This window comes from Finegoldia sp. (assembly GCF_046991905.1).
Lineage (GTDB): Bacteria > Bacillota > Clostridia > Tissierellales > Peptoniphilaceae > Finegoldia.
The window spans coordinates 115,343-173,013 of sequence record NZ_JBKWZF010000002.1; the positions used below are offsets into that span (position 1 = coordinate 115,343).

General features: G+C 32.4%; 50 protein-coding genes (2 of these 50 running past the window's edge). 41 read left to right on the top strand and 9 right to left on the bottom strand.

From position 1 onward, the window contains the following. From ACLUJM_RS01715 to ACLUJM_RS01765, 11 genes are all read left to right on the top strand, one after another. Window positions 1-614, top strand: the 3' portion of a protein-coding gene (locus tag ACLUJM_RS01715; protein WP_102164169.1) for an ornithine cyclodeaminase family protein. It extends 382 nt beyond the left edge of the window; the window shows 614 of its 996 coding nt (coding positions 383-996); its start codon lies beyond the left edge, outside the window; its stop codon occupies window positions 612-614. Further along, window positions 611-1,666 (top strand): sugar-transfer associated ATP-grasp domain-containing protein, encoded by a 1,056-nt coding sequence (locus tag ACLUJM_RS01720; protein ID WP_102164170.1) that lies wholly within the window; start codon window positions 611-613, stop codon window positions 1,664-1,666. Before ACLUJM_RS01715 ends, ACLUJM_RS01720 begins: the two co-directional genes overlap by 4 nt. 1 nt (window position 1,667) lies before the next feature. After that, a complete protein-coding gene (locus ACLUJM_RS01725) occupies window positions 1,668-2,894 on the top strand; it encodes a glycosyltransferase (RefSeq protein WP_102164171.1) in 1,227 nt (408 codons plus the stop codon). After that, window positions 2,894-4,345: an O-antigen polysaccharide polymerase Wzy family protein gene (locus ACLUJM_RS01730; RefSeq protein WP_102164172.1), complete on the top strand. Its 1,452-nt coding sequence runs from the start codon at window positions 2,894-2,896 to the stop codon at window positions 4,343-4,345. Before ACLUJM_RS01725 ends, ACLUJM_RS01730 begins: the two co-directional genes overlap by 1 nt. A 58-nt stretch (window positions 4,346-4,403) precedes the next feature. Further along, on the top strand, window positions 4,404-5,921 hold the full coding sequence (locus tag ACLUJM_RS01735) for an oligosaccharide flippase family protein (RefSeq protein ID WP_180960083.1): 1,518 nt from the start codon (window positions 4,404-4,406) through the stop codon (window positions 5,919-5,921). Window positions 5,922-7,064: 1,143 nt separating this feature from the next. Beyond that, window positions 7,065-7,739 carry a ZinT/AdcA family metal-binding protein gene (locus tag ACLUJM_RS01740; RefSeq protein ID WP_102164174.1) on the top strand — a complete coding sequence of 225 codons (675 nt, stop codon included), beginning with the start codon at window positions 7,065-7,067 and terminating at the stop codon, window positions 7,737-7,739. 68 nt (window positions 7,740-7,807) lie between these two features. Next, a complete protein-coding gene (locus tag ACLUJM_RS01745) occupies window positions 7,808-9,124 on the top strand; it encodes a metal ABC transporter substrate-binding protein (RefSeq protein ID WP_304066151.1) in 1,317 nt (438 codons plus the stop codon). Continuing rightward, window positions 9,125-9,796 (top strand): metal ABC transporter ATP-binding protein, encoded by a 672-nt coding sequence (locus ACLUJM_RS01750; protein ID WP_306478991.1) that lies wholly within the window; start codon window positions 9,125-9,127, stop codon window positions 9,794-9,796. Then, window positions 9,790-10,629 carry a metal ABC transporter permease gene (locus tag ACLUJM_RS01755; RefSeq protein WP_412412021.1) on the top strand — a complete coding sequence of 280 codons (840 nt, stop codon included), beginning with the start codon at window positions 9,790-9,792 and terminating at the stop codon, window positions 10,627-10,629. Before ACLUJM_RS01750 ends, ACLUJM_RS01755 begins: the two co-directional genes overlap by 7 nt. Before the next feature lie 28 nt (window positions 10,630-10,657). Continuing rightward, window positions 10,658-10,867 (top strand): AbrB/MazE/SpoVT family DNA-binding domain-containing protein, encoded by a 210-nt coding sequence (locus ACLUJM_RS01760; RefSeq protein ID WP_412412022.1) that lies wholly within the window; start codon window positions 10,658-10,660, stop codon window positions 10,865-10,867. A 125-nt stretch (window positions 10,868-10,992) separates the two neighbouring features. Beyond that, the gene (locus tag ACLUJM_RS01765) at window positions 10,993-12,459 is read left to right on the top strand and encodes a C69 family dipeptidase (RefSeq protein ID WP_412412023.1); all 1,467 of its coding nucleotides are present in this window, start codon (window positions 10,993-10,995) and stop codon (window positions 12,457-12,459) included. Window positions 12,460-12,572: 113 nt separating this feature from the next. On the opposite strand, the gene ACLUJM_RS01770 is transcribed toward ACLUJM_RS01765, so the two are convergent. Continuing rightward, a complete protein-coding gene (locus ACLUJM_RS01770; RefSeq protein ID WP_412412024.1) occupies window positions 12,573-13,895 on the bottom strand; it encodes a Na+/H+ antiporter NhaC family protein in 1,323 nt (440 codons plus the stop codon). Next, window positions 13,882-14,955 carry a uroporphyrinogen decarboxylase family protein gene (locus tag ACLUJM_RS01775; RefSeq protein WP_412412025.1) on the bottom strand — a complete coding sequence of 358 codons (1,074 nt, stop codon included), beginning with the start codon at window positions 14,953-14,955 and terminating at the stop codon, window positions 13,882-13,884. Before ACLUJM_RS01775 ends, ACLUJM_RS01770 begins: the two co-directional genes overlap by 14 nt. A 380-nt stretch (window positions 14,956-15,335) precedes the next feature. Here ACLUJM_RS01775 and ACLUJM_RS01780 point away from each other — a divergent pair, with 380 nt between their 5' ends. From ACLUJM_RS01780 to ACLUJM_RS01840, 13 genes are all read left to right on the top strand, one after another. Next, on the top strand, window positions 15,336-16,214 hold the full coding sequence (locus tag ACLUJM_RS01780; RefSeq protein WP_316533252.1) for a GTP-binding protein: 879 nt from the start codon (window positions 15,336-15,338) through the stop codon (window positions 16,212-16,214). Further along, complete coding sequence (locus tag ACLUJM_RS01785) at window positions 16,207-16,989, top strand: uroporphyrinogen decarboxylase family protein (protein ID WP_278735720.1); 783 nt, start codon at window positions 16,207-16,209, stop codon at window positions 16,987-16,989. Before ACLUJM_RS01780 ends, ACLUJM_RS01785 begins: the two co-directional genes overlap by 8 nt. 1 nt (window position 16,990) lies before the next feature. After that, entirely contained in the window at window positions 16,991-17,644 is a 654-nt protein-coding gene (locus tag ACLUJM_RS01790) for a corrinoid protein (RefSeq protein WP_102164188.1), read from the top strand. Between the two features lie 7 nt (window positions 17,645-17,651). Continuing rightward, complete coding sequence (locus ACLUJM_RS01795) at window positions 17,652-18,677, top strand: MtaA/CmuA family methyltransferase (protein WP_094223089.1); 1,026 nt, start codon at window positions 17,652-17,654, stop codon at window positions 18,675-18,677. Next, the gene (locus ACLUJM_RS01800) at window positions 18,661-20,238 is read left to right on the top strand and encodes an ASKHA domain-containing protein (RefSeq protein WP_094223090.1); all 1,578 of its coding nucleotides are present in this window, start codon (window positions 18,661-18,663) and stop codon (window positions 20,236-20,238) included. Before ACLUJM_RS01795 ends, ACLUJM_RS01800 begins: the two co-directional genes overlap by 17 nt. 2 nt (window positions 20,239-20,240) lie before the next feature. Then, entirely contained in the window at window positions 20,241-20,687 is a 447-nt protein-coding gene (locus ACLUJM_RS01805) for a DUF4430 domain-containing protein (protein WP_412412026.1), read from the top strand. Further along, window positions 20,687-21,196 carry a hypothetical protein gene (locus tag ACLUJM_RS01810; RefSeq protein ID WP_094208159.1) on the top strand — a complete coding sequence of 170 codons (510 nt, stop codon included), beginning with the start codon at window positions 20,687-20,689 and terminating at the stop codon, window positions 21,194-21,196. The genes ACLUJM_RS01805 and ACLUJM_RS01810 overlap by 1 nt, the downstream gene beginning before the upstream one ends. A 91-nt stretch (window positions 21,197-21,287) precedes the next feature. Beyond that, entirely contained in the window at window positions 21,288-22,019 is a 732-nt protein-coding gene (locus ACLUJM_RS01815) for a YdjY domain-containing protein (RefSeq protein ID WP_278735715.1), read from the top strand. Window positions 22,020-22,031: 12 nt separating this feature from the next. Beyond that, window positions 22,032-23,216 (top strand): TVP38/TMEM64 family protein, encoded by a 1,185-nt coding sequence (locus tag ACLUJM_RS01820; RefSeq protein WP_242433513.1) that lies wholly within the window; start codon window positions 22,032-22,034, stop codon window positions 23,214-23,216. Window positions 23,217-23,400: 184 nt separating this feature from the next. Then, window positions 23,401-24,696: a branched-chain amino acid transport system II carrier protein gene (gene brnQ / locus ACLUJM_RS01825; RefSeq protein WP_278735713.1), complete on the top strand. Its 1,296-nt coding sequence runs from the start codon at window positions 23,401-23,403 to the stop codon at window positions 24,694-24,696. Window positions 24,697-24,861: 165 nt separating this feature from the next. Beyond that, a complete protein-coding gene (locus ACLUJM_RS01830; RefSeq protein WP_278735712.1) occupies window positions 24,862-25,800 on the top strand; it encodes an ATP-binding cassette domain-containing protein in 939 nt (312 codons plus the stop codon). Window position 25,801: 1 nt separating this feature from the next. Continuing rightward, window positions 25,802-26,899: an ABC transporter permease gene (locus tag ACLUJM_RS01835; RefSeq protein ID WP_412412027.1), complete on the top strand. Its 1,098-nt coding sequence runs from the start codon at window positions 25,802-25,804 to the stop codon at window positions 26,897-26,899. Further along, complete coding sequence (locus ACLUJM_RS01840; RefSeq protein WP_412412028.1) at window positions 26,886-27,998, top strand: ABC transporter permease; 1,113 nt, start codon at window positions 26,886-26,888, stop codon at window positions 27,996-27,998. Before ACLUJM_RS01835 ends, ACLUJM_RS01840 begins: the two co-directional genes overlap by 14 nt. Window positions 27,999-28,046: 48 nt before the next feature. Here ACLUJM_RS01840 and ACLUJM_RS01845 read toward each other — a convergent pair whose 3' ends face one another. Both ACLUJM_RS01845 and ACLUJM_RS01850 read right to left on the bottom strand, forming a co-directional pair. Next, window positions 28,047-29,312 carry a GntP family permease gene (locus ACLUJM_RS01845; protein ID WP_278735706.1) on the bottom strand — a complete coding sequence of 422 codons (1,266 nt, stop codon included), beginning with the start codon at window positions 29,310-29,312 and terminating at the stop codon, window positions 28,047-28,049. A 1-nt stretch (window position 29,313) separates the two neighbouring features. After that, on the bottom strand, window positions 29,314-30,444 hold the full coding sequence (locus ACLUJM_RS01850) for a glycerate kinase (RefSeq protein ID WP_278735704.1): 1,131 nt from the start codon (window positions 30,442-30,444) through the stop codon (window positions 29,314-29,316). A 103-nt stretch (window positions 30,445-30,547) separates the two neighbouring features. Here ACLUJM_RS01850 and ACLUJM_RS01855 point away from each other — a divergent pair, with 103 nt between their 5' ends. After that, a complete protein-coding gene (locus ACLUJM_RS01855; RefSeq protein WP_412412029.1) occupies window positions 30,548-31,630 on the top strand; it encodes a CdaR family transcriptional regulator in 1,083 nt (360 codons plus the stop codon). A 548-nt stretch (window positions 31,631-32,178) separates the two neighbouring features. Here the strand turns inward: ACLUJM_RS01855 and ACLUJM_RS01860 are convergent. Both ACLUJM_RS01860 and ACLUJM_RS01865 read right to left on the bottom strand, forming a co-directional pair. After that, window positions 32,179-33,033 carry a YihY/virulence factor BrkB family protein gene (locus tag ACLUJM_RS01860; RefSeq protein ID WP_102164281.1) on the bottom strand — a complete coding sequence of 285 codons (855 nt, stop codon included), beginning with the start codon at window positions 33,031-33,033 and terminating at the stop codon, window positions 32,179-32,181. A gap of 3 nt (window positions 33,034-33,036) precedes the next feature. Next, entirely contained in the window at window positions 33,037-34,932 is a 1,896-nt protein-coding gene (locus tag ACLUJM_RS01865; RefSeq protein ID WP_412412030.1) for an alpha/beta hydrolase family protein, read from the bottom strand. Between the two features lie 384 nt (window positions 34,933-35,316). Here ACLUJM_RS01865 and ACLUJM_RS01870 point away from each other — a divergent pair, with 384 nt between their 5' ends. From ACLUJM_RS01870 to ACLUJM_RS01885, 4 genes are all read left to right on the top strand, one after another. Next, entirely contained in the window at window positions 35,317-35,916 is a 600-nt protein-coding gene (locus tag ACLUJM_RS01870) for a hypothetical protein (protein WP_278725227.1), read from the top strand. Between the two features lie 118 nt (window positions 35,917-36,034). Continuing rightward, window positions 36,035-37,783 carry an ABC transporter ATP-binding protein gene (locus tag ACLUJM_RS01875; RefSeq protein ID WP_316094839.1) on the top strand — a complete coding sequence of 583 codons (1,749 nt, stop codon included), beginning with the start codon at window positions 36,035-36,037 and terminating at the stop codon, window positions 37,781-37,783. A gap of 104 nt (window positions 37,784-37,887) precedes the next feature. Further along, window positions 37,888-39,048: a GspE/PulE family protein gene (locus ACLUJM_RS01880; RefSeq protein WP_102164202.1), complete on the top strand. Its 1,161-nt coding sequence runs from the start codon at window positions 37,888-37,890 to the stop codon at window positions 39,046-39,048. Then, on the top strand, window positions 39,038-40,129 hold the full coding sequence (locus ACLUJM_RS01885; protein ID WP_412412032.1) for a type II secretion system F family protein: 1,092 nt from the start codon (window positions 39,038-39,040) through the stop codon (window positions 40,127-40,129). Before ACLUJM_RS01880 ends, ACLUJM_RS01885 begins: the two co-directional genes overlap by 11 nt. Before the next feature lie 65 nt (window positions 40,130-40,194). On the opposite strand, the gene ACLUJM_RS01890 is transcribed toward ACLUJM_RS01885, so the two are convergent. Further along, window positions 40,195-43,095 (bottom strand): insulinase family protein, encoded by a 2,901-nt coding sequence (locus ACLUJM_RS01890; RefSeq protein ID WP_412412033.1) that lies wholly within the window; start codon window positions 43,093-43,095, stop codon window positions 40,195-40,197. A 171-nt stretch (window positions 43,096-43,266) separates the two neighbouring features. On the opposite strand from ACLUJM_RS01890, the gene ACLUJM_RS01895 reads away from it, so the two are divergent. The 4 genes from ACLUJM_RS01895 to ACLUJM_RS01910 all read left to right on the top strand — a co-directional run bounded on the left by ACLUJM_RS01895 (window position 43,267) and on the right by ACLUJM_RS01910 (window position 46,947). Then, entirely contained in the window at window positions 43,267-44,028 is a 762-nt protein-coding gene (locus tag ACLUJM_RS01895) for an exodeoxyribonuclease III (protein WP_316072171.1), read from the top strand. Window positions 44,029-44,037: 9 nt separating this feature from the next. Beyond that, on the top strand, window positions 44,038-44,883 hold the full coding sequence (locus tag ACLUJM_RS01900; RefSeq protein ID WP_412412034.1) for an SDR family oxidoreductase: 846 nt from the start codon (window positions 44,038-44,040) through the stop codon (window positions 44,881-44,883). 27 nt (window positions 44,884-44,910) lie between these two features. After that, window positions 44,911-46,176 (top strand): dicarboxylate/amino acid:cation symporter, encoded by a 1,266-nt coding sequence (locus ACLUJM_RS01905; protein ID WP_412412036.1) that lies wholly within the window; start codon window positions 44,911-44,913, stop codon window positions 46,174-46,176. An 87-nt stretch (window positions 46,177-46,263) separates the two neighbouring features. After that, window positions 46,264-46,947 (top strand): TVP38/TMEM64 family protein, encoded by a 684-nt coding sequence (locus tag ACLUJM_RS01910; RefSeq protein ID WP_412412037.1) that lies wholly within the window; start codon window positions 46,264-46,266, stop codon window positions 46,945-46,947. A 97-nt stretch (window positions 46,948-47,044) separates the two neighbouring features. Here the strand turns inward: ACLUJM_RS01910 and ACLUJM_RS01915 are convergent, their stop codons facing one another. Together ACLUJM_RS01915 and ACLUJM_RS01920 are read right to left on the bottom strand one after the other, a co-directional pair. Beyond that, a complete protein-coding gene (locus ACLUJM_RS01915; RefSeq protein WP_412412038.1) occupies window positions 47,045-48,409 on the bottom strand; it encodes a UDP-N-acetylmuramoyl-tripeptide--D-alanyl-D-alanine ligase in 1,365 nt (454 codons plus the stop codon). A 2-nt stretch (window positions 48,410-48,411) separates the two neighbouring features. Further along, window positions 48,412-49,464: a D-alanine--D-alanine ligase family protein gene (locus ACLUJM_RS01920; RefSeq protein WP_294684422.1), complete on the bottom strand. Its 1,053-nt coding sequence runs from the start codon at window positions 49,462-49,464 to the stop codon at window positions 48,412-48,414. Between the two features lie 172 nt (window positions 49,465-49,636). Here ACLUJM_RS01920 and ACLUJM_RS01925 point away from each other — a divergent pair, with 172 nt between their 5' ends. The 8 genes from ACLUJM_RS01925 to ACLUJM_RS01960 all read left to right on the top strand — a co-directional run. Further along, the gene (locus ACLUJM_RS01925; RefSeq protein WP_412412039.1) at window positions 49,637-52,015 is read left to right on the top strand and encodes a glycogen/starch/alpha-glucan phosphorylase; all 2,379 of its coding nucleotides are present in this window, start codon (window positions 49,637-49,639) and stop codon (window positions 52,013-52,015) included. Continuing rightward, entirely contained in the window at window positions 52,002-52,337 is a 336-nt protein-coding gene (locus ACLUJM_RS01930) for a thioredoxin family protein (protein WP_102164219.1), read from the top strand. Before ACLUJM_RS01925 ends, ACLUJM_RS01930 begins: the two co-directional genes overlap by 14 nt. Window positions 52,338-52,346: 9 nt before the next feature. After that, a complete protein-coding gene (gene corA, locus ACLUJM_RS01935; RefSeq protein WP_294684425.1) occupies window positions 52,347-53,396 on the top strand; it encodes a magnesium/cobalt transporter CorA in 1,050 nt (349 codons plus the stop codon). A gap of 15 nt (window positions 53,397-53,411) precedes the next feature. After that, window positions 53,412-53,966: a hypothetical protein gene (locus ACLUJM_RS01940; RefSeq protein WP_294684427.1), complete on the top strand. Its 555-nt coding sequence runs from the start codon at window positions 53,412-53,414 to the stop codon at window positions 53,964-53,966. After that, entirely contained in the window at window positions 53,966-54,454 is a 489-nt protein-coding gene (locus ACLUJM_RS01945; RefSeq protein WP_294684429.1) for a dihydrofolate reductase, read from the top strand. The genes ACLUJM_RS01940 and ACLUJM_RS01945 overlap by 1 nt, the downstream gene beginning before the upstream one ends. 310 nt (window positions 54,455-54,764) lie before the next feature. Next, window positions 54,765-55,952: a zinc ribbon domain-containing protein gene (locus tag ACLUJM_RS01950; RefSeq protein ID WP_294684431.1), complete on the top strand. Its 1,188-nt coding sequence runs from the start codon at window positions 54,765-54,767 to the stop codon at window positions 55,950-55,952. Window positions 55,953-55,960: 8 nt separating this feature from the next. Continuing rightward, entirely contained in the window at window positions 55,961-56,875 is a 915-nt protein-coding gene (locus tag ACLUJM_RS01955; RefSeq protein ID WP_412412040.1) for a 1-phosphofructokinase family hexose kinase, read from the top strand. 548 nt (window positions 56,876-57,423) lie between these two features. After that, on the top strand, window positions 57,424-57,671 hold the beginning of the coding sequence (locus ACLUJM_RS01960; protein WP_311437226.1) for an ABC transporter ATP-binding protein. It continues 748 nt past the right edge of the window; only the first 248 of its 996 coding nucleotides appear in the window; its start codon is at window positions 57,424-57,426; the stop codon falls past the right edge of the window.

Genomic DNA, 57,671 nt, shown 5'->3' on the forward strand with positions numbered 1-57,671 from the left:
ATTTGGCTAAATCAAATTCAAAGGTTATAGGATTTATTGGTGCAGGTGAAGAAGCTAAAGCTCACTTTAAATTAATAAAATGTGTCATTCCAGAAATAAATACATGCTATTTTTCTTCAAGAACAAAAACTAAAATTACAGATTTAATTAATGAGTTAGAGAAGCTTTATCCAGATGTAAAATTTATTAATTCATCGAATGATTATGAAGAAGCTGCTAGTAATAGCGACATAATAATTACAGCCATTAGTTCCCAAGAGAAGGTCTTGAAGAAAAAATGGATAAAAGAAGGAAGCTTGTACATTCATGTTGCAGGACTTGAAGATGAATTTGATGTAGCATTAAGCGCAAATAAGATTATTTGTGATAGTTGGGAATGTGTAAAACATAGGACGCAGACAATTTCACAGATGTACAAAAAAGGATTATTGAAAGATAGCGATATATATTCTGACCTTGTTGACATAATAAATGGAAGAAAAAAAGGTAGAGAAAGCAATAATGAATTTATTTACTTCAATTCTGTAGGATTAGCTCTTATAGATGTGTGTCTAGCAAATAGTTTATATGAATTGGCAGTTGAATACGATAAAGGAAATTGGATTGTAAAATGAAAAAAAATGATAAAACCGACAATCATACTCAGAAAATTACAGGATATAATAGTTCAAGAGGAATTGAATATATAACTGTTCATTTAAAAAAATATAATTTATTGCAAAAGTACTTTATAGAAGAAAATGTCGGCTTTTTTAAAAAAATTTATATTATTTTAGATTTTATACGGTGTACACTACGATACGGATGTGGAATAAATGATTATTTTCAATATAAATTTTTCTATAGAAGATCATATGATAGAAAAAAATTTATTGTAGCTCGTAAATGGAAAAAAATAGTGACTATTTGTAATGGAAAATTAAAAACTAAAGAGTTTGATGATAAGAGCATATTTTACCAAAATTACACTGAATTTCTTGGGAGAGCTTGGATAGATTTAAGCAAAGCAACATATGATGAGTTTCATGAGTTTGTGGTTAAATTCCCGGTTTCTATGTATAAGGTAAAAGATGGTAGCGGTGGAAATGGAATAGGAATACTAGATTACGATGCAATATCAGACTTGAAGCAAAAGTATTTGGAATTACGTGCTATGAATGTAATTTTAGAAGAATTAATTATACAGAACCAAGAAATGTCAGATTTCAATCCGTCATCAGTAAATACATTAAGAGTTGTTACTATAAATACAGGTAAAACTATTGAAATAATGAACGCTGTATTTAGGTGTGGAAATGGAAAAGGATGCACAGATAATTTTCATCATTTAGGACTTGCGGCACTAATAGATATAGATACTGGAATAGTATATACACAAGCAATAGATAAAAAAAATAATAGATATATATTTCACCCAAGATCAAACAAACAAATAGTAGGATTTAAAATTCCATACTGGGAAAATGTGCTTGAAACAGTCAAAAGAGCTGCTGATGTTAATAAAAATATTAGATATGTAGGTTGGGATATAGCTATAAAAAATGATGGAACTATTTGTATTATTGAAGGTAATAGCGCATCAGATCCAGATGTTGTTCAAATGCCTGATCAAATAGGGAAGCTACCATTTTACTCTAAAGTATTAGATAAGTTAGAAAGGAAATAGAATGACATTAATAATAATTTCTGACTTTATGCAGGATGAAATTTATCTAAATGAAGAAGTAAAATATTATGACGAGAAAGATAAAATATTTTTTTTCACAGTAAAAGGCCATGAATATAGTAATACGCATATAAACATTCCTAGCTATTTCAAAATTGGCAAGTTAGGTATACATTACAATTCAATTATTCATAGGATTATATGTTTAATAAGAAGTATTTTCAGGAAAGATATGATTAGTGAATTAAAATATATGGTAGAAACGAAAAAATTAACTTTTAATTCTCTAAAACGTCTTTTCTTATTTTCATCTAAAAGCGAATTGGTATTAAGTAATATAAAAAAAGTATTTGATAAAAATCAAATGTTAAAGACAGAAAATCTTATTTTTTATACATATAGGGTAGGGTTTTCTAGCTTGGCCTGCTGCCGATTAAAAGATATTTTTCCTAATGCTAAGGTTGTATCTAGATGTCATGCGCAAGATATATTTGAGTTTAGAAATAAGGAAAATTATTTGCCATATAGAAGCTATCTATACAGTAGAATTGATGAAATACATTGTATATCAGAAGACGGAATGAGATATCTAGAAAATTATGATGAATTAAATAAAAAAACCTTTCTTCATAGACTAGGTACAAAAGAAATAAAACTTAATAACAAAATAAATAATAGAAATTTTGTAATATTAACATGTTCTAGAATTGCTAGAATTAAGAGAATTCATGTTATAGCAGGTGCTCTTACAAATATAAAAGATGGATACATCAAGTGGGTGCATTATGGAGATGGAGACGAAAAATACTTAGAAGAAATAAAAGACATTATTAAAAATTGTGGACAAAATATTTCAGTAGATTTTAGGGGATTCTGCGATAATGATAAATATTTGAACATTATCGAAAACGAAGAATTTTCAGTATTCATTAATGTTAGTGAATCAGAAGGGTTACCTGTTTCTATAATGGAAGCGGAATCTGTAGGTATGCCAGTAATCGCTACAAATGTAGGTGGCACATCAGAAGCTGTAATTAATGGAGAAAATGGGATACTCTTAGATGCTAATTTAACAGAAGAACAATTAATAGAAGCGATTTTAAAAATCAAGTTTATGGATTCTAACTTGTATAATACTTATAAATACAATTCAAGAAAAATATGGGAAAAAAAATTTAGAAACTCAGTAAACTATAAGGATTTTATAAATCATTTAAAGGAGATTTGATGAATAATTTATCAGATATAAGTAATAAAAGCAGACAATTTAATGCAAAATACATTATAATATCTATTATTACTCTATTGATATTTTTTATTATTTCAGTAGTTAGTGAAACTAATACTTTATTTTTTTTAGTGATGTTTTTATTTGTAATGCTTATGGTCTTCAACATAAAAAACTATAAGAAAAATATTGTTCTAATAATGTTTCTGATATGTTATTTTATGTTTTTATTAGGATCGTATTTTTTGTATGAATTTTTTGGGTATTCAAATGGAGTGGTGCTTTTTGACACAACAACGCATAATCATATATATTTATCATTGTTAATTTCCTTAATAGGAATATCAGTAGGATATTATACTTCATCGGTAAATATAAACGGAATTAGGGTTAAGTCTAAAATATACAACGATGAATTATTTAGAAAGGCTAGCCTAATATTATATTATACTTCTTATATACCTTATATTATTATTGAAATATTAAGAGTAATAAAGGTTAGAGAAGTAGGATACACGGAATTGTATATAGATGAAGCAGTTAGAATTCCATATTTGATTACTTTATTCGCTTATGGATGTAGAATCTATTTCTTTGTTTATCTTTCTACATTACCAAAAAAGAAAGAAGCAAATTTTCCTATTTTATTATTTTTAATATATTCTTTTATTACATTGATGACAGGGAACAGATCTATATTTGTTGTAAATGTTTCGTTAATTTTTATATATTTTATTCTAAGAAGTTCGGATAATTCTGGGAAGAATGAATGGATAAGTAAACGCAAAATTATAACATTAATGATAATAGTACCTTTTTTTATTATTGGCTTGGATATAGTAGGAAGCATTAGATTTAATAACACAATTTTTGAAACGAATAGATCATCATCATTTATAGATATTTTTGTAAAGCAAGGAGTAAGTTCAAGTGTAATAGGATATGGAAAATTATATGAACATAAAATTCCCAGAAAAATTTATTCATTCGGATCTACTATTGAAGCACTGAAATATAATCCTATAAGTAATATACTATTTAACTTCAATTCATTTGGTGGAAATAGTATTCAAAAAGCAATAAATGGTAATTCGTTTGCACATATTATTTCATATCTTGTTCTACCATATGGATATGTAAGAGGTAGAGGTTTAGGCACATGTTATATTGCAGAAGCATACAATGATTTTGGCTATTTTGGAGTTTTGATTTTCAGCTATGTATATGGTATAGTTATAAAAAAATGCTCATCATTTACTTCTAAAACAATTTTAGGACGAAGTATAACATTAATGTTAATAGGGAGTTTGTTAATGATTCCCAGATCAAATGCTGATAGCATAATTAGTTTGTTTTTAAAATCAGAAGTGTTGGTTGCTATAGTTTTGATAAATTTTGTAGTGATAGTTTATAATAATATACGGAAAAGAAGAAAAATAATTAAAATTTAAACGGAAATTAATTGACATTGTTCACGAATGAATGTACGTACACAAGAGGGAAGAAAATATGAAGGAAAGTGTAAATAATAATAAAAAAATAGCGGTTGCACTAAGTATTGCAAACACTGTAATTTCCGCTATAGTTTCAATCACATATATTCCTATTTTACTTTCTAATATTGGGAAGGGTGAATATGGACTTTATCAACTTATAGGGTCTATCATAGCATATTTCTCATCAATGTATACATCATTAAATGCTTCGGTTATGAAATACTACACAGAATATCTGATAAAAAACGATGAAGTCAAAATGGAAAATACGCTAGCTATAAGTAGAAGAATATTTATTGTAATGTCAATTATAGTAGTAATAATTTCATTACCGATTACTTTTTTGTTTAAGTCTAATTTCTTTAAAAGTTTATCTGAACATGAATTAAATGAAGCCTTATTTATGTTTAGGATAATGATAATAAATATTATCGTATATTTAAATGGATCTGTATATTCTGCGTCAATACTTGCAAATGAAAAATTTGTATTTAGAAAGTTGTTAGATTTAATTATAACAATTCTACAACCAATATCGGTCTTATTAATGATTAAGAAGTATCCATATGCATCTACAATTGTTGTAATACAGTTAATTATGAATATATTTTTAGTAATTGTTTGTCTTTATTATTCTAAACGAGAACTAAATGTTAAAATTAAGTATCATTTTAAGGATGATAATTTAATAAGAGGAATATTTGGGCTATCGGCATCGGTGCTATTGATTTCAATTGCAGATCAGATTTTTTGGAAAACGGATCAAATAATTCTTGGATGGTTGTATGGAACAGAAACAGTTGCCGTATATTCGATAGGTTCTCAATTTAATTCAATTTTCATTAGTACAGGCGTTGTAATTACAGGTGTTATTGTACCTATGATTACAAGGTTAAATGAAACGCCAGACAAAGAAAGAAAACTTTCAGAAATTTTTACAAGAATTGGAAGATATCAGGCATATTTAGTGCTGTTAATGTTAACGGGTGTAATACTTTTTGGGAAAGAATTTATTTTTATTATTGCGGGTAAAGATTTTGCTGGAGCATACTACGTAGCATTACTTTTAATGATACCATACTCTATTGATTTAATACAAAGTTCAGGAAATGTAATTTTGCTTGTTAAAAATAAAAATTGGTACAAAGCTAGGATTCTATTTATATCAGCAATTTTAAATGTATTTTTAACATTTTTCTTTTCAAAAAAATATGGAATGTATGGTGCAGCATTGGCAACGACGGTTTCTATTATAATGGCATCATGGATATTTATGAATAGAGTTTATTTGAAAGTTATCAGACTTGATATTAAAATGTTTTGGAAAAATGTTATTCCTATTTTTGGATATGCGATTTTATCGCTATTCGTAGGGATTTTGATAAAAAAAATAAAAATGTCAAACTTTTATATAGAATTTATTAGTCACGTTATGATGTACACAATAAGTTATTTTATAATAATTTTTAGCATGGCTATGAACTCAGATGAAAAAAACTACATATTTGGTAAAATAAAGAAATTTATATAAACAAACATATTAGCAAGTTTATTTTGATAGTGTGGAAGCATAACATTGACTACATTCTGGAATTAATATCCAAATGTGAATTTTCATCAAATATTTTATTTATACTAGTCTATTAATCAGGAAAATTACAAAATAAACGAAGCCAACAAAATCGGATTTGATATCAAATCCGATTTTTAAATGTTCAATTTTGATGTGTAGTTATCAATTAACAGGCGTGATAGCCTTGCTTTTTGTACTTTGTCTTAAATGTTTTCTTGATTATTTTTCATATTTCTTCCAAGTCAATGGGTTCACTTTTTGCATTTTTTTATGCAACATTCCAATGAATAATACTTAATAGTGGTCGTATCATTATAATAAAGTTCTACTGCATTGCGATATTATCTACGTAATCTGAATTATCGTGTGTGTTATACTCATTTACGCTACTTTTAATGTTTATCTTAAATTTAGACTTAGATTTTAATATTTAAAGAAAAATCCTAGAGGAAGTATTGAATCTCTATATTATCAAACATAAGATGGAGAGGAAATTATGAATTTTATTGAATCTGGAAAGTATATTAAACAGGGCTTTGAATATAGATTAGAAGTCAAAAACTTGTACGAAAAAGTAAGGAAATTATAAGAGAAACAACAGAAGATTATATATGAAAATTATCTCAGGGGAAAACCCGCTAAAGAAATATGCAAGTAGATGAATATGAAACAATCCACATTATATAATACTGGGAGTAAAGCTTTTAAGAATTTTAGAAAAATGAACAGATATTATGGTTATTAAATAGAAATGAGTAATAAAACTTACTCCGAGAAATATCTCGGAGTTTTTTTAAATTCAAATGATTATCATTATTGACAGAATAAAAAAATAATGTTATTATGTATTTGGATAAAGTTAGTAGGATGATTTTTACAATTGATTTTGCAGATTAGACGTAATTTGCAACTAAATAAGTTTTTAATTCTCAAATAAACTTATTACATATTTAAAATTGAATAGGGAAGATAGAATAGAAAACCAAATTTTATTGTAGTAAGTTAATTAGTTAATAAAATTGGAATGCATTCAAATTTGTTTTGAGATATTAATAACTATTTGTATTTTCTTACTAACAAATATAAATAAGGAGTATTGATATGAATAAATTAAAATTGATGACTTTGGTTGGAGTTATGTCAGCGGCTTTGTTGTTGAATGGTTGTGGAGCACAAAAAGATGCACCGAAAGAAAATACCAAGCAAACTGAACAAAAGCAAGAAGACAAAAAAGAAGAAGAAAGCAAAGCTACTGAAAAAACTGAGGACAAAAAAGAAGAAGTAAGCTTGTCTGATTGGGATGGAGAATGGAACAACATGGGAAGCTATTTGGATAAGCCAGAAGTTCAAGGCGCTTTCAAAACTTTAGCGAAAAAAGAAAATGTTGATGAGAAAAAAGCTAAATCAGATTATCTTGAAAAAAGAAAATGTGAATTCAACGGATTGAAAATCGACGGAAACAAGATTACATTTACAAGCAAAATCCCTTCAGAAAATGGAGATAAAATAGCTGAAACTGAGTACAAATTTGTAGAAAAAAAGGCTGTAAAACATGGATCACACATGCTAGAATGGGATGTTTTTGAAGCTGTGGATTCTAATGCAAAATACAAAGTTTTGTTGATGATGCCAATTCACGGCGAAGAAGAGTTGACACATTTCCACATGAGATATGGTAATGACAAGGAAGAATTATTTGCAAAGGAAGGCTGGTTCCCAACTTTCGTAAAACCAAACACAACTGATAAACAAATTATCGGAGAAATCGAAGAATAAGGTTGGAATATGAAATTGACAAAGGGCAGGGACGACCTGTCCTTTGATTTTTGAAAAGGAGAATTTAGATGAAAAAGAGACTTTTGAGTTTTCTATTAGCCTTGTGCATGGTTTTGTTTGCGGGATGTTCCAATCACACGAAAAAATCTTCAGGAAAACCTGTTATCTACACATCGTTTTTTCCTGTGCATGATTTGGTTAAGATGATTGCAGGAGATACTGTTGAGGTGAGAACTTTTATGCCTGTGGATAAGGAGCCTCATTTGTGGGAGCCGTCTGCCAAGGATATGAAAAAACTTGCCGATGCAGATTTGCTGGTTGTAAATGGTGCGAATATGGAACATTGGGTAGACAAGGTGCACGAGAATTTGCCTAATTTGGATATTTTGAAGTTGTCGGATTCTGTAGAGCTAATCACGTATAAAGGAGCTGCTGCAAGGGGCGATTTTCAATATATGGCACAATTGAACCTAACAAAGGGAAAACGAAAAATAGATTTTGGGCATACTCATGAAGATATTATGAGGGTTGCGTTCTTCAAGGACAATGGAGAAGACAAAAAAGAATTAGTCAAAAAAGCTAAGGAAATTATGAATCAAAAAGGTGAGATTGTTCACCAAAAAAACACTTTCGATGTTGAAGAAGGAAAAGTATATGGCCTTGAAATGGGCCATGAATCTGGAGAGATATTTTACAATATAAAAGATGAGGGCAAGTGGATTTTTGTATCGGACAGAATAAGCGAAGATTTGCTACCATATTATTTACAAGATACTAACGGTAAATTGCTTCAAGATGAGGGCAAATTAAAACCTGTAATGGAAGGGTCTTCGTCAGGATTTGACAAGATAACTTACGATCCACATTCATGGTTATCTGTTGTAAATGCAAAAAAATATTTGAATAGTATCCAAGATAAATTGATACAAAAGTATCCAGATAACAAGAAAATTTATCACAAAAACAAATTGAAATACGTTGATAAATTGACAGATATTGACGCAGAATACAAAGAAAAATTTAGTAAATTAGATAACAAAAGCTTTTTGGTAACACATTACGCTTATGCATATATAGCGAGGGATTTTGGACTTACTCAGTATCCATTAGAAGGGCTTACTAGCATGGAAAGTCCAAGTCTTAAAACAATAAAAAAAGCCGTGGATTTTGCGAAAACGAAAAACATTACTACGGTATTTTATGAATATGGGAAACCTCCTAAAGAAGCGAAGACTTTATCAGAAGAATTGGGTGGCGATATTAAACCATTGGCTTCGATGGAATTTGTCACAAAAGAACAACAGGACAATAATCAGGGCTATATCGAATTAATAGAGATGAATTTGAAAAACTTATACGAATCCATGAGAAAGGCAGGTGTATAAATGAATGCAGTAACAATCAGTAACTTAAATTTTGGATATAATGAAGACTTGGTGCTTAAAGATTTGAACTTAGAAATTACTCAAGGAGAAATGGCTCTAATTTTAGGTGGAAATGGCAGTGGAAAATCAACTCTACTGAAATTAATGCTAGGTGAATTAAAAACAGACGATGGAGAAATAAAAATATTGGATAAAAACATCAAAGAATATAAAAGTTATCGTGATATAGGATATGTTCCACAAATCAACATCGTCAATAAAATTGCATTTCCAATAACTTGTTTGGAGCTTGTAACATTGAATTTGTATGAGGATTTTGGTTTTATCAAAATTCCTCGCAAAAAACATTACGACAAGGCAAAACAAATTATGGAAGAAATGGGAATGAAAGAATACATTAACCGACCTGTAAATGAATTGTCTGGAGGATTGCAACAAAGAGCCATGATTTGCAGAGCTATGATTAATGAGCCAAAACTTCTTATACTCGATGAGCCGACAGCTGGTGTAGACAAAGAAAACAAAGAAAAATTTATCAAAACAATCGCTAAATTAAACAAAGAATACAATATCACTGTAATAATGGTAACTCACGAAATAAAAGAAATAGAAGCTTTGGATATAGATAGGACACAATACGAAATGATAGAAGGGAGGCTTGTACGATGCTAGAATTTGCATTTATGAGAAAAGCACTGGTGGCAGGGTTTTTGCTTGCAATAATGATACCGATGATAGGAATAATAATGGTCAATCGTAAAACATCGATGATAGGAGATGCACTTTCTCATACAGCACTTAGTGGAGTTGGTCTGGGTTTGATTTTGGGATTTGACCCATTGATAGGTTCTGCAATAGTCTGTGTTATAGCAGCGTTTTTAATAGAATTAATCAGGAAAAAATTCCCACAATACGGTGACATGGCAACAGCTGTGATAATGAGCACAGGACTTGGAATAGCAGCGATATTGTCGGATTTTGCACCAGGTGGAAATTCGTTTGAATCGTACTTGTTTGGAAGCATATCTTCTGTAACAAATATGGATGTAATAAACATTTCTGTTATTTTCATTCTAATACTGGCGGTATCCATCTCACAATATTCTGGATTATTGGCCATTTCAATCGACAAAAACATTGCTCGTCTTGCAGGAGTCAAAGTAAACAGAATCAATGCGGTGTTTACATTTTTATCAGCAATAACAATTGCCCTTGCAGTCAAAATCGTAGGAGCGTTGATGGTGACATCTTTAATCGTGTTGCCAGTTGCCACATCATTAATCATCGCAAAAAGCTACAAGAAAACATACATCATCACAATAATACTGGGGATTTTATACATGATGCTAGGAATAATCCAATCTTATCAATTTGACATCAAACCAGGTGGAGCAATAGTAGTTAACTCTGTAATAGGAATGATAATATTTGTAATATATTCTAAAATTAAAAAAACTAATATGAAAAACTTTTCAAATTCACAAAATAATGCTAAAATAAAGTAAATACAACATTACAAGAAGGCAGGATAATATGAATTTCGAAGTAGAAGAAGGAAACAAAATAACAATACCGGATATATTAATGAGAAAATACGACCTAAGAGTTGGAGATATATTCGAATGTGAACTTGAAAACGACAAGATAGTATTGATTCCTAAGAAAAACCACGATGCAAATTACGTCGAAAAATTAAAAGGATTGACTGACGACACAATCGATGCATTAGGTGAAGAGGAATAAAATCAGAAGAACTATTGTAAAATTATGATAGTTCTTTTTATTTTCCTAGTGTAAAACGATGAAAAAAGGGGTATAATGATATTGGATATTAGAAAAGGATATCACATTTAAGGAGGTATATAATTATGGCATGTACTACATTATTAGTAGGTAAAGAAGCGAGCTTTGACGGCTCAACAATTATTTCAAGAAGTGAAGATTCTCCTTCTGGAATTTTTACAGCGAAGAGATTTATCGTTGTAAAACCAGAAGACCAACCTAGAAAATACGAATCAGTTTTATCTGGATGTAAGGTGGATTTACCAGATAATCCTATGAGATATACAGCTCTTCCAAACTCTGACACATTTGAAGGAGATTGGGCTGCATCAGGCGTTAATGAAAAAAATATTTCAATGAGTGCTACTGAAACTATCACTACTAACCCAAGAGTTCAAGGAGCAGATCCTTTGATTCAATCTCCAACAAAAGATGAAAAATTCGGTGGACTTGGCGAAGAAGATTTCGTAACTTTGGTTCTTCCTTACATTAACTCAGCCAGAGAAGGTGTTGAAAGATTAGGAAAATTATTAGAAGAACACGGAACTTATGAATCAAACGGAATTGCGTTCCAAGATGTTGATGAAATTTGGTGGTTGGAAACAATCGGTGGACATCACTGGATGGCAAGAAGAGTTCCTGATGATGCATACGTTGTAATGCCAAACCAATTGGGAATTGATTATTTTGATTTTGATGATGCTTACGGCGAACAAAAAGAATTCATGTGTTCAAAAGATTTGAAAGAATGGTCCGAAAAACATCACCTATTCTTAGATCAAGAAGATTATGTAAATCCAAGATTAGCATACGGATCTCATGATCATTCAGATCACACATATAACACACCAAGAGCATGGATTATGCTTAGATATTTCAATCCAAACACATTGATTTGGGATGGAATTGATGCTGATTTTACACCAGAATCTGATGATTTGCCATGGGCAATGGTACCAGAAAGAAAAATCACTGTAGAAGATATGAAGACAATATTGTCTAGCCATTATGAAGGAACACCTTATGATTGCTACGCAAAACACGGAGATCCTAACTATCGTGGAATGTATCGTCCATTGGGAATTAGCCGTGACAATGTAACTCATTTCACACAAATCAGACCTTACGCTCCAGAAGAAATCAGAGCAATTCAATGGTTATCATTTGGTAGCAACGCATTCAACGCAGCAGTTGCATTCTACGCAAACGTAGAAACAACTCCAAGCTATGTTGGAGATCAAGTTACAAAGGCAACTTCAGAAAACTTCTACTGGGCTAACAGAATTATAGCTGCACTTTGCGATGCACATTTCAACAAAACAGCAATCTTCATCGAAAGATACCAAGGAGCAGTTCAATCAAAATCCAACGAAATCATCAACAAATACGATGAAGAATTTGCTAAGAATTCAGGAAACGCTCATGAATTGCTTGAAAAAGCAAACCAAGAAATGGCAGATTTCTTAAAAGAAAAAACAGACAAATTACTTCACGACGTTTTATTCACAGCTAGCTGCGAAATGAAAAACGGATTTGCAAGAAGTGATAACTAATATTTAACGATAAATCGGGTTTGAACAATCAAATCCGATTTTTTATATATGGAAATATATAACCGTTGCAATCAAAAAACACCTCAATGTGAGGTGTTTTGTTTTGCTATTAATTACTCATCTGCAACTTCTGTAGCAGGGTCTGAGTTTGTTCCGAATCTTGTGATAATTGTCAATATCATCATCGCCAATAATACGTATTGGTTAACCAAGAAAGGCATTATATCTGTAGGTGCTACTTTTCCTGCAGAAAGTCCTGAAGCGATTAGAATTTGTGCTCCGTAAGGAATAATTCCTTGTATAACACAGCTTGTAGTATCCAATATTGATGCTACACGTGATGGTTTAACGTCGTATTCTTTTGTAAGTTCAGATGCAACTTGACCAGTTATCAAGATTGATACTGTGTTGTTTGCTACGGCAACATTTGTAAGTCCAACTAATGTTGCGATTGCAACTTCGGCACTTTTTGTTCCTTTAACTTTATTTTTAACTTTCATTATAATCCAATCAATACCACCGTGTTTTCTAACCATATAAGCAAGTCCACCTGTGAACATTGATAATAGGAATATGTCTAATACTCCTGTAAAGCCTTCGAAAATTGTTTTGGACAACATGATTGTGTCGAATTTTCCGTAAATCATTCCGATTATTCCGGCTAATAATGTACCAGAGAATAATACCAACAATACGTTCATTCCCATCAAAGCAGTTACGATAACTAATAAATAAGGAATTACATAAACTAAGTTGTAACTTTCTTTTACCATTGTAATTGTAGTTTCTGGTCTTCCTATAATTGCGAAAATTATTGTAGAAATTATAATTGCAGGGAAACCGAATTTTGAGTTCATTATAAATTTTTGTTTCATTCCAATGTTTTGAGTTCTTGTAGCGGCTATTGTTGTATCGGAAATAAGTGACAAGTTATCTCCTGCCATTGCTCCACAAATCAAAGCTGCAAGCATAAGTGCAGGATTGATTCCGATTTTTACGGCTACACCGTAAACGATAGGTCCCAATGCTACTACAGATCCTACAGATGAACCTGTTGCAATGGATAAGAATGTAGATATCAAGAAAATTCCCGGTACAAGGAAGTTTACAGGAACAATCGACAAACTGAAGTTTACAACAGAATCTACCGCTCCACTTGCTTTAGTAACTTGAGCAAAAGCTCCAGCTAATAAGTAAATAATACACATTATAATTATGTTTTCATCGCCACAGCCTTTTACGAAATCGTCGGCTTTTTCGTTGATAGTTCCTTCAAAAATAATGAATGCTACAACAACACCAATCATTATAGAAATAGGTGAAGGAATTTGATAGAAAGGCATTTCTACTCCACGAAGTGACAATACAACACCTGACAACACATAGAATAGCACAAACACTACAAGTGGAAGAAGTGCTTTTTTATTTGGTTTCATTTTTTAGCTCCTTTAATCTTTTATAGTTTCCGAATCCACGTCCATATTCCATGAACGCATCGATATTTTCTAATTTTGTTCCTTTTGGTATTTGACAACCTGTAGATAACACATATCCACATGGAGAATCGTAACCTATGTCGATACATTCTTTTACAGATTTTTTTACATCTTCAGTGTTTCCCAAATACATAACATCCACTGGGGGGACATTTCCAGTAATCACAATGTCGTTACCGAGAATTTGTTTTGCTTCCAACAAACTTTCACAGTTATCAAGTGAGAAGTTACCGATTCCAGAATCTTTTAACAAATCCCACAAATCTTTTGAATTACCACAAATGTGTAACCCTGCAGAAGAACCACAGTATTTTTTAACATCTGCAATATTTCTCTTCAAATATGGAAGTGAAAATTCTTCGAATTGTTTCTTACGAATCAAAGTAGTACTTGAAACTGGATCGGCAAATCCCATTCCAAATCCTCTACTACCAACTTCCTTAATGTATTCTCCGTTGTTAATAGTTATGATATCCATAATTTTATGAACGGCATCCTTTTTCTTAACCATCCAACGAAGTAAAGTTTCAGTACCCAAAACACTTGCGGCTACAGAGAATGGTCCAGTCATTGCAGCACCGATTGATGCAACATCTCCGACTTGATCTCTGATTTTTTCCAATGCATCGATCAACACTGGTAGCTTTCCATCTTTTAATGGATTGATGATTTTTAATTTTTCGATATCTTCGACCTTTTTCACAACTGGATCTTTTAATTGTGAAATACTATCTTCTGGATACCAAATTTCAGTTCCCATGGCTTCTGCCATTCCCCTTAATGTTGTGGATACACTGATGGAATCGTGGTAGAACCTTTTGAACAAAGCTACTTCCGTATCGGCGATTACATCAGAATTTGAATAATAATCCCAAGTTTTATATCCCAGAAAATCACTCATTGTAACGCCCATATCAGGAACAACTGGAATTCTGTCCATTTCTTCACCTTTTGAGAAGGCCTCCATTCTCTCCTTTGGAGTCATCTCATCTTTGAACATATACATCCTCCTTTTTAAATTTTAAAAATAATTTAATGAATTTGTCGCTATAAATTTCATTATAATTCTACCATAGAAAAATTCAGTCATTTATTGAAATATTTTATAAGTTGTAGTTTTTATTCATTAAAATTAAATAAAAACTTAATAAAATTGATTTGTAGATTAAAAACTTTTAATTTCACACAAAAATATTTTTGTGATAATGATTTCTTAATTGGTAAAAAGAAATATAAGATAAAAATAATCATAAAAATTTATCATAGCAAAGTAAATGCTTTATCAAAATCGGAAAGTTGATTTATTTGATTATCCAATAAGTAATTATTATTTAAATAATATTCAATATATAATATGATAAAATCAAAATGGGTGATAATATGAAAACAATAATAGTGTCGGGATTTTTAGGTTCAGGCAAGACAACTTTTATCAATCACATTTTGGGTTTTTCCAAAAATACTTTGGTATTGGAGAATGAATTTGGTGATGTGAGTATTGATTCAATGTTGATTAAAAACGACGATATAATTGAAATCAATTCGGGATGTATTTGCTGTGGATTGAAGAGCGATTTTAAGGAAATTATTCACAAAATCGACAAAGACCAATTTGAGTACATCATAATTGAGCCGACAGGAGTTGCGAAGCTAACGGATATATTGGAAGTTTTGAAAGACGAAGAAAATTTGCAAATCCAAAAATGTGTGACAATTGTCGATTGCGACAGTTACATTTGTTTTCACGATGATTTCGGAGAATTTTTCAATGATCAAATAAAAAACGCTGATATTATATACATAACGAACATTGAAAACTTGGAAGAAGAAAAAATCGACGAAGTGAAGAAGTCAATCGAACAATTTAACAAGCATGCAATTATTCATAAGGAAGATTTCAGAAAGATAAATCCAAATGATATTGTAAGTGAATTTGAGGACAACAAGAAAGAAGACAAACACGAATGTTGTTGTCACGGCGACGGTCACAAATGCTGTGGAAAGCACCATCATCACGACCACGGTGAACATTCTCACGAGGATTCTAAGTTTCAGACCAATGTTCAAAAGAAATTGAAATTCGATTCAAAGGAAGAATTAGAAAAGTTTGTGAACAAGGAAGGTATTGTCAGGGCAAAAGGAAATGTCGAGCTTTTAGATAAGAAAGTTTTCGTGAGCAAGACTTTAAGTGGAATTGAGATTTCTGATTCTACAAATGATAGTGATGATTTTGTAATAATCGAGGTGAATAATGGCTAAAGTTGGAACTTATGATTGTATTATAATGGAGACGACACCCATAATTGATCCGGGATTATTTGAAGATGCAGACTGTTTGGTAGAACATTTCAAGGATAAGGACTATGGAAGTATTCCTATGTCTTCTACATTAGAATCAGAAGCCATGGGTGCTGTTGCAGAACTTGGAAAAGTCAGCAAGTACAAGTACGATAATGTAGATGATATTGTGATTGATTTTGATTACAATCAAAAACATGTCAAAGCTTTGTTTGAAGCGATTGATAAGATGAAGGACGATAAAAGAGTAATTGTTGAGGTGGCCGGTCCATTGGTTATATTAGATAACTTGGCAAGCTCCGAGGTGGTTTTCAGATCTTTTAGGAAAAAACACGATAAAATCGTTGAACTTTACGATGAAATCAGAAAAGCTTTGGTAGAATATATTGAGAAGCTTGTCGATAGTGGAATAAAATTGATTAGTTTTTCCGATAGTTTGGCAGGAGCTGATATTATTGGGCCAAAACAAATGCAACTTTATGTCGATGAGTTTTTGATGAAATTTTTGGAAGATATTCAAAATATCGACAAACCATTTAATTTTCACTTATGCCCAAAATCCACAATGGCATTGATTAGTTTGGACAAAGCTGAGTTTAGACCAATTGAAAAAGATGAAGAACAAAGATATGTAGACTTTTTATTTGAAGAAAATCACAAGATTTTTGGAGACAGATGTATGAATTTGTCGGATAGAAAATTTAAGAAAATAAATGAAATTATAATTAGGAGGTAACATGGAAACACAACAAGAATATTTAGATAAAATGGCTGAAATGGTAGTAGAAATGGAAGATGAAGACATCGCAGATGTGTGCCAAGAATATATCGACAAGGGATTTGATCCAAAAACTGGTATATTTGACGGACTTATCAAAGGTATGACTGAAGCAAACAAACTTTATGATGAAGAAGAATATTTCATTACAGATATTTTACTTTGCAGTGATGCTATGTATGCTGGATTGGATGTTTTGGAAAAATACGTTGAAATGAACGATGACGACATACTTGGAATCGGAGTTATCGGAGTTGTCGAAGGTGATACTCACGATATCGGCAAAAACTTGGTAAAATTAATGATGGAAACTGCAGGATTTAAAATGATCGATTTGGGTCGTGATGTTAAATGTCAAGACTTCATCGATGCTGCTGTAGAAAACGACGCTGATTTGATTTGTATGTCAACTTTGATGACAACTACTATGGATAATATGGGAAAAGTTATCGAAATGTTAAAAGAACAAGGACTAAGAGACAAGTTCAAAATAATGATTGGTGGAGGACCTATTTCTCAAGCGTTTGCAGATAAAATTGGAGCAGATTCATATACAGAAAACGCTGTTGAAGCTGTAGAAGCTGCCAAGCGATTAGTTGGAAAAGATAAGTAGGATAACAATGATTAATGAAAAAGATAGATTAAAGAATGCTTTAAATCATATTTTCATCGACAGAATTCCTGTGATTTGTCCGGGTGGAATGATGAATATGATATCCAAAGAGCTAATGGAATTGAAAGATATCTATCTTCCAGAAGCTCACTTGGATTCTAGGAAAATGGCTGATTTGGCAAAAGCTATCTACGACGAGAAAATTTTTGAGAATATCGGAGTTCCATTCTGCATGACGATTGAAGCTGAAGATATGGGTTCTGTTGTCGATTTTGGAAATGAAATTTATGAACCACACGTTATTGAATACGCATTCGATAACATCAAAGATTGGGAAAAGATAAAAGATTTCAAGAAGGAAGATTCCAGAAGTGATATCGTGATTGAGGCTATTAAAATCTTGAAGGACGAAGAAAAAAACGCTCCAATTATTGGAAATATCACAGGACCTGTTAGCACTGCATCTTCAATAATGGATTCTGTAAAATACTACAAGGCTCTTAGAAAAGACCCACAAAGAGTTCACGAATTTATGGATTATGTGACAGATCATTTAATAGAATTTGCGAATAGACAAATAGACGCAGGAGCAGATGTTATCGCAGTTTCAGATCCTTCTGGTACTGGTGAAATTATGGGACCTAAATTCTTCAAAGAATTCACTGTACAATATTTGAATAAGTTTTTGGATGGGATCAAAGACGTTCCAAAAATTGTTCATATTTGTGGAAGAATGACGCCGGTACTTGATTTGTGCAACGACATTCACTCTGATTGCTTGAGCTTCGACTCAATTGTATCTTTGAAAGATGCGAAGAAAGTTTTGAAGCATCACGTGTTGATGGGCAATGTGTCGACTTATGCGCTTGAATATTCAGACAGTGAAAAAATTCAAAAACTAGCTAAAATATCAGTAAACAACGGATCAAATATCCTGTCTCCAGCTTGTGGAATAGGTATGAGATCGCCACTTGAAAATTTGAAATCAATAATAACAGCATCTAAGAATTACGATTATGAAGATAAGAATTAATAATTTAAACAGAACAATTGAATTAGAAGACGGCAAAAGCTACAATTTGATGAATGCATTGCTTGAAAACGACATCTACATCGACAACTCATGCAATGGTAAGTTAACTTGTGGAAAGTGTAAGATAAAAGTTGTAGAAGGAAATGTCAACGAAATAACTGATACCGAAAAAAGACTTTTGAAAAAAGAAGAAATCGAAAACGGAGTTAGGCTTTCGTGTGCAGTTACAATGAGTGGCGATGTCATCGTGGAAACATTAAGCGAAAACAGCTCCATAGATGTACTTGATTCAGGTGACATGCCAGAATTTGAAAAACAATACAGAGACGGTTACGGGATTTGCGTGGACATTGGTACTACAACTGTGTGCATGAATTTGGTGGATTTGAAGACTGGTGAAATCATTGCGAAAAACTCAGCACTTAATGCCCAAACAAAATACGGGTTGGATGTTCTTACGAGAATTACTTTCGAGTATGAAAATGAAAATGCGATAAAGATTTTGCAACACAGTATCGTAAGTTCTATGAATAAATTGATAGACAAGATGATTGTCGAATCAAAAATAGATAGAAAGAGCATCAAAGAGATAGATATCGCTGCGAACACTACGATGATTCACATGCTTTTGGGTGTGGATGCGAGAAGTTTGGGGAAATTTCCATATAAGCCAGTATTCACTGAAGCGAAGACTTTGAAATGTGAAGACATCGGACTTAATTTGGATGCAAAACTTTACACATTGCCAAATGTTTCCGCTTACATTGGAGCAGATATCGTGGCGGGTGCTTATGTTACCGACATGAGAAACAGAGAAAACACTTTGTTTATCGACATTGGTACGAACGGCGAGATAGTTTTGAAGACTAACGAAAAATTGTACTGTTGTTCTTGTGCAGCTGGTCCTGCACTTGAAGGTATGAATATAAAATGTGGAATGAGAGCAGAACAAGGAGCCATTGAAGATGTTGTCATTGACGGGTCAAACGTCAAATTACAAACGATTGGCGACAAACCTGCAAAAGGGATTTGTGGTAGTGGTATTCTTGCTGTAATCAGCGAAATTGTTAGAAATAAAATCGTCAATAAGAGAGGTAGGATTATAGATCCAAACTCTGTCGATGATTTTAGAAAAGATTTGGTTAGAATTGTGGATAATAAAAGAGAGTTCATGATGAATGATGAACTTGTTATCACACAATCAGATATCAGACAAGTACAGCTAGCAAAAGGAGCGATACTTTCTGGTTTTATAAAACTTTTGGATGAAGAGGGATTGGATATTTCCGACTTGAACGAATGTATTGTCGCAGGACAATTCGGAAGTCATTTGAAACCATCTTCAATCGTAGGTGTGGGAATTCTGCCTTACGAAATTGAATCCAAAATAAGTTATGTAGGTAATTCATCTTTAATAGGAGCGTACATGTGTTTAATGAACGATAAAATAAAAGAAGAAATGTCCACTCTTGCAGAAGATATGAATTATATAGAACTATCAATGACAAAGGACTATGAAAAAATATTCGCGAAAGCGATGGAATTTCCAAAGGAGAGATGATTATGAAGAAAAAATTATTGGTATTGATGATGCTTGTGTTCTCATTGACAGCTTGTAACGCTGACAAAGATAAGACCCAAGAGCCACAAAAAACAGAACAAACACAAGAACAAGCAAAAACAGACGAAAACAAAATAGAAGAAAAAGCAGCAGACAAAGAAGCAACTAAGGTTCAAATCGTTGTTATGGATGAAGTTAACAACAAAGAAATCTTAAAAGAAGATGCTGAAATCAAAAAGGATGAAAATCTACAACAATACCTTGAAAAAAATCACAAAGCTGTTTTTGAAAAAGGTATGATGACTGAATTAGAAGGCGTAAAACAAGATCCAGCTAAAAAACAATACTGGATGTACTATGTTAACGACAAAATGGCAGAAGTAGGAATCGGCGATTACAAAGTTAACGAAAATGACAAGATAGAATTTAAATTTCAAGAAATGAAATAATGAAAACTAGTGATTTGACTAGAATTGCAATATTATCAGCAGTATGCATCCTGACAAGAATTTATTTGAATATAATTCCGAATGTAAAAATCTTGTCGGATGTCATACTGATACTTGCAATTGAAAAGAACCTAAAAGAGTCACTATTTGTAAATGCAGTCACGATGGTAGTCACAAGTTTTGTGCTTGGGTTTGGAATATGGGTATTATTTCAAGTGGTAGACTTTTTTATCTTGGCTGTATTTAATTATGTAATTTTCAATGTTTTTAATTTAAGAAAAACATTAGTAACCAAAACTATATTTTTGTCCCTTTCGGGATTTTTGTATGGACTTATAATCACGTTGATGGAATGCATGACTGTTATGGGAATGAATGTATTCATTGCAAGATACATGACATCAATTCCATTTGATATCAACCATATGATTGGAAATGCTGTGATATATATTTTTCTTATATACAAGTTAGAAGATTATATTACCGGCAAGAAAAAAATCATGAATTAAAATTTAAAAAAATATTTCATAGAGTTTAATTTGCAAACAGTATTAAATTTAGGTGATATAACAACATTAAATTGATAATGGAGGAATTATTATGAATTTAAGAAAAAAATTAGTAGCTGGATTTTTATGTCTAGCAATCGTAGGACTAGCAGGATGCTCTCAAAAAGCAGACGATAAGAAAACAGAATCAAACAACACTCAAACAACTGAACAAGCTAAGGATGATTCTAAGAAAGAAGAAAAGAAAGCAGATGACGAAGTAAACGGCGTTTCTTTGAAAAACCCAATCAAAGTTGACAAAGAAGCTAAGAAAATCACTGTTTTATCTTCTGTAAATGGAAAATATTTTACTGAAAATACTAGACACGCATCAGTAAACACAGATGGTAGTAACGGAGCAAAATCAGTTCTTACAGCTTATGCTACGCCAGAAGATTTCTACAATGCTTTAATAGAAATCGGTGCAAAACCTGGTGAAAACATGACTCCGGACAATGCAGCTGAAACTCACGTTGAAGGATCTAAAATTGGCGCTACTGTAACATGGGAAGGCGCTGGAAAAGATTACGATATTAACGAAGTAATCAAAGACAGCAACGGAAAGAAAATTGATTTTAGATTCGGTGGAAACTTAGAAAGAGCAAAAAATAAGAAAACAGGTTGCTTAACTTGCTTAGATTCATGTCCAGTAGGAATTATTTCTAACACAACTTACACTAATGGTGCTGTAGAAAAGAGAAATGAAGTTAAATTCACAGGTAACCCAGATGTACTTCCAGAAGATGGAACTTATGTAGCTTTAACTTATACTTTAGAAGATTAATAGAGGTATCAAGTGAAAAAATTAAGGGCGATATTTTATTATTTAACTACGGGCATAGCCATCGGGATTTTATGTTGTCTACTTTTGTTATTCAACGTAAATTTCGAAATGATGGTTAGTCAGCAGCTAGTAATGTATATCTTTACAGCTTTTGGATTGATACTTGGAATTGCTTATACTAATATCAACAGATATGTATTTTTCGCATTGGAATTGGCGATAGCTTTGATTGCTCTTATAGGGGGAAAAACACAAAGTCTTATCTACATTGTAAAAGAGTTTATAATGTATCATGGACCAGTTAAAAACATTTTAATTCCTACAATCGCAGTTATCGTAATTGTTAACTTAATCAACATTTATATAGTTCTTACTCAAAAGAAATATCAAAAATATTACACTAGAGAAGAACGAAAAGCTATGAGAGAAGAAGAAGTTAAACTTAGCGATTTGAGAGAAGAAAAAACACCTGAAGAAATAGCAGAACTTAAACATAAAAGAAAAATCCAAAGAATAATTGCTTTGATTATTATTGGAATTATGTTGGGGTTGTATTTCTTCGTGCCATCTATCAAAGCTAAAACCAATGAAGCCTTCTCAACTATTTCAAAATTAGATACAAATGTCGTAGTTGCATACTTGAGATCATACGGAAAACTAGCTGCAGTAGTATCATTCATTTTAATGGTACTACAATCAATTGCAGCACCTATCCCAGCATTTTTGATTACTTTATCAAATGCTGCAATATTTGGATGGGTAAAAGGGGCTATACTTTCTTGGTCGTCAGCTATGGCGGGAGCTGCACTTTGTTTCTTCTTGGCGAGAGCTTTGGGAAGAGATGCTGTTGAAAAACTTACAAGCAGAGGTGCAATGGAAAGTGTTGACGTATTTTTTGAAAGATACGGAAAATATGCAATATTAATTTGTAGACTTTTACCATTTGTTTCATTCGACTTTGTAAGTTATGGAGCAGGTCTAACTAATATGGGATTCTGGCCATTCTTCATAGCTACTGGAATTGGTCAATTACCTGCAACAATTGTTTATTCATACGTTGGAGGAACATTGACTGGTGGAGCACAAAAACTTTTCCTAGGACTTTTGACATTATTCGCATTATCAATAATGATTGGTATTGCTAAGAAAGTTTACAATGATAAACAAAAGAAAAAGGGAGAAAAAGTAGTAGAATAAAATCACAATCATAGGTCAGAAAATTGGCCTATGATTTTTTTGTGCAAAATTTAGTTTTTAGAGTAAAATTTATCACTTTATTTTGATAACGAAATAAATAAATTTGACAATAAAACTTTTTAGAATTAAAATTTAGATATGAAATCATTTTCTATGAAGATATAGAAATACATAGGAGGATATTTTGAATAAGAAATTTAAGGACGTCATTATCGTAGGATTTGCATTATTTGCAATATTCTTTGGCGCAGGAAACCTGATTTTTCCGCCTTATTTGGGTGTGCTTTCGGGAACTGAGTATAAAAAAGCGATGCTAGGATTTTTGTTGACAGACCCTGTACTACCTATACTTGGCGTAATCATCACCGCTAAGCTAGGTGGAGGAGCAGAAGATCTTGGAAAAAGAGTTGGGAATAAATTTGCTAAGATTCTTGGAACCGTTACCATATTAACTATTGGACCGCTTTTTGCAATTCCTAGAACTGCAGCGACAACTCACGAAGTTTTTGTGTCTAAAGTTTTTCCAGGAACTCCAGAATGGGTAACTGCATTAATATTTTTCGCGTTGACTGCGATTTTTGTATTTAATGAAACAGGAGTTATCGATAAAATAGGGAAGTATTTGACGCCAGGATTGGTAATAATTTTATTAGTAATTATTGGAAAATGTATTGTGGATCCTATCGGAGTGATGAATATTGCGTCTGAAAATCAAATATTTTTGAAAGGTTTTGCAGAGGGATATCAAACGATGGATGCACTTGGTGCAGCTCTTATGACCGGTATTGTAGTGTCTGATTTGAAAAGAAAAGGATATGTTAATGACGAAGAAAGACTAAAGTTAGTTAAGTGGGTCGGACTTGTGGCATTCGTTCTTTTAGCGATTATCTACGGTGGTTTGATTTACGCTGGGGCGACTGCATCCAAGATTTACACAGTTCAAAACACAAGAGTCGACATACTACTTGGAACGGTTCAAAATATTTTAGGTTCAGCTGGTAAAATAGCCATAGGAATTGCGGTGTCATTGGCATGTTTAACGACTTCTGTTGGACTCAGTGCGATAGCGGGGGATTTTTTCTCGAATATTACAAAGGACAAATTAGGTTACAAGCCGATTGTTTTAGGAACAGTTGTAGTTTCAGGAGTGCTTTCACTAATTGGAGTTGAAGGTTTGATCAAAGCAGCAGTTCCGATTCTATCTACGGTTTATCCGATTATTATGGTACTTATATTTTTAGGAATTTTTGAAAAATATATTAAATACGATATGATTTACAAAGGAGCAGTTCTTGCTACATTTTTGATAAGTTTTGTGGAAGTTTTGAATCAAAATTTTAAAATTTTTGAAGGTTTTACTGCTTTAATCAAAACTTTGCCTTTCAGCTCAGTTGGATTCGAATGGCTGTTACCTGCGATTATTACTGGGGCTGTATTCGGACTTATAGCTTTTGTTCAAGATAAAAGAAAAATTGCATAACGAAAACAATTCAGCATAAAGTATATTCTTTGTGCTGTTTTTTGTGGAAAATGTCGAAAATCAAAGTTTTTAAAGTTTATTTTGCATTTTGTTTACAATTTGTTTACACATTACTAATTGATTAATTATATAATATAAATAGAATTAAAATTTATGGAGGATCTTATGGAAAACCTTATAGAGGTAAGAGGTCTTGTAAAAAAATACAAGGAACTCACTGCGGTGGATAATTTGGATTTGGATGTAAAAAAAGGAGAGATACTAGGGCTGCTTGGTCCAAACGGTAGCGGAAAATCCACAACTATCAACTGCATATTGTCTCTTTTGAAAAAGGATGCTGGCAGCGTCAAGATATTTGGCAAAGAAATGTCTTCTGATGCGTATGATATCAAAAAAAGAATCGGCGTAGTGTTCCAAGATGTGGCGGTGTATGATGAATTATCAGTTTACGAAAACGTAGACTATTTTTGCGGATTATACATTCAAGATAAGAATGAACGAAAAAAACTAGTTGAAAGAGCGTTGGATTTGGTAAGTCTTAATGATTTTGTGAAGTTTAAGCCGAAAAAATTATCGGGTGGTTTACTCAGAAGACTTAACATTGCATGTGGAATTGCCCATAAGCCTGAGATAATCATCCTTGACGAACCGACGGTTGCTGTAGACCCACAATCTAGAAATAATATTCTTGAGGGAATAAAAAAATTAAACAAGGAAGGTTCCACGATAATTTACACGTCGCATTACATGGATGAAGTTGATTTCTTGTGTGATGATATCGTGATTATCGACAAGGGCAAGGTTATCGCAAAGGGTACTTCAGAACAACTCAAAGATATGATTGAAATGAATGAGAAAATCAGTTTTACTTCGAAGGATTTGAGCGAAGATATTATCAATAAAATAAAAGCACTTCCACATTTGTTGGAATTTCAAAACAAGAATGGCTCTGTTAAACTCGACTTTGCACACGGTGATGGATACTTAATGAAGTTGGTTAAACTTCTCGACGAGGAAAATATTCAATATAGTTCTTTAAATGTTGAAAAGCCAAGCCTTAATGATGTGTTCTTGGAATTAACTGGTAAAGATTTGAGGGATTAAAATGTTTGTTCATTCATTTAAAAATACATTCAAAGTGCTTTTGAGGCAGCGAGCAATGCTTTTTTGGGCGCTTTTGTTCCCAATTGTGCTGGGGATTTTCTTTAAGCTTGCATTTGGAAATATTACTGAAAACTCCAAATTTAAAACTATTGATGTAGCTGTTAATGAAACTTTGATGCAAGATGAAAATTTTAAGATTTTCATGAACGATATGGAAAAGGAAAAATATTTCAAGGTTGTAGAATCTAATAGCGAAGATATTTTGAATAAAAACGAAGATGTAAAAGCCTACATTCATTCCATGGATAAAATCTACACTAAAAAATCTGGGATTTCGGAGACGATTGTGGAGACGATTATGAATGCATACACGCAAAAAGTGTCGATGATAACTAAGATAATGAATAAGAATCCAACAGCTGATATTGGAAAAATCTTGGGAGTGGATGATCACATTCAAGATATTTCCAGAAAAAACATGGATCCTGTCAATGTGTTTTTCTACACTCTTTTGGGGATGACTACTATTTACGGATATATGTGGGGACTGTTCGTTAGTTTCCAATACGAAGCGAACTTGTCTACCAATGCTAAAAGAAATGCAGTTTCTCCAACTAAAAAAGGCACTATGCTTTGTGCATCAGTTCTTGTAAGTTGGATAATAAATTTTTTAATAACTGTAATATTTATCGCGTATTTAAAATACGGGTTAAAAGTAGAATTTGGAGATAGAATGGGACTTGTAATCGCAATGGCAGGTTTGTCTTCACTTTGTGGAGTGACGCTCGGGATTTTAATAGGAGTGTCTAATAAGAAAAGTCTTGATACTAAAATCGGAATAGGTATTGCACTTACAATGTTGATGGCGTTTTTGGCGGGAATGATGGTTCCTGAAATAAAGGTATTAATTGCAGAAAACATCCCTATTATCAACAAAATAAATCCTGTAGCAGTGGTTACAGATGCTGTGTATTCACTTTATTATTACGACTCGTTGACAAGATTTAATTACGATATGTTGAATCTTTTGGCAATCACTGTGTTTTTTATAGTGGCATCACTGTTTTTGATGAGAGGTAAAGAGTATGAGAGTCTTTAAGAATTATTTTAAAATAGCATGGGCACACAAAACTTCCATACTTTTATACACGATAATATTTTTAGTGATTATGAGTTTTGCTACTAAAAGCACGAAACAAACTGATTACAAATCAGTGGATGTTAGCATTTATGTCCAAGACAAGGCAAATACTAAGCTTTCAAAATCTTTGTATGATTATTTGGATAAGAACACAAAAATCGTGAAGATGGACGAATCTATTGTAGAGGACAAACTTTTTTACAATATTATTAGTGCGGCTATAGTTATTCCAGAAGATTTTGATAATACAAAAAAAGTACAATACAAAATAGCCCCGGATAATATTTACGCTACGGATATCAAAGAGAAAATAAATATTTATCTTAGTCAAGTAAATTCTTATGAAAAAGGCGGATTTACTGAAGATGAGGCGATTAAAAATGCGAACGATGATTTGAACAAGAAGTTTGATGTGAGTATTAAAAAGGGTTTAAGGGATAAAAGAAGAGATACTTCAAATTCGTATTTTAATTTTTTGAACTACCTTCTTTTGGCACAAGTTATTCTGATAGTTTCAACAATAGTCAAGGTTAACAAAAAACAATCCATACTTATGAGAAACAACGTATCGGCGTGTCCAAGGTCTAGGATAAATATGGAAATGATGTTGGGCCACATTGTGACAGGGCTTGTGTTATGGGTAATTTACATGATACTTTTCTTGGTGATGTACAAATACGATTTTACGCAAACCCACGTTAATTTGATGATGCTAAATTCATTTGTGTTCACGATTTCGGTCGTTTCAATGGCTGTTATGATAGCTAACTTAATCAAGGATTCAAATACTGTTCAAGGAGTTATGAATGTTGTATCATTGGGATCTTCGTTTTTGTGTGGTGCATTTGTCCCACAAGAACTACTAGGGAAAACAGCGTTGACGTTAGGCAGAATTTTCCCAGGTTTTTACTATATACAAAACAACAATATTTTGATGGAAAGCCCACAGATTTCAAAAATATTGCCAAACATGATGATTATTCTGGGATTTTCTGTATTGTTTATAATAATTTCTGTATTGGCGAAACCAAAAGGCAACGATAATATCAACAAATAAAAACAAGGCTATGAGTTGTGTGCTCATAGCCTTTAATTTTGAGAAAAATTATTTTGTAATTAAATATACTAAAACGGATGCGATTGTAATAGTCAATCCAACAGCTGCTTCGTAAGGAATAATCTTCAATCTGTCAGCGATAGACATTTTGACAGATCCACCAGTTGCATGGAAGAATGATCCGTGAGGAAGTGAGTCGATAACTGTAGCACCTGCGTGAACCATAGCACCAGCATTTAGTGCAGTTACATTTGCATCGATCAATGATTTTGCGAATGTTTGAGATGCTATTGTACTTCCAGCAGTTGTACTTGCTGTTGCACCACCCATTAAAATACCCGCTACTGGAGCAAGGATGAATGCAGGAAGATTAAATGCAGTAATCAAATTAATCATATCAGTTTGTAGTGTTGAATTTTTGATAATTCCAGCTATTGTTCCCGTACCGATTAAAAGTGCACAAACTCCGATTATTTTTGAGAAACCGTAGTTGACATATTCTTTGGTATTCTTAGTTTCTTTTGTAGCTAATAAGCACACAAATCCTCCCAAAGGAAGTGCAATCAATGGGTCGATTGTGATTTTGGCAAGTGGTCTAAGTGCCAATAAAACAATTACAGTAACTGGCCCTATAATTGATGCGAAGAAACTTGGCAAGCTTGTTCTTTCAGAAGATTCCAAATCACTTGAATCTATGACATCAGTTTTTTTCTTTGCTAAAGCCATTGCAATAATAATCGTTACGATTAATGCGCAAATTGCAGGAATGATATTCACATACATCAAAGATGTAAGATTTAGTTTGAATCCTTCAGCAGTTGCAATAGTGTTGGGGTTAGGGCTGATTACATTACCAGCTTTTCCTCCACCAATCATAGCCAATAAAATGCTTGATTTGGAAAGATTTGATTTCTTACCAACAGCAAGGGCGATAGGTGCACAAGTGATAACTGAAATGTCAATGAATACACCGACAGCACAGATAATCATCGTAGAAATCGCAATAGCAATCAAAGCTTTTTGTTCGCCTAATTTTTTGATAATCGTGTCTGCGATTTTTTCAGCAGCACCCGTTTTAACCAAACAACCTGCCAAAATACCACTTGTCATAATTCTTAGAACTGAACTCATCATTGATTCAGAACCTTTTACCATGGCAGACACTGTTCCCACAAGTCCGCCTCCACCGATAATTCCACCAAACAAAGCTCCTATGATAAGTGCGTAAGTTGCGTGGAAGTTTTTGATGATTAGAAAAATTGATAACGCTAAGCCAATCAATGCTCCAATCGTTGAAAATGTTACGTTGTCCATACTACCTCCATAAATTTATTAATTTCATTACTTGGTCAACACTTCTGTACAAATTTTCTTCTGAAACTTTTTTATCCATAGCTTCATTTGTTTGCATACATTTATTTAGAATAGGGAAGAATGCATCGATTCCTCTTTCATTAACAGAGACTGCATCGTTATCGCAAACGCCGCAAAAAGCGATGACTTTTTTGTTGTATTTCTTTGCGAGCTTTGCAATTCCTACAGGAGTTTTTCCCATAGATGTTTGGAAATCCATCTTGCCTTCTCCTGTGATAACCAAATCAGAATTTTTGATTAACTCATCTGCACCAAGCATTTCTAGAATAATTTCAATTCCTGGTTTTAATTCTGCATTCAAATAATTTTTGAAGGCATATCCCAAACCACCGGCAGCACCAGCTCCCTCAATCGTATCATTTGCACCAGGAATAACTTTTTTTGTAACTTCGTGATATTTGCCCAAAAGTTTATCCAATTCTTCGACTTGTTTTGGAGTTGCGCCTTTTTGTGGTGCAAATACTCTTGCCGATCCACGTTGTCCGCACAATGGATTATCGACATCACAAGCTATCTGAAATGTGCATTCCTTAAGTCTTTCGTCGAAATTATCCAAATCAATAGTTTCCAAATCTATAATTCCTATTGGACCGTTTGAGATTTCGATTCCATTTTTGTCAAAAAATCGCGCTCCCAAACTTCTTAGCATTCCCATGCCGCCATCTGTAGTTGCAGAGCCGCCAATACCAATGATAAATTCTCGGATATTTTTATCCAAAGCGTCCTTGATCATATCTCCAACTCCGAAAGTCGTAGCATTCATTGGATCCAAGTTATCTTTTATAAGCGTAAGTCCGCTGGATTCACTCATTTCCATAATTGCAAGTTTATCATCTACTATCAAATATCTAGCTGTGTGATGTTCCATCAAAGGATTATGTACATCGACTTCAACTATATTAGCGTTTTTAATATCCTTTAATGAATCAATAGTTCCTTCTCCACCGTCAGCAACAGGTTTTACTATTGCTTTGTTTGAAGGATTTTTTTCACAAGCTTTTTTTATGATTTCTCCTGCTTCCAAAGAACTCAAACTGCCTTTAAAAGAGTCTATCAATACTAATATATTCATAACAACCTCCTATCTCAATTTTATAACAAACGATTGCACAAATGTATGTTTTATGTAATAATAATGTTAAATGAACAAACAAAATTATTATTATGGAGAACAAATGAGAATTTCTGATCACACTGCAAAAATGATAGTCGAAAAATTAAAAGATGTTATTGACTACGATTTGAACTTTTTTGACCAAGAAGGATATATTATTTATTCAACAAATTCAAATAGAATTGACACTTATCACGAAGCTGCCAAGGAATGCGTAAAGCTAAACGAAACAATTTTTGTTGATAATGAAAAAGAATACGTTGGAGCAAAGAAGGGAATTAATATCCCAGTTACAATCGACGGAGAAATCATCGCCGTTATCGGCATCACTGGAAACAAAGACGAAGTAATGAAATACGGAAACATCATCAAAAAAATGACCGAAATACTCGTCAAAGAACAACTCGTTGAGAAGAACAAACTCAAGAAAAAGGACATGAACAAGTATTTGTTTGAGAGCTTGATAAATGAGTTGGACGATTACGGATTGTACAGATATCTGGAAAGTGAAGACGAAAAATACGTTATAGTCGGGAAAAATTCCGAAAGCAGATTTTTGTTGAAAGATTCCGATCAAATTTACAAAATCTTGGAGAATAATCTGTCCAATAATTTCGTATATAGCGTATTTTACGGAGAAATTGTAATCCTAGCAAACAACGTAGACAAGATTATCATCAAGAAAAAATTGGAAAAAAATAGAAACCAAATTCACGATGCAATAGACAGTAGGGTGTATTTTGGCATCAGCGGGTCATTCAAAATGATTAGCCAATTTAAGAAAAACTATGACAATTGCATGGTTGCGTTGGATTGGTTGGATAATTTGCAAAGAAAAGACTGCGTTGTGGATTATTCCACATTGGATTTGGGAATTTTGCTTGGAAGTATCAAAAAAGATAGAATCAAAAAATTCAAGCAAGTCGTATTGAAAGATATTTCCGACGAAGATTACAATATTTACAAGGATTTAATCAAAATTTATGCGACAAATAACCAAAGCATCACAAAATGCGCGGAGGATTTGTTCGTTCACAAAAACACCGTTCAGTACAGGCTTAACAAACTAAAAGATATCACAGGACTTGATCCTAGAAATGTAGAAGATTTTATAAGACTGTACTTGGCATTTATATTGAACTAGGAAGAAAGCCGTAGAACATTCGTCTGGCTTATAAAAATTGCTAAGGTAGTTTCAGGACAAAAACGTAGAAAACCAGTTTGCACGAATATCTAGACTACGTAAATTACAACATAGTTTCAAGATAAACAAAACATAAAACATAGTAAACCGCTCATCTGTCTACGAAAATTGCTATGGTAGCTTCAAAGTATACGAAAATAGACCCCGATACGAACGAATATCTAGACTACAAAAATTAACAAATTCTAAGCTTGTGAATCTAAAATCGCAAGCACGCTAGCGCTTACGCAAGTGCGATTTTTTAACGATTCACTTCGCTTGAATTTGTTGTAATTTTTTCCGTATGATATTCTAACCGTATCTGGTAGTCTATTTTTATTTCATAGAAATACAAAATCTCTGGACATCTTTGTTTTACAAGGACACAGTGAAGTAGAAAACCAGTTTGCACGATTATCTAAGCTACGAAAATTTGTGATTTGAAACCATCTAAATTTCATCCGTATGATATTCTTAGCAAAACTGGTAATCTACTTATTTCATTAATTCTAAGTGGAATATATAACTCCTTTTTTTACTTGGTCGTAGTTGGCGGTGATTTCTGCTGCGATTAATATGATTTGTGAGGATAGGTTTATCCACACGAAAAGTGCGAACACGCCGACTAATGGGCCGTATGTTAGCGACATATTGGATATATTTGAAACGTAGAATGAATATAATACTGTAATCAAAAGCCAACCCACTGTCGCTATTGTTCCTCCAAGCATTGCTGATTTCCATTTGATGCTTCTTGTTGAGTCGAAGTCTGGGGCGAATTTGTATAGCAATGTGAATCCAAAAATCATGGATACTATTGGGATTAAATATCTGAAAAATTGTGCAATAAATGATATTCTAATTCTCATGTATTGTTCAATCAATCCCAAAATCAAACCACCAAATGCGATGAAGACTAATGTTACCATCAACAATAAAAGAAGTACGATTGTGAACAATATGCTTTTGAGTTGTGTTTTCAAAAACCCATTTTCGCTTCTTACATCAAATGCTTTGTTCATTGCTTTGATTAAAGATTTCAAGGCTTTGGAGCTAGACCATAATGCAACCAACAACGAGATTGATAGAACAGATGATGATCTGTTGTTTATTATGGTGTTGATTAGTGTCATTAAAATATTTCTTGTTTCAGCTGGAATGAATTCCATCCACTTGAAAATCATATCGATTTTGCTAGCAGCAACCATCAGCACGATATTCAATAAAACAATTAGAAATGGCACCAAGCTCATTATAAAATGGTAAGTTGTCTGTGCACTCAATAATGGGATTTGGTCATCTTTTATAGATTGTAATAATTTTTTGAAGAACAAATTCTTTTTTTCTTTTTTCTGTTTTTTCATCATCTACCTCAAATAAATATCAAACCAATCGCAGATTTCTTTCAATCTTCTGATTCTGTTTTTCGGTTTTCCTGAACGTGAAAGCTCGTGGTTTTCTCCGTAAAACATCACAAATCGACTTTGTGTATTGTTAAGTTTCAAAGCTTGAAACATTTGCATTCCTTCAGATAAAGGACATCTGTAATCTTTTGTGGAGTGAATGAAAAGAGTTGGAGTGTGAGCGTTCTTTGCGTATTTTAGTGGAGATTTGTCCCACAATTTATCGTAATCATCCAAGACTGTTTCAGTGTGGTTTTGATCTGTTCCAAAATAATATCCAATATCTGAAATCAAACTGAAAGAAATCCAATTTGAAATTGAACGTTGACTTACAAAACAATCGAACCTGTCAGTGTGAGTCATCATCCAATTTGCCATGAAACCACCATAAGAGCCACCAGTGTAACCTAATTTATCGATAGGATACTTGTCCATAACGATGTCTGTGAATTTCATCAAATCAGAATAATCTACATCTCCGTATTTTCCTCTTATATCCATAAATTCATTTCCATATCCGTCACTTCCTCGTGGGTTTGTGTAGAAAACGAAGTATCCTTTTGCAGACAATAATTCCATTTCGTGAAACAAAACTTCTCCAAAAACAGTTTTTGGGCCACCGTGAACGGATAAAATGCCAGGATATGTTTTATTTTCATCGTAGTCTTTCGGATAAATCACCCATCCTGTGAATGAATTTCCGTCATTTTCAAAAGTGAATTTGTCTTTTTTGCTTATGTGATAGTAGTCGTTGTTCAAATGAGTTAATTGTTCTTTGTTTAGTTTGTAAACTTCTTGTCCGTGATTTTCATTTATCAAAACGTAGTAAACATCATCGTTTTTGACGGAAATCATGTTGATAGAATTGTTTGTAGAGAAAATCTTATCGAACTTATAATTATTATCCATTCTCAAAATCGCACTACCGTATCCTTCTAAGATTACAAAATACATATAGTCGTCTGTTTTTTCGATTTGACTGCCGGAAGAATATTTCAAATCACAGCCTATGGAATTGTACAAGCAGTAGTGTTCTTCGTTTATTTTTATAGCTTTATTATCTACAATTTTGTAGATTTCACAGTCTTGGTTTAGTCCGTGTTCTTTTCCATCTGTGGCGAGAATCACAATATCGTCATTGAAATATTTCGCAGACATTATCATAAAACCTTGTAAAATCACAGACTCTTTTCCAGATTTCAAATCGTATTCAACTAATTCATCTTCGATTTTCATTACGTTTTCGTAGGAATTTCTCACGAAAATAAGTTTTGATTTGTCATCATTGAGATCGACTGATGAGATATTCGAAAATTCGTCTGTCAGTATATCTGTTTTGTCAATGCTTGGGAAATATCTTGCAAGTCTAGTTCTTTTTTTGTCGGTAAATCCAACTGCATTTTCAAAATAGGGAAGTTCTGTGAGTACTTCGACATCTTCGTTTTTTTCTTCTTCTGTGATTTTATTCATTTCATGATGTCTGTCGAATTCGTATTTTACAATAAAAGAATCTTCCAATTCAAAAAGAATCTCCACACTTTTCAAATCTATGTCAAATTCTTTTACAGCCTCTCCACCATCGACAGGAAGTCTGTAAAAAGATGATGTGTCAGAATCTTCTTCTTTTTCTGAATTTCTCATAATCAATAAATCTCCATCATTCAATTCAAAAAAAGAAGAGTCCTTGTTGGAACTTGTGAAGTTTTTATTGTCTCCTACTTTGTGTATGTTAGAATCGTATTTGTTTTCTTCTATATTAGCTGTGGTTGTAACACAGAAAATATCGTCTGAGTTTTTTAAAGCTTTTAACTTTGAAATAAATGTAAAGTCTTTAAATGAATCGTAATCGAAATATTTCATATAACTCTCCTCCATTTATATATTAAGATAATTATAACATAATCGACTGCTACGATATACTTTAGGAAAAGTAATACATTGAAAATGAATTGAATTTTAATGTAAGTATTTTGAAAGTTCGATTATATTTATTAACTGAGTGTTAAATAAATTTATCGAACATACATTTCAAATAAGTTATACAAATTTTTTCCACAAAAATTGACGATAATTTGTGGAATAAATTTGGCTTATTTCAAGATATCCACAAAGTTATCCACATTATCCACATTTATCCACAAAAACTTACCAACAATTTGGGATAAAATAGCGTGAATAATTTTTGAATATAAACTGAATAATTTATAGTTTTTTTATGGTATTATATATGAGAGGTGAAAACGAATGAAATTGGATGAAGATTTTTCAGATATAAAACAAAGAATTATGATGAATTTGAAGACAAGAAACCTGTATTTTAAGACGTTAAGTGAATGTGAGAAACTTTTGGATATTGATTTGATGCAGTTACAAAAAAAGGGCGCATTTCCTACAGAAGAATTGTACAAATCGGAACTTCGAAAGGTCAACAACTACATTGAAGATTTTTCTAATGTGAGTATAGCGAATAAATTAATAGAATTTGTGTATTACTTTTTGTTGATAACTTCTGTTGGACTTTTTACCAATCTAGTTAGAAATTTTTTAGGATTGGAATTTAAACAAATTTCAGTGTCTGCAGTTATACTTTATTTGACGATGTTTGCAGCTGTAATCGCAACTCCGATTATAATCTCCAGAAAAGAAAAGAGATTTCATGACAGTAAATTCAGATACATTTTGATTGCCATATCAGCGATTGGAATTGTTTTGTTTTCATATTTTTCGATTTTTTCAGGACCAGTGAAGCAAAATTTGTTCATACTGAATATTATTATTTACATTTTAATATTGGTAGGATTTTTTGCAATTACAATATTAATGAAAAAATTATCCACAAAATAAATTGGCCGCCTAGTTTGAAATCAGATTGATTTTGGATTTGGCGGTTTGTTTCTTATGTAAAATAATTTAATGTGCTATAATTGTTGTATTGATTAATTTTAAAAGAAAGGATACAAGTATGAAAAGAAATCTCAATCTGATAAAAAGGGTTATGCCTTATTTTAAGAAATACAAATTCATTTTGATGTTTGATTTGTTCTGTGCTGCTCTTACTACACTTACAGATATGGTGTTGCCGATGATTTTGAGAAGACTGACAAATGCAGGACTTGGAACATATTCTTTGACACGAGAAATGGTCATTCGAATGGCTATTTTGCTTTTAATCATCAAAGTGATTGATTTGTTTGCTGGATTCTACATGACAAAAACAGGACACATAATGGGTGCGAAGATTGAAACGGATATGAGATACGATGTGTTCCAACATTTGCAAAAACTTTCCGATTCGTATTTTAACGAAACAAAAGTCGGACAAATTATGGCTAGAATCACTTCGGATTTGTTTGATATAACAGAGTTTTCACATCACTGTCCAGAAGAATATTTTATTGGATTTATCAAGATAATAGTATCATTTGTAATTTTAGTCAGATTAAATTCAATGTTGACTGTGATTTTGTTCTTATCAATTCCTATAATGATTGTGTTTGCATCAAAATACAACAGAAGAATGCGTAAAGGATTCAAAGAACAAAAACATCACATCGGAGTGTTGAATGCGGATATCGAAGATAGCTTGCTTGGGGTTAAAGTTGTAAAATCATTCGCAAATGAAGATGTAGAAATCGAAAAATTCCAAAAAGGTAACAAGAAATTCTTGGATATAAAATCAGAAACGTACGCATCAATGGCTGGATTTAACACGATAACAAAAGCATTTGATGGAATAATGTACATTATCGTGGTTTTATTCGGTGGACTTTTCCTAGTCGAAGGGAAGATGAGTAGTGGGGACATCGTAGCATTCATCCTTTACGTTCAAACGTTACTTACAACTGTGAGAAGAATTGTAGAATTTACGGAACAATTCCAACGTGGGATGACTGGTATCGAAAGATTTACAGAAATAATGGATCAAGATATCGAGATTTTCGATGACGAAGACGCTGTGGATTTGGAAAACGTCAAAGGTAAAATCGAAATCAAGGATGTAAGCTTTAAATACAATAACAACAGCGAGAATGTGCTTAACAATATTTCATTTACGATAAATCCAGGACAAAAAGTTGCCTTGGTGGGGCCTTCAGGCGGCGGAAAAACCACTTTGTGTAATTTGATTCCTAGATTTTATGATGTAGAAGATGGAGAGATTTTGGTGGAAGGAATTGACGTTCGCAAAATCAAAATTCAATCACTTCGCTCAAACATCGGAATGGTTCAACAAGATGTGTATTTGTTCAGTGGAACTGTTAGAGAAAACATATTGTACGGAAAGCCTGATGCAACTGAACAAGAAGTAATCGATGCGGCAAAAGCAGCAGGAGCGTACGATTTTATAATGAACTTGGAAAATGGATTTGACACTTATGTCGGTGAACGTGGAGTTATGCTTTCAGGTGGTCAAAAACAAAGAATTTCAATCGCTAGAGTTTTCTTGAAAAATCCACCGATTTTGATATTAGACGAAGCGACATCAGCACTTGACAATAAGAGCGAATTTATCGTGCAAGAATCGTTGGAAAACTTGGCAAAAGGAAGAAGTTCGCTTACGATCGCCCACAGACTTACAACCGTTCAAAACGCAGATTTGATTTTGGTGTTGACTGAAGAAGGAATAATCGAACGTGGAACGCACCAACAATTGATGGAACAAAAAGGATATTATTATAATTTGTACACACAAGGTGGCAGATTATTGGTGTAAATATAAAGATATCAACTGCAATGCAGTTGGTGTTTTTTTCATTTGTAGATTGATTTAATTATTTTAATGATATAATTAAATTAGATATATACAAGGAGATAACAATGGAAATCAGCGATAATATTTTATTTGTAAATTCTATAATTGATGATGCAATCAGAAAAAATTCCAGCGACATTCACATTGAACCATTTGAAGAAAATGTCAGGATTAGATTCAGAATCAATGGAAGTTTGGTGAAATACAAGACTGTGGACAAGAGTATGCATTCAAAAATAATTACTAGAATTAAAATAATGAGTGAGCTTGATATTGCAGAAAAAAGACTTCCACAAGATGGAAGAATTACATATACATATGAAAACACAAAAATTGATCTTAGAATTAGCATTATCAACACAATTCATGGCCAAAAATGCGTTATTAGAATTTTGAATCCAGAATCTTTTAAAATCGGTATGCAAAATCTTGGGATTTCTGAAAGTGAACAACAAATGATTGAAGGATTTACGAAATTTGAAAATGGAATGGTATTGATTTGTGGGCCAACTGGAAGTGGTAAAACAACAACGCTTTACACAATGCTAGAACGAGAAAATACAATCGATAAAAATATTATCACGATTGAAAATCCAGTCGAGTACAATATTTTTGGAATTAATCAAATTCAAATCAACGAAAAAATTGGTTTGAGGTTTGATAATACGTTGAAGTTTGTACTTAGACAAGACCCTTCTGTAATAATGGTCGGAGAAATTAGAGATTTGGAAACTGCAAAGCTTGCAATTAGAGCTTCAATCACAGGCCACAAAGTTTATTCAACAATTCACACAGACGATTGCTATCAGTCCATAATCAGACTTATGGATATGGGGATTGAAGATTACATGATAAGGGCGTCTCTTAAAGTTGTTATCGCGCAAAGATTGGTGAGAAAATTGTGCCCTCATTGTAAGAAAAAAGTCACACCAACACCTTCACAAATGGAAGTTTTCAGATCGAACGGATTAAATCCAACTGAAATTTACGAGCCAGGAAATTGCGATGAATGTAGTTCTGGTTACGAGGGAAGAATGGCTGTCATGCAAATACTAAAAATCGACGATGATTTGAGAAGTTTAATCAAAAAAGATATGAACTTGAAATCTTTGAAAAATTACGGTGAAGAAAATAAAATAGACAGTTTGTTCAAAAAAGCTTTGATACAAGTAGCACTTGGCAATACTTCATTTGACGAAGCAATGAGGTTGTACAATGAAGATTGACAGTTTATTAAAAGAAGATAGCATCTTAAAAAAAGAAATAAATCTCAAAGTATCGAAGAAAAAACTGTTTTTGTTTTTGAGACAGTTTTCAATTCTTCTGAACGCTAAGATTCCAATCATCGAAATCGTAAATCTACTTAAAGAACAAAAAGAATTCAAACAACTTAAACCGAGCTTGGACAAAGTTTCCGAGAATTTGAATAATGGAATGAGCGTGTCGGAAAGTTTTGCAAATGACAAAAACTTCGATATGTTTTTTACATCAATGATGAAATTAGGAGAAGAAAGTGGGAAGCTCGACAAAGTAGTCTACGATTTGAGCAAATACTATGAGAGAACTTACGATATCAACAAAAAAGTTCAAAACGCTATGATTTATCCTATAATTCTCACTGTTACGGGAATTGTAATGCTGATATTTATGCTCAAAAACGTCATTCCAACATTCGTGGATTTGTTTGAAAGCTCTGACATGGTGCTGCCACTGTCTACAAGAATTTTAATTTCAGTATCAAATGCAATTAACGAGAACGGATTATTAATACTCATTATTTTACTTTTAATAACAGCAGGAGGTATTATAGCTTATCGAAGAACAAAATTTGGATATTATCTGGATAAATTCAAAACTACAAATCCTATTTTTGGAAAACAAAGACAAATCGTAATCTCATCTGAAATTGCGAGAAGTTTAAGCATAACTCACAAAAACTCCATGACAATTCTTGATGGACTCATCATAATTCAAAAATCCATGAAAAACAAATACTACAAACAAGAACTTTCTGACATATTCAAAGAGATTGAATCAGGAGAATTCACACTAGAAGAAGCTTTTAACAAAAGAAAAATCACTCCGCAAGTGTTCAACTCCATGCTAAAAGTTGCAGAAAACACAGGCGAACTGGGAGATATTTTCGAAAAATTATCAGAATTTTACGACGGAGAAGTAGAATATGCAATCAAATCATTCATCAGCATACTAGAGCCGATGCTTATAATATTCATGGCAATAATCGTTGGATTCATCGTAATATCCATCACAATTCCAATGTTTGATGTTATAAATTCGTTTAACTAAAAAGTTTTGTTAAAATTAAAAAAATAGGGCTGTTGTCACAGTCCTATTTTTGGTTAGTGGATATTTTATTCTACATTGATTATTTTATCGAAAAGACTCGCATCTTCATCGATTTTTGTGTCGTTACCTACAACTACTAAGTGGTTTTCTTTCATTGCTTTTTTGATTATTTCAGAAAATTGCTTCAAGTCATCTACTGTTGTGAGTAGCATATTTTCAAGATAATTTTCATAATCTTCTATTGTTCTTCCAGACAAATACATGTTAATCGAACGACTTCCTTTTGTGAATGTAGTCATTGGTGGGTTGAATTGGTTCACAGTTCCTATGATGAATTGTTTCATTTCTTTTTCATCGAAGTTCATGTTTTCTACGAATTTGTCGATTTGATCGTAGATGTCGATTGTATTTTTCATGTTAGGATCTCTGTAAGAATACACATATAAAATTCCGTTCAAGCTAACACTCATTCCAACTCCATACGCTCCACCTTTTGCTCTGACTTCGTTGTATAAGAATGAAGTGTTCAATATATTTGTCAGAACAGTTATTTTGGAATTGTATTCAAACCCGTATTTTTTCAAATCTGCTGATTTTACTACGTAATTCACATTTGAAGAAGTTTTGTATCCTTCTTTTAATTTGAAAAACTTAGTTGGAGAAGATTTGATGTCGATTTCTTCTGTGTTCATTTTTGAAATCAATGATTGTTGTAATTTATCGAAGAATTTATTAGCAGATTCACGTTCGTTGATTATGCTTACAATCATATTGTTTGAATTTACGATTTTTCCGTAGTAATCTTGTAATTTTTTTAATGTGATTTCCGCTTTTTCATCAAAATCATTTAATATATCGCACAATTTTTCATAATAGCTAAAGCCAGAACATTCATCTTCTAATACGCTTCTTTCAGAGAATGATGCCATGGATCTCATTAGTGCAAATTGGTTACCCGCTTCTAATATTTTTTGCTTGTAATCTTGTTTTAGGTTTTGAAGAATGTTTTTGAATCTATTTTTGTCATCAAATTTTACGTTGAACAAGTATTCTTCCAAGATTTTGATGCACTCATCTTCAGTTTTTTCAATTGTTTTGAAACTAAACACAAAATTGGACTTTAATTCTTCAGAATTTTTGACGTTATTCAAATGAATTGTCGTAAATACTCCGCCTGATTTAAGGTATGTTTGAGTGTAGAGTTTTTTGTAGTCGTAATTTGTAGTGTCGCTTAGTCCGATATAATCGGATAAAAGTGACAAATAGAAGTAATCTTTTTGCGAGAACTTCGACAAATCAAACATAAATGATGCGTAGTGAATGTTTGATGTGAATAGATTTGGATTTAAGAATGTGTAGTTGTCGATTTTCTTTTCGATTCTTTCCACATCTTCAAGCTTGGCATCGATGTCTGAAAGTTCCAACGTAGGGATGGTATCTTTTTGTTCTTTTGAGTCTTCTTCTGATTGGAATTTTTCCAAATTCTTGTTCAAATCTATCAATTCGTTTAACTCTTCATCGGACAAACTATTTTTGTATTGTTTTAGTTTTTCCTTAACTTCGTTGTCTTTTTTCAAATTAAGACCAGGAGTTGCCTTCAACGATAAAATCAATTTGAAGTTGTTGTTTAACAATTTTTCTTCGATGAATTTTTCGTAGTAATCTGTATCGATCAATTTTCTACATTCTAATAGAGTTTCTGAGAATTGCAATTGGTCGTAGTAGCTATCTGAGTACATGAAACTTAGAGCTGATTTTAAGAAATATATAACTCCTTTTGTGTGGAAACTTCCAGCTTCTTTCAAATCATATTCCAATTTATTAAGAGTAGAAGTCAGTTCATCCTTGTCAATTCCGTTTTTTACTATATTTTCTAATTCATTTTTGACTAATTGTTCGAACTTTTCTGTATTTTTTGCGTCTGAATTTTCAGCGATAACACCCATTGTAAGTTCTTGACCGTAAGATGATACACTCTCTACGGATTCACAGATGTTTTCTTGCAATAATTTTTCCTTGATTAATGCAGATTCATTGGAGAACAATACATCGTTTAAAATGCTTGAAACGAAAACGTCCTTTACATTTGTAATGTGACCGACATTTGCAGCGTAAACCAATACATCTTTTCCGTCAGGCTTTTCGTCTTTTGATATATTGTATTCGACTTGGACTTTTTTAGCTTCGTCAAATGGTTTTTGGTAAGGAATTTCTGAGTCGATTTTTTTGTAATCATATTCATCCAAATATTCTGACAAATGGTCTAATTCTTCTTCAATATTTCCATTTCCGTAGAAATAAATAAAAGAATTTGATGGATGGTAGTATTTGTCGTGGAATTCCAAGAATTTTTCGTATGTTAAATCTGGAATGTTGTAAGGATTACCGCCAGATGAATGAGCGTAAGTTGTGTCAGGGTACAAATATTTAAACAATTCATCGAAAATAATTGTGTAAATTGAACTGTAAGAACCTTTCATTTCGTTGTAGACAACTCCGTTGTATTTGATATCATCTTCCTTGTTTTTGATTTCGTAGTGCCATCCTTCTTGGTAGAAAATATTCTTCTTTTCATAGACAATTGGATTGAACACTGCATCCAAATAAACGTCCACGAGATTTTTGAAATCCTTGGCGTTACGACTTGCTACAGGATAGCAAGTTTTATCGGGATAAGTTATAGCGTTCAAAAATGTTTGTAGTGAAGACTTTACCAAGTCCATAAATGGTTCACGAGTTGTGTATTTTTTTGATCCATTAAGAACTGAATGCTCCATAATGTGAGCGACACCTGTACTATCTTGTGGAATTGTCTTAAATGCAATTGAAAAAACTTTGTTTTCGTCGTCGTTAGCTAGTTTCAAAACTTTCGCTTTCGTTTTTTCGTGTTCGAAAAGAAAAGCCGTCGAATTGATGTCGGACAATTCTCTTGTATCTATTAATTTAAAATTTTTATAGTCTTGCATAAAAATCTCCTTTTTCTTTTTAATATATTATATCAAATTGCGAAAACTTAACAAAATTGAAAATTATTAAAAGTTTGTTTATTTGGGTATAAATAATCGTTAGATAGAATCACAATTATCAGTTTTTAAAGCTGTATATGATATAATAAATAACAAATAAGAGGTGAGTATATGAAATTAGTATCATGGAATGTTAACGGATTTAGAGCCGTTATGAAAAAAGGATTTAAGGAAGCATTTGATAGTTTGAATGCTGATATTTTTTGTTTACAAGAAATTAAGATGAAAGAAAACCAAATGACTGACGAGATGAACTTCGAAGGTTATCACAGATATTCCTACTCAGCTAATAAAGCTGGTTATTCGGGAACTTTAGTGTATACAAAAGTAGAGCCAATTGGAATAAGTTTTGGGATTGGAATAGATGAGCACGACATGGAAGGGCGTGTGATTACTTGCGAGTACGAAGATTTTTTCTTGGTGAATGTGTACACTCCGAACTCAAAACAAAAATTAGAGAGATTGGATTATAGAATGGTGTGGGAAGATGAATTTCACAATTATTTGAATATTTTAAGAGATAGAAAACCTGTAATAGTATGTGGGGATTTAAATGTTGCACACAATGAAATTGATTTGAAAAACCCACAATCCAACAGACGTTCTGCAGGCTTTACTGATGAAGAAAGAAATAAAATGTCACTTTTATTAAATGATGGATACATCGACACTTTCAGATATTTTTATCCTGATAAAAAGGATGAATATTCTTATTGGTCATATTTTGCAAAAGCGAGAGAAAGAAATGCCGGCTGGAGAATTGATTATTTTATAGTTAGCGATGATTTGAAGGACAATCTTGTGGATGCGAAAATTCATCAAAGCATAATGGGTTCAGATCACTGCCCAGTTGAATTGGAAATTAATTTTTAAGGAGAGATTATGAGTAGAAACAGAATATGGATAAGTGGTGCAGATGGAAAAATCGGAAAAGTTTTACAAAAATATTTGGATCCATTTGAAGATGAGGTATTAGCAACTGACAAATATATCGTAGACATTGTAAATTCCGATGAAACTTCTATATTTGCAAGAAGAAATAGACCGAATGTAATCATCAATTGTTCTGCACTTACAGATCCTGTCTTGTGCCAAGAAAACCCAGACGAAGCGTTCAGAGTAAATGCACTTGGAGCTAGAAATATGGCAGTTGCAGCGAATACTGTGGATGCAAAAATCATTCACATGTCTGCAGATGATGTGTTCAGTGGACAATCCAGAAGTGCATACAGAGAATACGACACGCCTCATCCTACGACTATGTATGGTAAAAGTAAATTGATGGGTGAAAATTTCGTAAGGGAATTTAGCGTAAAACATTTTATTTTGAGAACTAGTTGGTTGTTTTCTCCTGTAAATCACAGGGTGGAAGATATTATAAAAGAAGCGCTAGAAACAGGAAAAGTAATGGTTCCTAAAGCGCAATATTCTTCCCCAACAAGTGCGTATCAATTAGCAGAATTTATCGTAAAATTGATGGATACTTACGATTACGGAATATATCATGCATCATGCGAAGGTGTTGCTAGTAGAAAAGAATTTGCAGAAGAAATCTTGAAAATAAAAGGAATTTCTGCAGAAGTTATCGAAGATGAGAATTTGAGAATTGAAGGTCACAGACCTGATTTTACAGCTTTGGAAAATTTCTTATTGAACACATCACAAATCTACAAATTCACAGATTGGCAAACTTCTCTTAAAAAATACATTGAAAAAAATAATTTGTAATTAAAAATTAGAAAAGGAAAGATGTTTATGAAACAAAAGAAAAAAATGGGACTTACAACTCAAATATTTATTGGATTATTTTTGGGATTGTTAGTCGGAATAGTTTTTAATCTATTTGTTCCTTCATCGTATATAAAAGACACTATTTTGGTAAATGGTGTATTTGACGTACTGGGACAAGGGTTTATTAGATTGATGCAAATGCTCGTGGTTCCTTTGGTATTCTACTCATTAGTAACTGGCGCTATGAGTATGGGAGATACTAAAAAATTAGGGAAAATCGGAGTTAAAACACTCGTGTTTTATTTGTTCACTACGGCTTTGGCGATAACTTTGGCGCTATTATTGGCATCATTTATAAAGCCTGGAGTTGGAATTGATTTAAGCAAAGTGAGCCAAGCGGCACAAGCAGACCCTGCAAAAGCAGTTTCAATAAAAGATACCGTGTTGAATTTAATTCCTACAAATCCAATTCAAGCTATGGCAGAAGGAAATATGTTGCAAATAATTTTCTTTGCACTCTTAGTTGGAATTATTTTGGCGAATTTGGGAGAAAAAGCACACAACGTTGCAAATATCTGCGAAGAATTCAACGATATAATGATGGACATGACTATGATTGTAATGAAGTTCGCACCAATTGGTGTATTTGCACTTATCACAAAGACATTCGCAACTTTGGGATTATCAGCTATATTGTCAATGCTAAAATACATGCTCACAGTAGTTTTAGGATTGGGACTTCAACTTTTATTAGTGTATATGGTTTTATTGACGATTTTTGCAAAAGTAAATCCATTCAAATTCTTGAAGAAATTCTTCCCGGTTTTGGGATTTGCATTCTCCACATCATCTTCAAATGCAACAGTGCCAATGAACATAAACAAATTGGAAGAGCTTGGAGTTAGTAGAAAAATTTCTTCATTCACAATTCCACTTGGAGCAACAATCAACATGGACGGAACTGCAATCATGCAGGGAGTGGCGGTAGTATTTGCAGCGAACGCTTACGGAATGCAATTAACTCCACAAGATTTCTTGACAGTAATTGCTGCAGCGACACTTGCATCAGTAGGTACTGCAGGAATTCCTTCAGTTGGGTTGATAACTTTATCCATGGTATTCAATTCAATTGGACTTCCAATATCTGCGATTGCAATGATAATGGGAATAGACAGGATTTTGGATATGATTAGAACAGCGATAAATATCACAGGAGATGCAGTGTGTACAGTTATCGTTGCAAAAGGTGCTGGCGAAGAATATTTCGACAAAGAAAAATTTAATTCGTAAAAATTTATAAATGATAAACACTTATAGAATATTTCAATAAGTGTTTATTTTTTTATTTGATATAATGATATGTAAGGAGGGATTATTTTGAAATTAGAAAATAAACATATCAAAAAAATTGTCGTTATTCTCATTGTGGTTCTTGCATTTGTTTTTATCAAACCACTCAGAGAAGGCGTGACTAATATGTCCAAAGCTTTCAAAGACCTTGAAAGTGTAAAAGCCTACATCAGATCGTTCGGGAAAACTGCGGTTGTAATTTCATTTTTGATGATGATTCTTCAATCAGTTGCGGCTCCAATCCCAGCTTTCTTGATTACATTTTCAAATGCAGCTATTTGGGGATGGGTTAAGGGAAGTATATTGTCTTGGACATCTGCAATGGCAGGGGCAGCGCTTTGTTTTGGAATTGCAAGATTTTTGGGAAGAGATATCGCAGAAAAATTTGCCACAAAAGGAGCTTTGAAAGAAGTAGAAGGATTCTTCGACAGATATGGTAAAAATGCTATTTTAGTTGCAAGATTATTGCCATTCGTTCCATTTGATCCGATAAGTTATGCAGCGGGATTGACTCCAATGGGTTTCTGGGAATTCTTCATTGCTACAGGAATAGGACAACTTCCAGCTACATTGATTTATTCTTATGCAGCAAGCAAATCCACAAATCCATCTACATGGGTAAAAGGACTTATTATTTTATTCGGAGTGTTTGCGCTTGGAATGTTGATGAAGAGAATTTATAACGATAAACAAGCAAAGAAAAATATATAAAAAAGAACGCCTGAAACTTTCCTATAAATAAGCAAGCCCTTATGCAAATTTTTACATAAGGGCTTGTTATTTTTTTCTATAATTTAAAATTTTGATGTTAAATTTCTTTTATTTGTTCGACTAATTTGTCGAATTGCATTGCATGAGATGCTTTTACTAAAACTAATGTATTGTCTACGATTAATTCTTGCAATTTTTCTAGCAATTCTTCTTTTGTTTCAAAGTAGAATACTTTGTCTTCTGCAAAGTTTGTCCTTGCCCCTTTGATTATGTTTTCTGCTAATGGTCCAGTTGCCAATACGTAGTCAATTTTTTCTGGGTTGATTGATTTGCCGATGTTTTTGTGAAGGTTGATTTCGTTATCTCCAAGTTCTAACATATCTCCTAACACGGCGATTTTTCTACTATATCCGTGCAATCCGTAAGCAGTTTCAAGGCAGCTTGTAAGTGATTGTGGATTTGATTTGTAGCTGTCGTTTAGGATGTGGAATTTGTCTAGTAGAATAAGTTCGTTTCTCATTCCCGTCAATTCGATATTTTTTAATCCTTTGGCGATATCTGTGTAATCCAATCCCATAAGTTCTGCTACGATTATTGACATTGTAGCGTTGTACATTTGATGATGACCCAACAATTCTATGTTGAACACATGATCGTTGATTGAAAATGTCGATCCTGTTTCGTCGGCTTTGATCATTTCCATTCTGTATTCGCTGCCTGGTTTTATTCCGAAAGTGATTGTTTTTTCAGGTAATTTGTATTCTTGTTTTACTTCTCTAAGAACAGGATCATCATTGTTTAAAATGAAAATTCCATCTTCTTTCAATCCTTCAAGGATTTCAAACTTCGCTCTGGCGATGTTTTCTTTTGTTTTTAAATTTAGTAGGTGACTGTCACCGATGTTTGTAATCATCGCGATGTCAGGATGAGCGATGTTTGTCAATTGTCTGATTTCACCAAAATTTTCTGTTCCCATTTCAAGAACTGCAACTTCAGTGTCATCGTCAATGTCAAATATCGTTTTGGACAATCCGATTTCGTTGTTGTAATTTTTTTGTGTTTTAACGACTTTGTATTTTTCTTTTAATAGTGAACTCATGATGTCTTTTGTAGTTGTTTTTCCGTTGGAACCAGTTATAGCGATTACTTTACAGTTTAAACTGTTGATGTATCCTCTAGCCAAATCCATCATAAATTCTTTTGTATCATCTACTTCAATTACGGGATAATCGTTGATATTTCTGTAATCTCTGTTAACTACACAGCAAGATGCGCCTTTTTCAAAAGCCATCTCTATGTAATTTTGTCCATCGAAATTATCTCCTCTAAGAGCGATGAACATGTTGTCTTTTTCGATTGTTCTTGTATCTGTGGAGATACCTTTTACCATTATATCGTGGTATTTTTCGTTTATTATCGTGTTAGTTAGTTCTGTTATTGTTTTTAAATTTCTTGTTAACATTATTACCTCTCTAACTTATATGCTTTATTTTTTTCGTATTCTTCAATTGCCAAATCAATTAAGTTGTCGAATACTTCTGAAACACTCATATCGTTAGTGCATTTCCATAAAACTGGAAACATTGAATGTGGTGTAAGACCAGGAACTGTGTTGATTTCATTTACCCAAAGTTCGTTATCTCTAACAAACATATCAACTCTTGAAAATCCTGACAAACTCATTATCTTATACACTTTTTCAGCCAAACGTCTTGCTTTTAATTCCAATTGTTCATCCATTGGAAATGGTGTAAGCATTTCTGTCTTTGCGTCGTTGTATTTTGCATCGTAATCGAAAAATTCTACATCGTGTATTTGATATACACCCGGACGAGATGCGACAGGATTGTCGTTACCCATAACTGCGATTTGAAGTTCAGGGCCGATAATTTCTTCTTCGACTAAAATTCTTCTGTCATACAAAAAAGCATTTTGGATTGCTTTTTCTAATTCTTCTTCATTTTCTGCTCTCATAACTCCGACTGATGAACCAGCATTGCAAGGTTTTACGTACACTGCAGAAGAAGTCTTTTCGAAGATTTCTTTCACATCGTAGTCTTCGTTTTTGCAAAGTACGACGTATTTTGCTTGAGGAATTTTATTTAATTCAAAGATATCGTTAGTGTATCCCTTGTCCATGCATAATGCAGAACCCAATACGTTACAGCCTACAAATGGCAAATCCAATACTTTTATGAAGCCTTGGATTGTTCCGTCTTCGCCGTAACTACCGTGAATTGCAGGAAATATTACAGTGTTTTCTGGATTAATTTTTTTAAGGCATTCACTCACTGATTCTATTACTGAAAGGTCAGTATCAAGCACTAATTCGTCGTCAGATTTGATTTCTTCGGTTATGTTTTCTTTCATAATGAATTTTTTATCGCGGCGAACGAATATTGCGCTGACATTGTACTTTTCTTTTGATAAGTTATTTATTAATGTTCTAGCACTTGTAATGCTTACTTCGTGTTCAGTGCTAGGACCGCCATATAATACATATATATTTTTTTGCATAATTTTTATCCTTTCTTGTGACTCATTAATATATTACTATAACTAAATCATTATATCAATAAAATAGAAAAATGTATCCTTTTTGTTGATTTTAAGAAAAAACAATACAAATTTAATAGGACTATTTCACAAATGTGGTAAAATATAGTTGAGCTAAGAATAGGAGGATTTTATGGAAAAGGAAGAATTTTTGTTGCAATTTGAAAAAAACTTATTTAATATGTTCGGAAAAGATTTGAAAACTTCAACTCACAAAGAAAAATATATAGCTTTTTCTAAAATAATAATGAACGAATTAGCAGATGATTGGAAAAAAACTTCAGAAAAACACAAAAATTCTAGAAATGCTTACTATTTTAGTGCAGAGTTTTTGATAGGAAGATCTTTGGGAAATAATTTGTTGAATTTGGGATTGGATGAAAAATATTCACAGATTTTAAAAGAATTGGATATAGATATTAATGATTTGGAAATTCAAGAAGAAGATGCGGCTTTGGGTAACGGAGGTTTAGGAAGACTTGCAGCGTGTTTCATGGAAAGTGCGGCGAGCTTGGATTATCCGTTGACAGGTTATGGGGTGAGGTATCGTCAAGGACTGTTCAAACAATATTTTCATAACGGTTTTCAAATGGAAGTCGGTGATAATTGGACTTTGGACAAAGACCCTTGGTCAAGACGTGTGGAGTCAGAATCGAAAATAATTAGATACAAAAACCAAGTCGTAAAAGCTGTTCCTTACGATATGCCTGTGGTTGGTTACAAAAACCACGTTGTAAATACTTTGAGATTGTGGCAAGCTGAATGTGACGATGGATTTGAATTCCAAAAATTTAACAATTTTCAATACGATGATTCTGTAAAAGAAAAAAACAGAGCCGAAGATATCACGAGGGTTTTGTATCCTAATGATATCCAAAGACCGGGAAAAGTTTTAAGACTTAAACAACAATACTTTTTCTGTAGCGCATCAATTCAAGATATAATTGAAAAATACGAGAAAAACTTCCCGGATGATTACAAATTTGAAGAATTTGCAAAATACAACACAATTCAATTAAACGACACACATCCGGTTATGGCTATTCCTGAAATGATGAGAGTATTGATGGATGATAAGAAACTTTCTTGGAAAGAGGCTTGGAATGTTACAAGCAGCGTATTTAATTATACAAATCACACTATTTTACAAGAGGCTATGGAAAAATGGAGCGAGGATGTAGTAGAAGAAGTGAGTCCTAGAATTATGGATATTATTTCTGAAATCGACAGGAGATTTGTGAGTGATTTGGTTGGATTGTATTATTCTGTAGATAGGATTGACAATCTTAGAATTGTGAAGGATAATTGCGTGAATATGGCTCATTTGGCGATATTAACTGCTGTGAAGATTAACGGTGTTGCGAAAATTCACACGGAAATTTTGAAGAATGAAACACTAAAACCATGGCACGATTTGTATCCGGATAAATTTGTAAACAAAACAAATGGAATTACTCCGAGACGTTGGCTATTTTATTCAAACCAAGAGCTTACACAATTTATCACAGAACTTTTGGGAGAGGATTGGAAGAATGACCTTTCAAAACTAAAAGAGCTTGAAAAATTCCAAGACGATGACAAAGTTTTGGCTAGATTAAGAGAGATTAAACTCAACAACAAAATCAGACTAAAAAAATACATCAAAGAAAATGAAAATATAGATGTCGATGAGAATTCTATTTTCGATATACAAGTCAAAAGACTTCACGAATACAAAAGACAACTGTTGAATGCTTTTCACATTTTGAATTTGTATTATAAAATCAAAAATAACGAGATTACAGATATTCCAAAACAAACTTATATATTTGGAGCGAAGGCTGCTCCTGGTTATTTCAGAGCAAAGGCTATTATCAAATTCATAAATGAGGTCAAAAATCTTGTGAATAATGATGAACAGGTTAACAAATATATTAAAGTAGTGTTCTTGGAGAATTTCAACGTATCAATCGGAGAATTGGTGTATCCTGCAGCAGATGTTAGTGAACAGATTTCAACTGCGGGAAAAGAAGCCTCAGGAACTGGAAACATGAAATTTATGTTAAACGGGGCTTTGACTTTGGGAACTTATGACGGTGCTAACATTGAGATTTTCAATCATGCTGGTGAGGATAACAACTTCCCATTTGGAGCAACTGTAGATGTGTTAAATTCGATTAAAGACACATACAATCCTGTGGAGTATTATTATAAGGATGAAAATATAAAACGCGTTGTGGATACTTTGCTAAGCGATTTGATTAATGACAGCGGCTCATTTATGTTCTTGGATATTTACAATTCGCTTGTAAACAGAGATTCTTCATTTAAATTGGACGAATATTTTGTGATAAAAGATTTTAACGATTACGAACGAATTCACGAAAAGATTTTACAAACTTATACTGATGAAAGAAAATGGGCGAAAATGAGTTTGATGAACATCGCTAATTTCGGGGAATTTTCATCGGATAGAACGATAAAAGAATATGCAGAAGAGATTTGGAGGATAAAACCAAATGAAAAAATTTAAAAAGAGTGATATTAACTCAAAGATATTTAATAAAGGAAATAAAGTTTTGTTTTTTCAAGCTGATGGGATTTGTCCATGTGTTCCAGCAAGAAGTGATTTGGAAGATATAGAAAAATCCTTTCAAGACGAAATAGAATTTTACGAATATTCAGCTAAAAATGTTAGACAAATCAACGAGGATGAAATAATCAAACATTTTGAAGCTTTGCCATTTCCAACGACATTGTTCATAAAAGATGGCAACATTATTTACAGATTAGTTGGAGATAATTCAAAATCAACTTACAGAAATTACGCAACCAAATTATTAGAAGAAAAATAGGAGATAATATTGGCTAATTTATTATTTGAGGAAAGGATCAACGAAATACTAGATAATCTTAGGCTTGAAAATGAGCTTGAAAGCACGAAAATTACTTTTTGTACTTTTGACGAACATCATTTTGAAAAACATCAAACTACAGATATCAACGATATCGAATTGAGAGATGATAGAATAAACTGGATATACATTACTGGATTATCAGATACAGATAATTTCATAAAAATGAAAGAAAAATTCAAGATTCATCCTCTTATAATAGAAGATATGTTAGATGTGGATCAAAGAACTAAGATTGAAGCGTACGACGATTATTTGTTCGTGGTTAGTGATACTGTTGATTACGATATGTTCAACAGCGTTAAGGAACTTTCATTTAATCAGATTTCTTTCGTATTAAAGGAAAATTTATTGGTTACAGTAGAGCAAAACAAATCCACATCATTTGACAGGGTAATGGATAAATTGGAAAAAATTCCCGTATTCAGACCTAAAACTACTGATGGTTTGTTGCTTTTGTTGATGGATGCATTCATAGATAATTACTACCAAATTTTCGATATTTTGGGAGAATACATAGATGATTTGGAAGACGTTATGATGACTAATCATGATGACGATATTCTCAGAGAACTTTACACAATGAAGAAAAACCTGATATTTTTGAGAAAAACATTGTGGCCGTTGCGTTATGTTATTAATGAGATTTCAAAGTTTAGGGTAAATCTAGTAAGTCACAACACATCGATTTATATGAGGGATTTGTACGATCATATCATTCAAATGCTCGAATTCATCGAAGTGTATCGCGACATGATTAACTCTATGATAGATGCATTCGACACTAATATTTCGAACAGAACTAACGAAGTTATGATGGTGTTGACTGTGTGGTCGACGATATTTTTGCCGTTGACATTCTTAACTGGTGTTTACGGAATGAACTTCAAATATATGCCAGAACTTCAAGGCAAATACGGCTATATTTTGTTCTGGATTACTGCGATTGTGATTACAAGCACTATGATTTATTATTTTAAAAAGAAGAAATGGATGTAATATAAAGGAGATTTTATGGAAAACAGTACTTTTTTGGCATCTGATTATGAGAAAAGTCAAATCGATGCTATTAAAAAATTACTGCGTGTGTATTTTAGTGGAGATATTGAATTTAGCAAAAACTTTTCAAGTTTGAAACCTAATATAGACAACGAAAACCTGAAAAATATTTTGGATAAGCTTGATGACGAATTAAACAGGGATGATTTGATAAGATATGTCAATGATATCAATATAATGGCTTACAATGAAGAAAATAAGCTTTGTTTTATGTACGATGCTAATAGGAAATTTACCCAAGAGAGAAAAACTGCACTTGAAAATTATCCCCAAAACAAAAACTACGGTTTCTGCTTGGATAAATGGATTAACAAATGTGATTGTATCAATCACGATACATCTTCTGATTTGCAAAATGCAATTTACAGCACGATGCTTGATATTTGTGCTGAAGAAATGGGTATACTTGTTGTCAGGATTAGTGAAGATGATTATGACTGGACCGATGAACATGCAATGGAAAAATTAAATGAAGTTGTAAGTAATATTAGGAAAGGGGATTTTTGTTAATGAAAGTTATATTAGCGGTGGACAGAAACTTTGCGATTGGAAAAGATGGAGACATGCTTTTTTCAATTCCTGAAGATATGCAAAGATTTAAAGAATTAACAACTGGAAATATCGTTATAATGGGAAGAAAAACATTGGAATCTTTACCGGAATCTAAGCCATTACCTAACAGAACCAACATCATAGTTACAAGCAAAGACTTAGATGGTTTGCTTTGTGTGAAAAACGAGGAAGAATTGCTAAACACTCTCAAAGAAATTAACCCAGATCATAAAATGACAGAGTATTTAATAGGTGGAGCAAACACGATTGAATCGTTGATTCACTTGGTAGATGAATTTGTAATAACTTATGTGGATGAGGAATTTGAATACGATGCTAAAATCAGAAATCTATTTGAAGATGATGAATTTTATGTAGCAGAAGAATCGGATATCAAAACTTATGGAAATCTAAATTACAGGTATATGGTGTTTAAGAGAAAATAGAAAATAATTAAAAATGAGAGTATCACACATCATGCACGAATATCTAGACTACAAAAATTGTTGATTTCTGAATCTCAAAATCCTAAAATCATAAGCACGCTTCGCTTACGCAAATACGATTTTAGACGGATTTTTTCGATTTGAAATCAAAGCAATTTTTTTCGTATGATATTCTTTGCATGAAGGTGTGTTACGCTAGTGAATTCTGGGAATAATTAACCCAGTTTTTTATTGTCCAAATATTAAGATTTGGCAAAGTTATAATTGAGTATAATTTATTGTGATATAATACGGTTACGGAGGTGAGTAAATGCGTTGTCCTAATTGCAATGAAAAAGTATTAGATACGGTAAATTTCTGCCATAATTGCGGGTTTAATTTGAAAGAATACCGTGAGAATTTGAATGAACAACAAGGCGAATCTGAAAATACAAAAATTGATGATAACCATTCATCTGTTGACAAAGGCTTTTCGTATTCAGATGATGTCAAAAATATTTTTAATATAAAAAATCGTGAGAAATCTTCTGAAGAACAAAAAGCAGATGAGATTGTGAACGGTAATAAAGCCAACAGCAGACCTAAAAGAATCGAGGATATTTTTCAAGTAATCAACAAAAGCAAATCTCAGTATGGAAAGTTTAATCCGGACAAGGAAGTTGAAAAAAAAATAAATCATGAAGAGGTCCAAGAACCTGAGGAAAATTACGAAAATACTATTTTTATTACCAAAGGTTACGAGGATAATCAAGAAAAAATCAAACGCGATGAATCCATCAGATTTACATCTGCCAATGAGTTTACAATTCATAAAATCGAAGATGAAGAAGACGATGATATGGACGAATTTATGGATAATTTTGAGCTAAAAAGCAAACAGTTATTCGATAAGGTTAATTTGTTTTTCGTCAAAATTTTGAAAAAAATGATGGGTGGAGCACAACCTTACAGGTTTTCGATGAGAGTAGCTTGTGTTGTATTATCAGCATTGCCGCTTTTATTCTTTTACATGAATTCTACAAATCACTGGACATTTACTCAAAAATCAAAAGCAATTGTGGTTATGGTTTCGGTGTTGGTTTTGGATGTATTTCAAAAACTTTTATCTTATAATCTGGGACTTAGATTATCCAACGCCAAGTTGTACCAACCAATCGACAAAGATTTGAGAAATAATATTGCAGTTGTACTTACGGTGATAGAGTCTTTGATTTTTAGTTTGTTTGGAATACTAACAGCAGGAGGTCTTGTAGGTTTCAGTTCATCTGTGTTCACATTTACATTTTTGGGAGCACACGCTTTTATATATTTATTTTCGTTAATAGTGTTAATACTTTTAGCGACGATTATTTTGATAGATAGATTTGACCACAAAAATTTGTGGAAAATTTACGGACTTAATGCAGCTGGAATTGTAATCACAAGACTGATTATGTTTATGATTGTGATGACACTTCTTCAAAAAATATTCTTCGGATTGGCTCCGGGATTAATGTAGGTGATTAGATGATTTACACAGTTACACTGAATCCGGCATTGGAATTTGTCAGTGAAGTTAATGATTTTGAAATGGATAAGAACAACATATCTGAGTTTGATTTGATGCTTCCTTCTGGAAAAGGGATAAATGTTTCAAGAGTTTTGAAACAACTAGGACTTCCAACTGTTGCCTCAGGTTTTGCTGGTGGATTTACAGGAGATTTTATTGAAGATTGGATTACAAGAGAAGATATTAAATCGGAATTTATCAGAATTGACGACAATACCAGAATCAATATCAAAATCACTGGCTCATCAAAATCTGTGATTGAATCAAAAGGACCTAGCATTTCACATCAAGAACTTCAAGAGTTGCTGTATTATTTGTCGAGAGTCAAAGAAGGTGACACTGTATTTTTGTCGACAGCTTTTCCTAAAAACATCACAGAGTCAGTAATAGACAGAATGATTGGTATTTGCAAAGCTAATAAAGCAGAATTTGTGTTGGATATTGACGAACATTATTTGGAGAGATTTATAGATGAAGGAGCTTTGCTGGAAAATGTAAGCGTAAAATGCTTAGAGCATTTATTTAAAACGAAAATAGATTCGGAATCAGAACTTTTACGTTGGAAAGAGAAAATATTCGATTTTAATTCTAGATTTGTGATAGTTCCATTTGTAGATAACAAAGTGTATTTGTTCGCAGAAAATTCAGTGCACGCTTTTGAAATAGATAACATGATTGAGCAAAAACGTGATTTCGTTATAGATTCCATGATAGCAGGCTTCATTGCTACATTTATAAGAACATCAAATTTTGAACAGTCATTTAAGATGGCTAATGCTTGCGCAGTGGCATCGTTGAAGACTAAGGATTTGCCTAAAAAATTCCAAATAGATGAATACTTAGATAACGTTGAAATAATTAAAATAGATTAAAATAAAAAAACAAGGTGTTGAATTTAATTCATACCTTGTTTTTTTATGTTGTAATAAATTAAGAAATGGAGATTTAATTGAAAAATGAAAAAGTTTTCAATATTTAAATATATTCTACCATTTTAATATAATAAGCGCAAGTTTTTTGTTACATTTTTTAAAAATTAATAAAATTGTAAATAGGCTCATGATTATCATTACTTTATCATAATAAAAGAGATAAGTCAAGTGATTTTTATGCAAAATTCATTTTTTTATTTTTGCTTTCTTAAATTTCAAAATGAATAAAAATAATTATAATTTATTTTCATAAATAGCAATAAATATCTAAATAGCAACAGGAAAACAAAATCACTAATTTTGTTTTTGTCATGAAAAAAGTGTAAAATAATACGTAAACAGATAGAAAAACTATATTTTATACTGAAATTTTAAATTATAAAATAAATAATAATTGACAAACGCATTTTATCTCACTATAATAAGATAAAGTATTTTTTATTAATCATACATAAATAATACGTAAAATAAACTGAAAGGAGATTAAAATGTCTGCTAATAAGAAAATATTGGAAGTTAATAATATGCATACAGCTTTTAGGATAAAAGACGATTATTATGATGCAGTAGATGGTGTTTCATTTGAATTGTATGAAAATGAAGTATTAGCGATGGTTGGAGAATCCGGCTGTGGTAAATCTACTTTAGCTACAACTATTATGGGCTTACATAATATGAATTACACTCAAATTAGCGGTGAGGTTATATATAACGGTGAAAATATTTTAAATTACAC

What these genes read in the sequence shown, in the direction of transcription:
- ACLUJM_RS01800 (WP_094223090.1), top strand. Translation starts at nt 18,661, where the DNA reads ATGAAGATAAGAATTAATAATTTAAACAGAACAATTGAATTAGAAGAC.
- ACLUJM_RS01815 (WP_278735715.1), top strand. Translation starts at nt 21,288, where the DNA reads ATGAATTTAAGAAAAAAATTAGTAGCTGGATTTTTATGTCTAGCAATC.
- ACLUJM_RS01755 (WP_412412021.1), top strand. Translation starts at nt 9,790, where the DNA reads ATGCTAGAATTTGCATTTATGAGAAAAGCACTGGTGGCAGGGTTTTTG.
- ACLUJM_RS01735 (WP_180960083.1), top strand. Translation starts at nt 4,404, where the DNA reads ATGAAGGAAAGTGTAAATAATAATAAAAAAATAGCGGTTGCACTAAGT.
- ACLUJM_RS01930 (WP_102164219.1), top strand. Translation starts at nt 52,002, where the DNA reads ATGAAAAAATTTAAAAAGAGTGATATTAACTCAAAGATATTTAATAAA.
- ACLUJM_RS01885 (WP_412412032.1), top strand. Translation starts at nt 39,038, where the DNA reads ATGAAGATTGACAGTTTATTAAAAGAAGATAGCATCTTAAAAAAAGAA.
- ACLUJM_RS01875 (WP_316094839.1), top strand. Translation starts at nt 36,035, where the DNA reads ATGAAAAGAAATCTCAATCTGATAAAAAGGGTTATGCCTTATTTTAAG.
- ACLUJM_RS01805 (WP_412412026.1), top strand. Translation starts at nt 20,241, where the DNA reads ATGAAGAAAAAATTATTGGTATTGATGATGCTTGTGTTCTCATTGACA.
- ACLUJM_RS01795 (WP_094223089.1), top strand. Translation starts at nt 17,652, where the DNA reads ATGATTAATGAAAAAGATAGATTAAAGAATGCTTTAAATCATATTTTC.
- ACLUJM_RS01790 (WP_102164188.1), top strand. Translation starts at nt 16,991, where the DNA reads ATGGAAACACAACAAGAATATTTAGATAAAATGGCTGAAATGGTAGTA.
- ACLUJM_RS01945 (WP_294684429.1), top strand. Translation starts at nt 53,966, where the DNA reads ATGAAAGTTATATTAGCGGTGGACAGAAACTTTGCGATTGGAAAAGAT.
- ACLUJM_RS01905 (WP_412412036.1), top strand. Translation starts at nt 44,911, where the DNA reads ATGAAACAAAAGAAAAAAATGGGACTTACAACTCAAATATTTATTGGA.
- ACLUJM_RS01810 (WP_094208159.1), top strand. Translation starts at nt 20,687, where the DNA reads ATGAAAACTAGTGATTTGACTAGAATTGCAATATTATCAGCAGTATGC.
- ACLUJM_RS01720 (WP_102164170.1), top strand. Translation starts at nt 611, where the DNA reads ATGAAAAAAAATGATAAAACCGACAATCATACTCAGAAAATTACAGGA.
- ACLUJM_RS01845 (WP_278735706.1), bottom strand. Translation starts at nt 29,312, where the DNA reads ATGGACAACGTAACATTTTCAACGATTGGAGCATTGATTGGCTTAGCG.
- ACLUJM_RS01765 (WP_412412023.1), top strand. Translation starts at nt 10,993, where the DNA reads ATGGCATGTACTACATTATTAGTAGGTAAAGAAGCGAGCTTTGACGGC.
- ACLUJM_RS01840 (WP_412412028.1), top strand. Translation starts at nt 26,886, where the DNA reads ATGAGAGTCTTTAAGAATTATTTTAAAATAGCATGGGCACACAAAACT.
- ACLUJM_RS01775 (WP_412412025.1), bottom strand. Translation starts at nt 14,955, where the DNA reads ATGTTCAAAGATGAGATGACTCCAAAGGAGAGAATGGAGGCCTTCTCA.
- ACLUJM_RS01850 (WP_278735704.1), bottom strand. Translation starts at nt 30,444, where the DNA reads ATGAATATATTAGTATTGATAGACTCTTTTAAAGGCAGTTTGAGTTCT.
- ACLUJM_RS01835 (WP_412412027.1), top strand. Translation starts at nt 25,802, where the DNA reads ATGTTTGTTCATTCATTTAAAAATACATTCAAAGTGCTTTTGAGGCAG.
- ACLUJM_RS01855 (WP_412412029.1), top strand. Translation starts at nt 30,548, where the DNA reads ATGAGAATTTCTGATCACACTGCAAAAATGATAGTCGAAAAATTAAAA.
- ACLUJM_RS01830 (WP_278735712.1), top strand. Translation starts at nt 24,862, where the DNA reads ATGGAAAACCTTATAGAGGTAAGAGGTCTTGTAAAAAAATACAAGGAA.
- ACLUJM_RS01940 (WP_294684427.1), top strand. Translation starts at nt 53,412, where the DNA reads ATGGAAAACAGTACTTTTTTGGCATCTGATTATGAGAAAAGTCAAATC.
- ACLUJM_RS01895 (WP_316072171.1), top strand. Translation starts at nt 43,267, where the DNA reads ATGAAATTAGTATCATGGAATGTTAACGGATTTAGAGCCGTTATGAAA.
- ACLUJM_RS01870 (WP_278725227.1), top strand. Translation starts at nt 35,317, where the DNA reads ATGAAATTGGATGAAGATTTTTCAGATATAAAACAAAGAATTATGATG.
- ACLUJM_RS01915 (WP_412412038.1), bottom strand. Translation starts at nt 48,409, where the DNA reads ATGTTAACAAGAAATTTAAAAACAATAACAGAACTAACTAACACGATA.
- ACLUJM_RS01920 (WP_294684422.1), bottom strand. Translation starts at nt 49,464, where the DNA reads ATGCAAAAAAATATATATGTATTATATGGCGGTCCTAGCACTGAACAC.
- ACLUJM_RS01780 (WP_316533252.1), top strand. Translation starts at nt 15,336, where the DNA reads ATGAAAACAATAATAGTGTCGGGATTTTTAGGTTCAGGCAAGACAACT.
- ACLUJM_RS01865 (WP_412412030.1), bottom strand. Translation starts at nt 34,932, where the DNA reads ATGAAATATTTCGATTACGATTCATTTAAAGACTTTACATTTATTTCA.
- ACLUJM_RS01750 (WP_306478991.1), top strand. Translation starts at nt 9,125, where the DNA reads ATGAATGCAGTAACAATCAGTAACTTAAATTTTGGATATAATGAAGAC.
- ACLUJM_RS01740 (WP_102164174.1), top strand. Translation starts at nt 7,065, where the DNA reads ATGAATAAATTAAAATTGATGACTTTGGTTGGAGTTATGTCAGCGGCT.
- ACLUJM_RS01955 (WP_412412040.1), top strand. Translation starts at nt 55,961, where the DNA reads ATGATTTACACAGTTACACTGAATCCGGCATTGGAATTTGTCAGTGAA.
- ACLUJM_RS01950 (WP_294684431.1), top strand. Translation starts at nt 54,765, where the DNA reads ATGCGTTGTCCTAATTGCAATGAAAAAGTATTAGATACGGTAAATTTC.
- ACLUJM_RS01725 (WP_102164171.1), top strand. Translation starts at nt 1,668, where the DNA reads ATGACATTAATAATAATTTCTGACTTTATGCAGGATGAAATTTATCTA.
- ACLUJM_RS01860 (WP_102164281.1), bottom strand. Translation starts at nt 33,033, where the DNA reads ATGAAAAAACAGAAAAAAGAAAAAAAGAATTTGTTCTTCAAAAAATTA.
- ACLUJM_RS01925 (WP_412412039.1), top strand. Translation starts at nt 49,637, where the DNA reads ATGGAAAAGGAAGAATTTTTGTTGCAATTTGAAAAAAACTTATTTAAT.
- ACLUJM_RS01770 (WP_412412024.1), bottom strand. Translation starts at nt 13,895, where the DNA reads ATGAAACCAAATAAAAAAGCACTTCTTCCACTTGTAGTGTTTGTGCTA.
- ACLUJM_RS01745 (WP_304066151.1), top strand. Translation starts at nt 7,808, where the DNA reads ATGAAAAAGAGACTTTTGAGTTTTCTATTAGCCTTGTGCATGGTTTTG.
- ACLUJM_RS01900 (WP_412412034.1), top strand. Translation starts at nt 44,038, where the DNA reads ATGAGTAGAAACAGAATATGGATAAGTGGTGCAGATGGAAAAATCGGA.
- ACLUJM_RS01730 (WP_102164172.1), top strand. Translation starts at nt 2,894, where the DNA reads ATGAATAATTTATCAGATATAAGTAATAAAAGCAGACAATTTAATGCA.
- ACLUJM_RS01890 (WP_412412033.1), bottom strand. Translation starts at nt 43,095, where the DNA reads ATGCAAGACTATAAAAATTTTAAATTAATAGATACAAGAGAATTGTCC.
- ACLUJM_RS01880 (WP_102164202.1), top strand. Translation starts at nt 37,888, where the DNA reads ATGGAAATCAGCGATAATATTTTATTTGTAAATTCTATAATTGATGAT.
- ACLUJM_RS01760 (WP_412412022.1), top strand. Translation starts at nt 10,658, where the DNA reads ATGAATTTCGAAGTAGAAGAAGGAAACAAAATAACAATACCGGATATA.
- ACLUJM_RS01785 (WP_278735720.1), top strand. Translation starts at nt 16,207, where the DNA reads ATGGCTAAAGTTGGAACTTATGATTGTATTATAATGGAGACGACACCC.